This is a genomic window from Sphingobium sp. AP49, from assembly GCF_000281715.2.
In the GTDB taxonomy this organism is placed as follows: domain Bacteria; phylum Pseudomonadota; class Alphaproteobacteria; order Sphingomonadales; family Sphingomonadaceae; genus Sphingobium.
In genome coordinates, this window is sequence record NZ_CP124576.1 from 233,334 (window position 1) to 289,334 (window position 56,001).

Below are 56,001 nucleotides of genomic sequence, written 5' to 3' on the forward strand. Positions count from 1 at the left end.
CCAAGGGCCGCACCATCATCGCCGACAAGCCGCCCTTGCCGCCGGAAGAAAAACAGGCGCTCTACGACGCACTTCAGCCCGACGCGCAATTGCTGCCCGACCCGCCGCCGGCCTTCATCGTCTATGCCGGCAATGATCCGGTGGTGCCGGTTGAAAACGCCCATCGCCTTAATCGCGCCTGGCAGGATGCGGGCGGCCGCGCGGAACTGCATATCTTCGCTGACGCCCCCCATGGCTTCGCGCTCGACACGCCGGATCAGCCCGTCTCGCTCTGGCCGCGCCTGTGCGAAGCCTGGCTCAGACAGGTCGGCTTCCTGTAAGTTTCGCTGTCAGTTTTCGCGCTGTTCTAATGCCGCGCCGGCACCGCGTCGGACTGGCGCCGGATCAGCTGATAGTCCAGCTTCACCCGGCCCAGCGCTTCGCCGTCGGCGCCTTCGTCCTGGCTGCGGAAATGGGCGCCCAGCAGGCCGATCGCCTCGCGCGCCATGTCGCGGATCGGCTGGCGGATGGTGGTCAGCGCCGGCCAGATCGCGCTGGCCAGCGGCGTGTCGTCGAACCCGCACACCGTGACGTCGGCGGGCACGTTCAACTTGCGCTGATGCGCGACGGTGATGACGGCGGCGGCCATGTCGTCGTTGCAGGCGAAGATGGCGCTGGGCGGATTGTCGAGTTCGAACAAGCGTTCTGCGGCATCCAGGCCGGCGCGGAAGGAAAAGTCGCCCGGCACGATCCAGCGTTCGTCCAGCGCGATCTCGCGGTCGGCCAGGCAATCGCGAAAGCCCTGCAGCCGGCGGGCGCTGGCCCGGTGGCGGGGGTTGCCCTCGATGAAGCCGATCCGCTGATGGCCCAGGTCGACAAGGTGCCGGGTCAGGTCATAGGCCGCGTGCCGGTCGTCCGTCCCCACGGCCAGCATGCCGGGCACCTCGCCGTCGGGCGCGATGCCGACCACGGCGATGTCACGCGCCTGCAGCGCCTCGACCAGCTCGGCCCAGTCGCACAGCGGCGGCGGCAGGATGACGCCGGCGACATGCGCCTTCGACACCTGGTCGACGATTTCCTGGGCAAAGGCACCGGGCGCGCATTGCTCGACCACCAGATGCAGATGGCGCTGCGGCGCTTCGCCCAGCGCGCCGAGCAGCAGCTCGCCCAGATAGGCCGATGTCGTCGAATTGCTATGCAGCAATGCCACCCGCCGGTCGGCGCTGCCCACCAGCGCGCGGGCCGACGCATTGGGCACATAGCCCAGCTCCCTGACCGCCTGCTCGACCGCCTGTTGCGACTTGGCGCTGACCAGCGCCTTGCCGTTGATCGCGCGCGACGCGGTCATCATCGACACGCCGGCGCGGGCGGCGACCTCGCGGATGGTGGGCGGCTTCTTCTTCGCGTTCTTTTGCATCCCCCCGGTCCTAGCCGCTTTTCACGGCCAGGAAAATCGCGGCGATCAGGGCTTTAGTTGGACATGCGTGGGCGCATCCCGATCGACGCTGATAATGCCGTCCTTCTCGGTCAGTTCGGCGATCTGCAGCACCGACCGCCGCTTCCAGTCGGGATTGGCCTTGGCTTCCTCCTCGCCCTCCTGGTGGACGAAATAGAGAATATAGGCGTGCTCCCCCGACACGATGATGTCGGGATGCTGGCCCTTGGCCCGGTCGGTCGGCGCCTTGCCCGGCGTCGCGAGGATATAGTCCGGCTGGCGCGTCCAGTGCGTCCCGTCGTCGGACCGCATCACCAGCAGCCCCTTCCACGCGTCGGAGATCAGCCAGTATCGGCCTTTCCAGCGGAACGCCTTCGGCCCTTCGCCCGGCGTGTCGGTCAGCCGGTCCTTGACGCTCCAGTGAACCAGGTCGCTGCTGTCGGCGGTGCGGATCGCCTTGTTCATACGCTCGTCGTTGAAGAACAGCCGATAGCCCCCGCCCGGCAACGCCAGCACGCTGGCGTCGATCACCCGGTCGGAGCCGAGGTCGAGCCGCTCGCCACAGGTCCAGCTTTTCAAATCCGGGCTGGTCAGATGGACAATGAAGCGCGGCGCATTCCAGTCGCGATAGACGCCCGGCACCACCGTCAGCCACATATGCCACTGGCCTTCCAGCCACTGAACCTCGGGCGCCCACAGTGTCTCGCCGGTGCAACTGGTCGGGATCGTCGCGGTGCCGCTATAACGCCACTTCGCGCCATCCTTCGACCGCGCCGTGCCGATCGCCGTGCCATGGACCCAGCGGACATCCTTGGCGTCCTCTTGCCGCAGGTCGGCGCGGCGATTGGTGTAGAACATCACCCATTCGCCGCTCTTGCGGTCATAGACGGTCGATGCATCCGCCGCACCATCATGCACCGGATCACGCAACAGCGGCTTGGGCGCCACCGGCCCGCTCGCGGCGGCGGCCATCAACAGCAGCGACGCGATCATTTGAACAGCCTCAGGTCGAACGCATCGGCCATGACGCGGAAGCCTTCATCATTGGGGTGCAGCGCATCGCCGACATCATAGGGCTTGGCCATGCGCGACGGATCGGCCGGGTCGGCCACCGCCTTGGCCAGGTCGACGAAGCCGTCGGCCTCCTTGGTCGTGCGGATCCAGTCATTGACGGCGATCCGCACCGCATCGCCCTCCGCGCTCCAATAGCCCGCGCCCTTATAGGGCAGGATGGTCGCCAGAATGACCTTGATATTGCGGTCATGCGCCCGCGCGATCATCTGGCGATAGGCGCCGATGACGGTCTGTGGCGTCAGCATCGGGCGCTTGTCGCGCGCCGCCCCGCCCAGGTCATTCACCCCTTCCAGGATGACGACATGGGTGACGCCCGGCACCGCCAGCACGTCGCTGTCGAACCGCGCCAGCGCATTATAGCCATCCGCCTCGCTCAGCAGCCGGTTGGCGCTGATCCCGGCATTTGCAACGCCGACGCTCTTGCGGCCCGCCTTCTGCAGCCGCTCGGCCAGCAGATCGGGCCAGCGCCGATTGCTGTCTGGGGTGGCGCGCACGCCATCGGTGATGGAATCGCCCAGCGTCACGATCGCCGTGCCGCGCTTGGCATTGTCGACCTCGACCGCGGAAATCACCACGCGCGGCCCAATGACGGTCGGGCTGGTCAGCGTCTGCGCGCCGGTCTGGTCGCCCGGCGCGGTCCAGGTCGTCGCTGCCGAATAGCTGTGCACGGTCGCATCCGCCGCGCCCTGCGGCAAATGGATGGAAATGGTGATCCGGGTCAGCGGCTTCACCGTCAGGTCGATCGGATCGCTCAGCAGCGGTGCGCGTGCGGGAATGGTTGCGCCCTGCGCCTGGTTGAAGGTCACGACATGGTCGCTCCCCGGCACGATCGCGCCATTATCGCCGGCCAGCGCGACATGCACGCTGCCCACCAGCAGCGGATTGACCGACATCTCGTTCGACAGGCGGATGCGGATGCGCTGCCCGCCGCTCGACAGGCGCACGACCTGGCGGACGGTGCGGTCGTTGAGATCGGGATGCTTCTCGGGCGGGGCGCGGTTGACCAGCGGCGCCGCCATCCAGCTGCGCGACCAATATTGGGCCTGCGCCGGCGTCGCGGCAACCATCGCCAGCAGCGCCGCACCCAGCAACATCCTCTTCGCCATGCCCTCGCCCTTTCTTGTTGTGTCTCTTATTGCGCGACCGGGTTGCGGCCCCACAACTGGTCATAGCGCCAGCCCGACAGATCCTCGACCACTTCGGCCGCGACCGGCGACGTCGGCGTGCGCGCACCGCTGCGCAGATGCTCGATCTCGCGCATCAATATATCGTGCGTCGCCGGGCTCAGGCGGAATTTGGTCGAAACCCAGATGCCCAGCCCCAGACAGCCGACCGTGCCGACGCCCAGCAGCAGCGCCATGGTCAGGATCGCGCCATGGCTCTGTTCCGCCGCGCCCGACACGAAGCCGCCGGCCTGCATGATGAAGCCCACGCCCGCGACGGCGGCCGCCTGCGTCGCCTTGCGCACGAAGGTCATGACCCCGGCAAAGCTGCCCTCGCGGCGCTGGCCGGTCACGATCTCGTCGACATCGGCCATATAATTGTAGGTCGCCCAGGGAATATAGTTGAGCGCGCCGCGACCCAGGCCGCACAGGATGATCGGCAGCCAGATCCACGGGCTGGTCGCCGGCACGCCCGCAAACCACAGGCCGATCAGCGTCAGGCAGCCGACCGCGAAGTCGGCGGCGGCGACCTGATAGGCCTTGGCCGGCGACGCCCGCAGCGCCAGGTTGATGGCGATGATCACCGCCACGAACTGGACGATATACATGGTGCCCAGCAGGCCCGACGCGATCGCCGTCGATCCGGCCAGCGCGAAGATCACGAAGAAGGTGAAGGCCGCGTTGAAGATGTCCTGGCTGATATAGCCGCCCAGATACATGCCCAGGTGCAGGCGGAAGGCGCGGATGCGCATCGTGGAAAACAGGTTGCGGTAGAGCGCCTTCAAGGCCTGTCCCGGCCCGCCCGCGCCGACCGGATGCTGGCCGATCGCCTCGGCCGATCCGGGCAGATGCCGTTCCCAGCTGAACAGGTAGAGCAGCCCCGCCGTCAACATGAACAGGGCGGCAAAGATGATGCCCATGTAGAAGAAGGTGTCGGCGCTGTCGCGGCCCAGCGCGTTGATCAGCCACAGCGGCAGGAAGCCGGCCAGGATCGCCGATGCCTGACCGAACAGGATGCGCGACCCGGCGAACTTCGCCTTGGTGCGATAGTCGGTCGACATTTCTGCGGCCAGGGTCTCGAACGGAATGATCTCCATCGCATAGACCAACTCGAACAGCACATAGCTGACCAGATAATACCAGAAGCCCTGACCCGGCAGCCACATCAGCGCGAAGCTCGGCAGCAGCGGGATCGCTGCCAGGATGAAGAAGCGGCGGCGGCCGAACTTGCGGCCCAGCCAGGTGCCGCCGAAATGGTCGGAAATATAGCCGATCATGGGGGAGGCGAAGGCGTCCAGGATGCGCGCGACGGCAAAGATCGTCGCCGCCTGCCCGGCGCTGAGGCCACAGAATTGCGTGTAGAAGATCAGCACCCAGCCGGAAATGACCGCCATCGATCCCGCGCCCAGCACGTCGTTGGAGCCATAGGCGAGGTAATTTTGCAGGCGGACGGGACGCGCGGTGGATGGGGCAGTCTCGGGCAATTCAGGTCCTCCGCCTAGGGCAATGATCGGCGCTTGGGCTCTTGTTCTGACGCGCGCGGGCATACGGAAGGCATGCCACATAGTGAACGGCTATCACACGATATGAGACTAATGCAAGCTGCCATCGGCCTTTTCTGCGGTCGCTGGCACGAAGCGGACCGCCTCGATCAGCACCCCAGGATCGGCGCGCTCCAGCGTCACGACATGCCGCCCGCCGCTCAGTCGTTGCGTTAACGTCATGGTCGCCCGATTGTCCAGCACCCCCATCGCCCAGTCGCGACTGCCGGTCTCGCGCCGACTCTCCAGCGCCTGAGTCACGCCATCGATGCCGATGGTCAGGTGCAGCGCATCGCCATCCTGGTCGGCATAGGTCGGCAAGATATCCACAAGCACGGTCCATTCGCCCGGCGGCAGGTCGATCGTCGCGCGGCTGGCCCCGCTCTTCCCACTCGGCGCCAGCATCGCGCCATGGCGGCCCAGCCCCTCCACGCGCCTCCATCCGGCGAATCGGTCCGGCGTCAGCAGCGGCAGGGCAGGGGCGGCTGGCTGCGCCTTTGCCGGTCCGGCCGGCGGCGCCAGCGCATCGACCGGCGGCAGGATCACCGGCGTCTGGCGATAGCTGCGCCATTGCCCGTCCGCCGGCTCCACCGCCATGATTCCGCGCCATTTTCCGCTCGCCAGCGTGCGGTTATAATAGGCCGTCAGCCTGTCAATTTCGCTGTCCGCTTCATGCGCGATGATCCCGCGCCGCGTCGCCTCGGCCAGGTCGCTGTCGCGCAACCGGTCATGCGCCTCGGCTGCGAAGAAGCGCCGGTTGGCCGCCGCCGATGCCCGCACCGGATAGGCCAGCAATTCATAGAAAGCGTCGCGCCGCTCGGCCGGGATCGCCGGCTCGATTGTCGCCAGCGCCGTCTCCATCGCCGCGAACGCCGCCAGCCGTTCATCCGCCTCGCCGATCGTCAGCGGGCTTTGCCGATACTTATCCACAGGCAGATTCCACTGCAGATGCTCGGGCCGCCGGGCGAAATTCAGCCGGTGATAATCGCGCAATATCCCGGCAATGGCGGACGCCTGCGCACCGTCGACATTCTCCGCCGCCCAGTCTTCCACAAACTTATCCACAGGCTTTGCCCGCACTTTATCCACAGCCCAGGCGAGGCTCAGAAAATAGTCGATGGCCAGTTCCGCCGGCTTCAAGTCGCCGACATTGGCGACCCAGACCTGCCGCGCGCCGGCATCCCAGGCGCGCCCCATTTCCTCCCGGATCAGCGCCGGCGGGGTTGTGGATAACCATAGGTAGGATAGCGGCGCGCCCAGATAGGAGAGATGATAATAGACGCCCGACCCGCCCTTGCGCGCCCGCTCGGCGGCATCGGGGAAGTGGCGGATATAGCCGAAATTATCGTCCGGCCACATCAGCGTCACATCGTCGGGCACCTTGAGGCCCGCGCGATAGACGTCCAGCACTTCCTTGTAAGGCGTGAAGACCTGCGGCGCGTCGGCCGCACCGGCCCTGGCCAGCATCGCCCGCTGATCGGCAAAGATCCGCTCCAGCGTGGCGCGCCGCTCCTCGACCGTGTTCGGCCCGACCATGCCGCTGTCATGGATGCCGCGCATCCCCAGCGTCCAGATGCTCTCATAACGGGCATTGCTGCGCACCCGCTCGTCCCAGTAGCGCCGCACTCCGTCGGGGTTCTTGAGATAATCGAAATCCTCCGCTGGGGCCGTCCATTCGCCGACATTGTTGCGCAGCATCGGCTCGGCATGGCTCGACCCCATGATGATGGCGTAGCGACCGGCCAGCGCCGCATTGGCCGGGTCGGCATTGAAGGGCGTCGTCACCTTGTGCATCGCCGGCCACAGAAGATTGGCCTTCAGCCGCAGCAGCAGCTCGAAAACCTGTGCATAAGTTTTCGGCCCGAGGGGCTTCTCGTCCGGCGCATGGTTCCCCGCCGCCCAGGGCACCAGCCCCCAATCCTCGTCATTCAGGAAAATGCCGCGATATTTGACCGATGGCGGCCCGAACCGCCGGGCATCCTTCGCGACATAAAGCGCATCGCGATGCAGCGGCGTGACGTCCGCCCACCAGTGCCAGGGCGACACGCCGATCGCGCGCGACAGCTCATAGGCGCCATAGGCGGTGCCGCGCCGGTCGCTGCCGATGATCAGCAGTGCCCGCGCCACGCCGGGCGCCGGCCGCTCGACCGGCAGGATCAGGAAGCTCTCCCACGCGCCCTTCAGCTTCGCAACGTCGATCCGCTTGTCCGCCACCAGCCGGTCGATCGCTTCATTATGGCCCAGCGTGCCGATCCACACCTGCGCCGCGTCGCCCTCGGCCGCGCCGGTCACCCGGCCAATATCCTGTTTCAGATCCCCGGCGGCGATCCGCACCACGGTGTCGTCGGCCGGGTCGGTGACGATCCGCGCCGCCTGCCCCTGCGCCACCAGCGGAAAATCCCCCCGCTGCGCCACCGATCGCACCCAGTCCGCCGCTTGCGCCGGCGTCGCGCCGAGCAGCAGCAGCGCCAGCCACCAGCGCATCAGAAATGCACCATGTCGACCGTGTCGATCCGCCGGTCGGGCAGGTCGCGGATCGCGCTGCTGCGAAAGCCGGTCACATTCTCCAGCCGGAAGGCGCCCGCGCCGCCCGGCATCTTCAGATGGGACCCATCAAACCCCTCGACATGTTTCAGCCAGAAGGCGGGCCGGGCGTCCGCCGTCCGTGTCCGCACCTCGACATGGCTCAGGTCCACATTGCGCGCATGGCGAATGAAGAAGCCACTCGCCGGCAGAGGCCCGAACCGGTCGGGATCGGGATAATCCTCTTCCTTGGCCGGTGGATCGATCGCCGCCATCGCCGCGTCGCCGCCGCCCGGCTGGTCGATGAAGATATTGCTGATCTGGACATCCTCGATCCGATGGCCGGCCACGCCCGCGATGATCGATGGCAGCATCGCCCCGCTCTGGCAGGTGACATTGTCGATCAGCACGCGCCGCATCGATCCCACCGCCGCGCCGGCCGGCCCGCGCATCCGCCGGCCCAGCCGCAGGAACAGGGCCGGGCTGTGACAGCCGCGCATGGCGATGTTGCTGATCGTCACATCCTCCATCACCGCGCCGTCCACCGTCTCCAGCGCCAGCCCCCAGCATTGGTCGAACACGCAATTGCTGATCGCGATATTCTTGAACCCGCCATTGCTTTCGGTGCCGCACTTGATCCGTCCCAGCAGCCAGGTGTCGCGATTGCGCGCCAGCGGCCGGAACGTCCCGTCCAGCAGCGTGCCGACGACATAGGAGCCGCTGACATGGCAGTTGGTGATGGTCACATTCTCGGTCGCGCGCGGATAGCCCAGCGCATAGCTGGACTTGGGCACGATCGCGTCATCATAGGGGGTGTTGAGCGTGCAGTTGCTGACCCGCACATTGCGGCAGCAGTCGATGTCGAAGCCGTCGCGGTTGGTGTCGACGGTGAGGTTGTCGATCAGCAGATTGTCGACCCCGGTGGCCAGCAGCGCGAAATGCCCGCCCTCCAGGATCGAAAAGTCCCGCAGCGCGACATTGCGGCAATTCTTGAGCGCGATCGCCTTGTTGCCGACGCCGGGCAGTTCGGCGGCCGGCCGGTCCTTGTCGGGATGGCCCCGGCTCAGCCCCTTGCCCCAGATCAGCCCGTCGCCGCAGATCGCGATATCATGCAGCCCTTCGCCATGGATCAGGCTGTTGCGCCAGTGATTATGGCCATAATCCTGATAGGGCGCGATCGCCGGATCCTGCGGCTCGGCCGCGTCATAGCCTCCGTCGGCCAGGCCGGTCAGCGGCACCGATGCCGCCAGCAGGGTGGCGCCCCGGTCCAGCCACAGGGTGATGTTGCTCTTCAGGTGTATGGTATAGCTGGCATAGCTGCCGGGGGGCACATAGACGGTCCCGCCGCCGCGCTCCGCGGCATAGGCGATCGCCCGGTCGATCGCCGGGCTGTCGATATGGCTGCCATCGCCCTTCGCGCCGAAATCGCGGACATTCATTATGCCCTGGGGCAGGGCGCGGCCGAAGGCGGGTAGTGCCGCCAGCATGGATATGCCGGCGGCACCTTTCAGCAGGAAACGGCGATCGATCGGTCCTTCCATTTACCCCTCGATCCCCGTGTCCCGTGACTCAGATATAGGTGCGCAGGAACTCGCCGAGTGCGCACATGGCCAGGCTCTGGCCATAGGGCATGGAGGTAAGCGCGATGTCCTTGTAGAACTGCATCGTGTCGCCCATCGCCGTGCCGAAGCTCACCTGCTGCAGCTCGCCGGTCTCGTCGATATTGGCGAGCACGCCGCGCACGGCCTTGATGCCGACTTCTTCATAATGGCGCGGCAGATAGCCCTTTCGCACGGCCTTCAGGATGCCATAGGCAAAGCCGGCGGTGGCCGATGCTTCCAGATAGCTGGTCGGATCGACGATCAGCGTGTGCCACAGGCCGGTTTCGGCGTCCTGCGTCTCTGCCAGCGTCTTCACCTGGGCGGCCAGCGTGTCGATCAGGAAGGTGCGGAAGAAATCGCCTTCCTTCAGGTCCAGTATCTCGATGATCTCGGGGATGGCGATCGTCACCCAGCAATTGCCGCGCGCCCACAGCGCTTCGGCGAAATTGTGGCGACCGTTAAAGTCCCAGCCGTGGAACCACAGGCCGGTCTTCTTGTCGAACAGATATTTGATATGGACCAGGAACTGGCGCTTGGCTTCCTCGATATAGGCCGGGCGGTCCAGCAGCAGGCCGATCTTGGCCAGCGGCAGCACCGACATCATCAGCGTGTCGTCCCACATTTCGCCCGGATTTTCGTCATTATAGACGATGTGCTGGAACCCGCCTTCCTCGGTCTTGGGCAGGCCATCGGCCGCCATCAGCCATTCGGCCCAGACGTCCAGATAGGGGATGTAGCGCGGATCGGGCTCATATTCATACAGATAGGCCAGCGTGATGAACGGGGCCATCGTGTTGATATTCTTGGTCGGCGTGCCTTCGGCAAAGCGATCCTCGAACCACTGCTTGATGATGCCCAGCGCCTTCTGGTCGCCGGTCTGCTCGAAATAGCGCCACATGCCGAACAGGCCGACGCCATGGGTCCATTCCCATCCGGCCCAGCCCTTGGTGTCGATGATGCGGCCATCTTCCAGATGGAGCAGGAATTCGCCGGTCTCGTCCTTGATATTGACGAGATTGTCCATCAGCCGGTCGATGGATTCGACGACCTGCTGGCGCGGTACATCATGGGTGAGAGCGGCCACTTACTTGGTCTCCTTGAGGTCTGAAGGTGCGTTTGGCGCGGTCACCATCTGCACCGGCAGACCGCCTTTCACATTGCGTAGGGTGACGAGGCGCACGGTTTCGAGCGCATCGCCCGGCTGACCGTCGGACGTGACGGCCAGCGCGACATGGTTCTGGCCCCTGTGGTTCAGGATGCCTTCGGGGATGGGGAAGGTGCGTTGCGGCCCGACATGGGCGATGAATTGCCCCATGTTCCAGCCATTGATGAAGATCAGCACACGGTAACGGACCGGCGAACGCGGCTTGGTGGCGTCGCCGAAGCTCAGGCCAATGGTCGCGTCCTGCCCCTTGGGGACGGAGAGGGCAAAGCTGGTGCGATACCAGCTCGTCCCGGCCGCCGCCTGGGTCGCGGGCACGCTGGCCTTGGCCCAGCCGGCATCGTTGAAGCCGGGCAGGTGCCAGCCCATCCGCTCGCCATAGAGGCCGCCATTATTTGCCGGACCACGGGCGACATCGGGCAGATCCTCGCCGCCCTGCTTGCCCTGAATCTTCCAGCTGATCGGCACCGCGAAGCTGCGCCCGCTCGGACCGCCCTCCAGCGATGCGGAGATCAGACCGCGCGCTTCCTTGTGGAAATCGTCGCTGTCCAGATCCCAATTATGGCCATTGTTGCGGACCATGACGGAAAGGACATGCTCGCCCGCCGCCTGCGCGTCCGCCGGCAGGGCGAAGCGTGCCGTGCCGGTGGTGATCGGCCGGGGCAGGCCGCCGGGCGTCTCGCCTTCGCCCAGGAACTGGCCGTCGACCCAGGCCTGCACCAGTCCCGAACCGCCCGCGCCATAATAAAGCGACAGCGCCCTGGCATCGGGCGACCCGGTGAAACGGCCGCGATACCAGACATCGCCGTCATGGAAGCCATAGGCATCCATCAGCATATTGGGCTGGCCGTCGGGCTTGGCGGTGATGCTGGCATAGGACCGGTTGTCGATCGCCTGCCAGCCGCTGTCGTCGAAACCGGGCTGCGCCTCGGGCGACCCCTGCGCCATGCGCCAGTCGGTCAGCGCCGGCAGTATGACATCGGCCGGGCCGGCAAGCGGCTGGACGGCAGCGATGCTGCCGATGGCTGTCGCCTTCGTCGTCACCTTCGCGCCGTTCCAGCTGACCGAGCGGACCGCGTTTGGCGCCCAGATTTCGAGCGGGCTGGCCTCAGCCGTGTCGCCGGCCAGCACCAGCGAACCGCCCTTGGCGACACCACTGCGTACCAGCGCCGGCCCGCGCACCAGCAAGTCCTTCTCGCGCCAGTAGCGCGCGCCCTCGGCCTCATCGGCCAGGATCAGGGTCAGCGGCGGACGCCCGCCCCCCTCGATCCGCAGCACGGCGCGGCCCTGATGGCTGTAATCCAGCTTCAGGTCGCCCTTGGCCGCATCGAACGTGCTGCGCGCCTGTCCTTCCAGCACCGTCACCTTGGGTGCGGCTGCAAAGCGCAGCACCGTCTCGCCCGGCTCGCCGGCGCGGCCATAGAGCAGGATCAGGTCGTTGCCGTCGATCTGCTGCGCCGACTGGAGTTCGGAACTGGAATAGACCAGCCGTTGTCCGCCCAGCGTGACGCCGGCGACCAGCCATTTGGCGTCAAAGCCATTGAGCTGCATCGGCACGGTATAGCGGCCGTCGGGCAGATCGGCGGTGAAGCTGAAGCTGTCGCTGGTTTGCCCGTTGGACGGCTTGTGCGTCACCATCAGGAAGCGCGCATCCGTTTCCGGGCTCTTGTTGTGATAGACTTGGATATTGGGCGAGCTGATTTCCGGCGTACCGGCCGGGATCATGCCGGCCATGTCGGGGACGGAAGCGATCAGGCCGCCCAGCTGCTTCATCTCCAGCGCCTTCTCGCGAATTTCGCGCGGCTCGGAAATGGCGGAGCCATAATCATAGCTGCTGAACACCACCGGCGCGGGCAGCCAGCCCCAGCTCGTGCCGCCATAGCCCATGTAGAAGCTCTGGATGCCGATGCCATTGGCCAGGTTCGTGCCATAGAAGACCCGCTGGAACCGCTTGCCACGCTGGATCGCGTTGCACTCATAGCCGCCGTTCGAACCCCAATAGTCGAACCAGCCGCCGCCAAACTCGGCCAGGAAGCCGGGCGTATCGGGCGAGGCCGAAGCGCCGCCCTTGGCGCCGCCGGGACCATAATAGCCCCAGTCGGGCGCGGCCGATCCGCGCGTCGGCTTGCCGTCCACGGTGCAGGTGCCGCCGGGATAGCCATCGAACGCATACATGTCGTTGGGGCCATGGACGACCTTGTCCACCTTGCTGCTTTCCGGCGCCCAATAGCCGTTGCGGCCCTGGTCATTGTGGAACAGCGGCACGGTGATGCCGTCGGCTCGCGCCTTGGCATAGAGATGATCCATGTAGCGGCGCTGGGCGGGCGTGGTCATCGCCAGCTCATTTTCGATCTGGTGCAGGATCACGCCATATTTGCGGGCAGGATCATTGTTGATCTGGTGCTTGGCGATGATCGCGTTGACCTTCGTCAGCCATTCGTCGGCCGCCGCCATATAATCGGGATCGTCGGTGCGGGCACGGGCGCGCTGGTTGACCAGCCATCCGGGGAAACCGCCGCGCGACAGTTCCGCATTCACATAGGGGCCGGCGCGGGTGATGACGTAGAGGCCTTCCTCCTCCGCCATCGTCAGCAGCCGGTCGATGTCGCGGATGCCGCTGAAATCATACACGCCCTTTTTCGGGCTGTGGAATCCCCAGTCGAAATAGACGGCGACGCTGTTGAAGCCGCTCGCCTTCATCTTCTGCAGGATGTCGCGCCACAGATCGGGCGAGGGCAGGCGGAAATGGTGGAATTCCGACGACCAGATCACCATCCGCTTGCCGTCGATCATCAGCGATCGCGCATCGTAAGATACGCGGCCGAACGTCTTGACCGGCGCGGACAGGTTGGCGGTGGGCTTGGCCTGCTGCGCAAGCGCAGGCGTGGCCAGCATGGTGCCAAGGGCGAGGGCGGCGATAAAGCTACGCATGGATGTCAGCCTGTTCCTGCACTCAATCCATGTGGAACAGCAGCGGCAGCGGCCATTCCTTGGGCTGGTTGCTTGGCTGCACCTCCATCAGCGGCGCCATATAGTCCCACCAGCGCTTCATCACCGGATGGTCGGGCAGGCTATCGCGGCTGTTGTCCTCGCGCAGCTTCAGTACCGCGAACAGGCTCAGCGTCTCTTCGTCCAGGAAGATCGAATAGTCATGGATGCCCGATTCGGTCAGCAGCGCCGACAGCTCGGGCCAGATCTCGTCATGGCGCTTGCGATATTCCGCGACCACGCCGGGCTTGAGCTGCATCTTGAAGGCGTGGACGGACATCGGCTCTCCCCTGTGAACCATATTATGGAACTCGAAACCGATATTTGGGTAACATCGTCCCACATGTTCGTCAAATGCTAAGAATGGGTGGGACGATGCTGGTTCAGCGCGCCAGGATCGGACTGTTGCGGATCGTCAGGCCCGCCACATCGTCGAACAGGGCGGGCGGCCGCGCGTCGGGCGTCGCCGTCTCGGCGGAAAAGCGCTCGATCGTCAGCCGCTCGGCATGGCGCGCCCAGAGTGCCCAGCTGGGCAGCACACCGAACATGCTGGGTTCGGGATAGGCATCGGCCAGTTCGGCGGGCCTGCGCGCCGCATCCTGCGCCGTGCCGCCGCCCTGATAGGCCAGATGCACGTCGCGCAGCGTCACGTCGCGCACCGGATGGCCCGGCAGGCCGGCAATGCTTGCGGCAAATCTATGATCGATCCCGCGCGCATCGACCTCGCTGATCTCGACCCCGTTGATCGCGCCGATACCGGTGCCGTCCGGCCCGCGCCGCCGGTCGCCGATGCGCAGGAAGATCGGCGCCGTCGTCACCTCGCGCATCGTCAGCCGCCGCGCGACGATATGTTCCATTACCCCGCCGTCGACGGTTTCCAGCGCCAGCCCGCGACAGCGGGTGAAGCGGCAATCCTCGATCCGGATATTGCGATAGCCACCATTGCTTTCGGTGCCGAGCTTGATCCGGCCGGTGACCCGGTCCTGGTCGGGCGCGATCTGCTGCGTGGTGCGCTTCGTGCCATCCAGCATCGATCCCATGTCATAGCCGGAGACGTCGCAGTCGCGGATCAGGATATTCTCCGCCGCGATCGCGCGGCCCAGCGCATAGCTGCTCTTGACGACGATGCCGTCGTCATTGGGGGAATTGACCCGACAGCGTTCCACCACCACGTCGCGCACGCAGTCTAGGTCGATGCCGTCGCGCTCGGTATCGATTGCCAGATTGTCGATGCGCAATTGCTGCGTACCGGTCGCGATGATCGCGAAATGCCCGCCTTTCAGGATCGAAAAGCCGCTCAAATGAATGTTTCGGCCGTTTTTCAGCGCGATCGCCTTGTTGCCAAGGCCATTCATCTTCGCGGCATCGGGCTCCAGTTCGGCAATCTGCGCGTCGCTCATCCCGCGCATCGACAGCGGCCGTTCGCCCGCCTGCTTCTTCCAGCGCGCGCCCGGCCCGTCGCGGGTCAGGCCCAGGCCATGGATCATGCCGGGGCCAAGAATCGCGACCTCGACCAGATCCTCGCCCCAGATCAGGCTGTTATGCCAATGGCTATGGCCGAAATCCTGATAAAGCTGGTCGATCCCGTTCTCGGGCAGGTCATAGCGGCCGGCATGGCGCGCCGGATCGGCCGCCTCGATCACCGCGCCGTCGCCAATGACCAAAGTGACATGGCTCTTCAGCCGGATCGAGAAACTGAGATAGCGGCCGCGCGGCAGCAGCACCGTGCCGCCCCCTGCCTGCGACGCGGCCAGGATCGCCGCATTGATCGCATCGCTGTCGATCGCCATGCCGTCGCCGCGCGCGCCATGATCGCGCACGTCGAACCGCCGCGTCGCATGACCGGCAAAGGGGAAGGCAGTGCCGGGCGCCAGCAGCGCGCCGACGGCCAGGCCCAGGCTGATCTCGCGCCGGCTCATCTTCAGCATGGCTCAGTTGCCCGCCGGCCGCACATCGCTATGCGCCCGGCTTGGCACGATTGCCACCTGCGCGGCGCTCGGCGGCTGGGCGGGCACGAAGGGCGCGGCGACGATATGGGGCGCCAGTTCGGGGATCTGTGCCCTGATCCGTTCGGCCACCGCGCTCGCCAGCAGCCAGGCACCATAATTATTATGATGGGTCTTGTCCTTGCCGCCATCATTGAAGGCGGTCGGCGCGACCTGCGGTCCCAGCGCCTCATAAATGGCCCGGCTGTCGGCATTGAGGTCGATCAGCGGCACCCGTTCCTCGGCCGCCAGTTTGCGCACCGCATCGGCATAGCTGCCCAGCGTATCCTTGATGCGGCCGCTCTCGTCGAAATTGCGTCGCTCGGGTGACGTCACCAGCGCCGCATGGGCGCCGCGCCGCCGCGCCTCGGCGATGTAGGCCCGCAGATAGGCGGGGTAGGTGGTCGCCGCATCGGCATAGGTTTGCGGCCATTCCTGCTTCTGGTCATTATGGCCGAACTGGATGAACAGCCAGTCGCCCGGCTTCACCGCCGACAGCAGCTTGTCGAAGCGCAGGTCGGTCAGGAAGGATTTGAGCGTCGCGCCCGACTTGGCATGGTTGGCGACCGCAACCGTCCCGTCCAGCATCGCCGGCAGCATCTGGCCCCAGCTCGCCGCCGGTTCGGCCGCCTGGTCGGTCACGGTCGAATCGCCCGCCAGGAAAAGGGTCGGCGCGCTCACCGGCTCGATCGTCACCGACGCGACCTGCGGCTTGCCCAGAAATTCCAGCGTCAGCCGGTCGTCCCACGTATATTCGCGCGCATCTCCTGGTGTGATCCGCACCATTGTCCCGCCCGGCGCATTGGCGGGTGGTGGGGGCAAGGCAGGGCTGCGGACATTGACCAGGAACTGCCGCTCGACGAACTGCCCCTTCTTGGTCGCGACATTGCGCAGCATCAGCCGCCGTGCTTCGGCCTTCACCGTGGTTTCGCCGGCTGCCTTGCGGTCTCCCAGCTTCAGCGTCACTCGATAGGTGCCGTCGGGCACGGCCACCGAAAACAGGAAATCATCGTCCGTGCTGCCTGGCTCCACACCATGGCCACCGGTCTGATAGGGCGTCTGCCTGTCGGCGCTGCGCGATGACAGGTCGAAGGATTGCGGCGTGGCGATGGAGGATCCTGCCATCAGGATCAGGGCAAGGCTGGTGCTGAGCGGCATGACACAAACATCCTGAGCGGGACAAATAGGGGAGCGCGCCAAGACGCGCTCCCCCAAGAAAACCGCCCGTGCAGAGGCGGAAGTCGGAATCCGGTCGCGATCACGATGGGATCGGTCTCATAAATTGATAGCATGATCCATATATAGGGAAAAAATTTTGGTCAATCCCTCCCTGATGCCGGGCAATCAGCATGAATTACGCCCACATAGTGGTACTTGCGCTCATATTATGATTTTTGTGGAAATGAGGTGAAATATAATATAGTGTGACACAAAATTTCACATAGTGGGAATGCCGGCGAGGGTCGGAACATTGGGGAGGAAGTCATGATCGAGCATTACAGCCGTATTGCGTCCGCGCGCCGTTCGTCGGTGATCGCACTCGCCGTTGCCATGATGGCGGGCGCGCCGGCCTATGCGCAGGAACAGGCACCGCAGGCGCAGCCTGACCAGGAAACCGCCGATATCGTCGTCACCGGCTTCCGCGCCTCGCTCAACAACGCGCTCAGCATGAAGCGTAAGGAAGCTGCAGCCGTCGACTCGATCGTTGCCGAAGACATCGGCAAGTTCCCCGACTCCAACCTTGCCGAATCGATGCAGCGGGTGCCCGGCGTGGCGCTGGCGCGCGGCGATGGCGGCGAAGGCCGGAACATCTCCGTCCGTGGCCTTGGCGCGGCCTTCACTCGCGTCCGCATCAACGGCATGGAAGGTTCGGCCCAGACCGGCTCGTCCGACATCTATGGTGGCGGCAATAATGGCCGCAGCTTCGACTTCAACGTCTTCTCGACCGAAATCTTCTCCGCCCTGTCGGTCCGCAAGACGCCCTCGGCCGATGTCGAGGAAGGATCGCTTGGCGCCACGGTCGATCTGACCGCACCCAAGCCGCTCGACCAGAAGGAGGATTTCGTCCTCGCGGCGACCGCGCGCGGCGTCTATAATGAACTGTCGAAGAAGTTTGACCCGCGCGCCTCGCTGCTGGTCGGCAAGAAGTTCGACGATGGCCGCTTCGGCGTCCTCGCCTCGCTGGCCTATCAGAAGCGCAACATTCGCGAAGTGGGCTATTCGGCGGTCGACATCCTGTCGGCGAACACCAATGGTGGCTTCTGCTCGCCCCTGGGCTTCGCGCCGCAAAACCCGGCCAATAATGTGCTCAAGGGTACCGATGCGGCCAATTGCTCGACCGGCAATCCCCGCACGAGCAACGCTGACGCTTATCAGACCGTGTTCGACGCGCGCCGCGACGACATGCCCAATGCAGCGGGCAGCGGCGCTTTCTTCCCGCGCATTCCGCGCTATCTGAACTCGACCCAGAAGCAGGAACGCATCGGCGGCACGCTGTCGCTGCAGTTCCAGCCGGACGACGATACCGATATCTCGGTCGATACCCTCTACTCGCGGTTCCATGTCGTGCGGAACGACAATTATATTGAGGCGATCAGTTTCGGCCGTTCGGCCTCGAACAATGGCCAGCCGATGACCTCGATCAAGGATGTCGATCTGACGCCGGAAGGCGGCCTGGTCTATGGCTTGTTTGACGGCGTCGACGTCCGTTCGGAAGGGCTGCGTGACGATTTCGTCACCACTTTCAAGCAGGCCAACCTGAACTTCAAACACCGCTTCACCGACAATTTCGAGGTGACCGGTCTGTTCGGCATGAACGACTCGAAGTGGACGGAACGCCAGCGCCTGCAATATTTCATGGATGCGATCGATACCGACAATTTCTCGATCGACTATCGTGACGGCGGCTCGACCCCGCTGCTCGGCTTCGGTTTCGATGTGTCGGATCCGACCAACTTCAACTTCGCGCCGGGCCGCGCCGACGGCACCGTGCTGGGTGGCTTCAGCCTGCAGGGCAAGCCTTCGACCAACCGGACCAAGGGCACCACGGCAGAACTCAACTTCGCCTGGACCGTCTCGCCCGCGCTGACGCTGAAGGCCGGCGCCCAGTATCGCCAGAGCGACTTCACGCTCAAGACCACCAACTATTATACCGCCGATACCATCGTGAAGGGCCTGCCTGCCGGTACCTCGCTGGCCAGCCTGACGCGCCAGATCAGCGGCGTCGACAAGCTCTGGGGCCGCGGCGCGCCGGACAGCTGGGCCTCGATCGACCCGCAGAAGCTCTATGATGCGCTCGACCTGGATGCCAGCCGCCCCTGCTATGTCGAATGCGGTGCGGTCAGCAACCGCGTGCGCGAGGATGTGGTCAGCGCCTATGTCATGGGCAATTTCGACCTCAGCGATGCGGTCGGCTTCGGCCTGCGCGGCGATGCGGGCGTGCGCTATGTCAGCACCGACCAATTCTCCTCGGGCTATAATGCCATCCCGCTCGCCAGCTCGCCGACCGGCATCACCGGGGCCTTTCTGGGCGTGACCAACAAATATGAAGACTGGCTGCCCTCGGCGAACGTCGTGATCGAACCGATCGACAATCTGCTGTTCCGCTTCTCGGCGGCCAAGACCCTGGCCCGTGCAGAACTGGCCTCGCTGACCCCGACCCGCAGCGTCAATGCCACCACCCGCAACGGCAGCATCGGCAATGCCAATTTGTCGCCGATCCGGGCCAATACCTTCGACGCGGCGGTGGAATGGTATTTCCGCCCCGGCGCGCTGCTGTCGGCGGCCTTCTTCTACAAGGATATCAAATCCTATATCCAGAATGTGACGACGCTGATCCCGTTCAACCAGCTCGGCCTGCCCGACGCGCTGCTGATCGGCACCAATACCCAGCCCGACGAACTGTTCAGCGTTTCGCAGCCGACCAACACGCCGGGTGGCCCGCTCAAGGGCATTGAACTCAACGCCCAGATTCCCTTCGACTTCCTGGGCGGTGGCTTCATCAGCCATTTCGGCGCACTGGCCAACTACACCCATGTCACCTCGAAGATCGATTACTGCCTGACCAGTGCGGGTGGTGTCTGCACGACGACGACGACCAACGATCTCATTGGCCTGTCCAAGAATACGGCGTCGGGTACGCTTTATTATGAAGACAGCAAGTTCAGCATCCGCAGCACGGTCAACTGGCGCGACGGCTTCATTCGCGGCATCCCGGCCTCGCCGGGCAGCGACCTGCTGGGCAATGATCCGACCTTGTTCGTCGATGCTTCGGCTTCGTACAATATCAACGACCGGTTCAAGATCATCGTGGAGGCGACCAACCTCACCGACGAACAGAACCGCCTCTATGTCGACAGCGTCCGCAAGGACACGCTGTTCGAGACGCGCATCGGCCGGACCTTCACCGTGGGCGTCAACTACCGCATGTAATTTCCCGGTCCTCCCCAAACTTAAAGGGCGCGGTCACCATCGGTGATCGCGCCCATTTTCTTTATTGGGGTGAGCGGTCAGCGCTGGCCGCTAAAGCCCACGGCGGCGCTGATCTGCTCGGCCGACCGCATCACCTGCTCGGCCAGCGCCGGGCGGACGTCGTCGGTCAGATAATGGGCGGCGCTGGCGATCGAGATCGCGACGCAGATCTGGCCCTTGGCATCGCGCACCGGCACCGCGATCGACCGTACGCCATCGCCCAGTTCGCTGTCGTGCAGCACCTCGCCGCGCGTCTTGTGAATCCGCATCTCGGCAATATAGGCATCGATCTGCGCCCGGCTGACGTCGCCCCCCTTGGCCTCGACATAGAGGCGTTCCCAGCTTGCCTCATCCTCGTCCAGCAGCAGTGCCTTGCCTAGGCCCGTCTCGGCAATCGGCCGGCGGTCGCCCGGCGCGGTCGCGACGCGCAGCCGTTGAGAGCCGGTGGCCCGGTCCAGATGGCGCGACCAATCGCCTTCGCGTTTGCCCACGAACACACAGAATCCGGTCTTTTCCGACAGCAACTCCATGAACGGGCGGGCAACGCGGACATAGTCGATCTGTTCGGTCGCCAGCACGCCCAACTGCAACAGCTTGGGGCCGAGCGCGAAGCCATTGCGCGTCACCGCCAGATAGTCGCGCGATTTCAGCGCCTGGACCAGCCGGTGCGCGGTGGTCTTGCTCATGCCCAGCTTGCGGGCGAGGTCGGCGGCGCGGATCGGTCCATCGATCACCTCGTCCATGATGTCCAGCGCCCGCATCAGGGTCTGCGTGCCCTTGACGCCCTGTTCCTGCTTGTCTTCGTTATCCTGCATTTCTGGTCCCGCCATGATTTCCGTCCCATATATAGGGGCGTCCCACATATCGGAAACGATTTCCGCAACGTCGCCACATTGTCGAAAAAAAAGGCCCGCCGGTACCAAGACCGGCGAGCCCTTGAGCCGTCGTGCGACCCGACGGGATCAATATTGGACGGTGACCGTCACCGCGCGGCGGTTCTGCGCCCAGCTGGCCTCGTCCGAACCCAGGGCGGCGGGGCGTTCCTTGCCATAGCTGACGGTGTTGATGCGGCTGGGATCGATACCCAGCGACGCGAGATAATTTTTGGCGGCATTGGCGCGGCGGTCGCCCAGCGCGATATTATAGTCGCGCGTCCCGCGTTCGTCGGCATGGCCCTCGACGGTGACGCGCACGCTCGGATTCTGCTGCAGCCAGGCGGCCTGGCTCTGCAGCGTCGCCTGATCCTCGGCATCGACATCATATTGGTCGAGGCCAAAGAAGATGCGGTCGGACGAGACCGATGCGATGAAGTCGGCCTGGCTGCCCTTGGCCGGGCCGGCCGGACCGGTGGGGCCGCTCGGCTGGGTCGTGTCGCTGCCGCCCGGCGCCGGCGGCAAATCGGCCGGCGGCTTCTTGGAACAGGCGGCAAGGGCAAGAACGGCGGTTGCCATCAGCAGGGGCCGGGTCATCTTCATCGGGGTCTCCTAGATATCGCCATCGTGCCACCCGCTCGGGTGACATACATGGTTGGTAAAAGTCGTTACGCTGTCAAGACGATGGGGTTCCAAAATCCGCAAGATTCCTGTGGAAATCTCACGGCAGCAATGGACCCCAGGCCGGATCGGAACCACTCAGCGGGGTCGGGATGCGCCGTTCGTTCACGCCGGTCAGGTCGACCTGCCACACCTGGCTGCTGCCCTGTCGGCCCGGCGTGGTGCGGAAGAATTGCAGCACGCGGCCATTGGGCGACCAGGTCGGCTGCTCGTCCTGCCAGCCATTGGTCAGGATGCGCTCATTGTCGCCGCTCGGCGTCATCACCGCGATCTTGAAATCGCCCGACAGCTTGGTGAAGGCGATCAGGTCGCCGCGCGGGCTCCATTCGGGCGTCGCATAGCGGCCGCCGCCATGACTGATCCGCCGCTGGTTCGATCCGTCGGCGTTCATCACATAGATTTGCTGCCCGCCCGACCGGTCGCTCTCGAACACGATCTGGCGGCCATCGGGGGAATAGGAGCCGCCGACATCGATGCCCGGTGAAGTGGTGAGGCGCACCGGCGTGCCGCCCTGGGCCGATACACGGTAGATGTCGGTATTGCCCGACACGGCCATCGAAAAGAGGATGTTGCGGCCATCGGGCGACCAGCGCGGTGCGAAGGTCGCATTGTTGCTCTCGGTCACCAGCCGCTGCTTGCCGGTGCCGATGTCATAGACATAGATGCGCACCCGGCTGCCCAGATAGCTGACATAGACGATCGACTTGTAGTCGGGCGAGAAGCGCGGGGTCAGCGCGATCGACTGGCCATTGGTGATGAAGCGGTGGTTGGCGCCATCCGAATCCATGATGGCGAGGCGCTTGACGCGATTATCCTTGGGGCCGCTCTCGGCGATATAGGCGATGCGGCTGTCGAAGAAGGGGCTTTCGCCCGACAGCCGGGCATAGATGGCATCGGCGCATTTGTGCGCGGCGCGGCGCCAGTCGCGCGGGCTCACGACATAGCCCTGCCGCGTCAGTTCCTGCTTCAGCGCGACATCATAGAGATAGCAGCCCACGGTGATGTCGGCCTCGCCCCCGGTGGTCCGGACAAAGCCCTGTACCAGCGCCTGATAGGCACCCCATTTGTCATAGACGGGGTTGGTGACCTCCGGAAAGGCCAGGGCCGGCATACCGCCTGGGCCGGAAGGGTCGAACAGGCCAGACCCCTTGAGGTCGGACGCGATCACCTCGGCGATCTTGCGGCCCAGTTCGCTCGCCGTGCCGGCGGGAGTCGCCACATCCTGCTGCGCGGGTAGCGCCGGCACCGCGATCTTCAGGTTGCTGTCGATATCGCCGGTCACGTCGACCGACAGCTGTGCCAGCGCGGGCAGGGCCGTGAAGGCGAGCAGGGCGGCGGTCGCCGCAGCCAGGCGGCGGAGCAGGGTCGTCGTCATCGGGTCAGCCTCGCGTCAAAGCGGAGTGGCCGCAGCCATTTCCATTGTTCATAATATTCGGGCGGCAGATTGCGGAAAGGCGATGCCAGCTTCACCGCCTGGATCGCGCGCTCCGCATGCAGCTTCGCCTGCGGTCGGTTGCTGGCGGTGACGCCCAGCTGGTCGATCACTTCCGGCGTACCGATCACCGCGCCATTCTTGTCCAGCCTTACTTCCAGCAGGGTCACCAACTGGTCGGCGTCGGCACCTGACGGCGGGCGCCAGTTGGGCTTCAATTGCCGACGGATCTCGGCATCAAGCGCGGCCTTCTGCTGCGGCCCCATGGCGGCGGCCGGCGGGGCGGCGGCCGGCTTGCGCGGCGCATCGGCGCTGGTGTCGATGCCCTTGAGGAAATCATTGCCCAGCAGCGATCCCTTGGGCTTGGCCGCGGCCTTGCCCGATCCCGATGCAGCGGCCGGCTTGGCGGCCTTGGGTGCGGGCTTGGCGCTGGCCTTGGCCGGCGCCGCGGCTGCCGTCTTGGGCTTTTCCGGGGTCGGCTTGGCCTTGGGCCTGTCCGCCGGCTTTTCGGGCGCCGGCGTCGGCTTGGCCGCAACCTTGGGCGTTTCCTTCTTGGGCGGCGCCGGCTTGGGCTTTGGCGGCGTGGGTTTCGCGACCGGTTTGGGCGGGACGGGCTTGGGCGGCGCGGGGGTCGGTTCGGGCACCGGGGCCGGCTCGGGCTGGGCGGCGGGCGCGGCATCCTCGGTCGGGCCGCGTTCGGGCGCGACGCTGGGCGGCGGCGGTTCGCTCGAAATGCGCGGCGCCGTCGATTGCAGCGCGACCTCGTCGACCAGGCTGACGTCCATCGGCGGGCTGTTCAGCTTCAACGGGTTGGGCGTCGCCAGGAACCCGGCCGACAGCAGGCCGAACAGCAGGACATGTCCTGCCGTTGCAACGCCAAGGCCGATTTTTTCCGCGCGTTCCATGGGTTTGACCTATGGCCCCTATTCTGAACGTCCGCTGACATCGTCAGCGCCGTCCTGCCCACCGGTGCTGACCAGCGCGACCTTGTTGAGGCCGGCTCGGTTGAGCTCGCCCATCACCCGCATCACCCGGCCATAGTCGAGCGCGGTGTCTGCGCGCAGGAAGATCTGCGGTGCCTCGGGCTTGCCGGCATTGGCCGATACGATCTCCGCCAGCCGGTCGGGCAGGTCGGCGTCGCTGACGACATCCTCATCGATATAGATGGCGCCGTCGCGGTCGATCGACACCACGGTCGGCTTGGCGTCCTGGTCCAGCCCCTTGGCGCGCGTCTCGGGCAGGTTCACCGGTACGCCGGTCACCAGCAGCGGCGCGGTCACCATGAAGATGATCAGCAGCACGAGCATGACGTCGACCAGCGGCGTCACGTTGATGTCCGCCATCGGCGCGCGATTGCGCCCGCGCCGACCGGACGGGGGGCCAGACATCGCCATCAGCGCGCTCCCTTTTCTGCAGCGGTGCCCAAGGTCACCGCTGGGCCTCAAGTTCGCGGCTCAAGGTCGCGTAAAAGCCGTCGGCAAAGCGGTTGAGACGCGATTCCATCCGGTTGATGCCATGGCTGAAGCGGTTATAGGCGATCACCGCCGGAATGGCCGCGAACAGGCCGATCGCGGTCGCGAACAGGGCTTCGGCAATGCCCGGTGCGACGACGGCGAGCGAACTGTTCTGCGCGGCGGCGATCGAGGTGAAGGCGCGCATGATGCCCCACACGGTGCCGAACAGGCCGACGAAGGGGGCAACCGATCCGACCGTCGCCAGGATGTTCAGCCGGTCCGACAGCCGGTCTACTTCTGCTGCAATGGTGCTCGACATGCTGGTCGCCAGGCGGTCGCGGGTGCCGTCGCGGTCGATCACCTTTTGCGCGGTCGACCGGCGCCATTCGGTCACGCCGGCGGCCATCACCTTGGCGGCGGGGAATTCGGCCTTGCCGCGCGCTTCATAGAAGCGATCGATATCGTCCGCCTTCCAGAAATCCTCCTCGAACTTGCGGCTTTCCTTGCTGGCCTTGCGCAGGGTGAAGCTGAAGCCCAGGATGATCGCCCAGGTCCAGATGCTGGCCAGCAACAGGCCCAGCATCACCCCCTTCACGACGATGTCGGCCTGTAGGAACAGGGCGAGCGGCGAAATGGTGGCGGCGTCGGCTGCGGCACCCATAGCGGCACCGACGTCAGGCATGGACAGGTTCATGGGTGGATGTCTTCCCCTCGCATCAAACGGCTGAAAATCTCGATCCAGGGGCGCGGCTGGCGCTGCGGTCGTCCCTGGGGTGTCAGATAGGCGACGGTGATGACGCCGTCGGTCAATATGTCCTCGCCCCGCATGACTCTTTGCTGAATGGTGCAACTCGCGGCGCGCACCTCCATCACCTGGCTGACGACCATCAGGTCGTCGTCCAGCCGGGCCGGGCGGCGATAGGCCAGTTTCAGGTCGGTGACGGCATAGACGCCCTCGCCGCCTTCATGATTGGCGCGCTGGTCGATGCCGGCGATGCGCAGCATGTCGGAACGGGCGCGCTCCATATAGCGCAGATAATTGGCGTGATAGACCAGCCCCGACAGGTCCGTATCCTCGAAATAGATGCGCAGCGGGAAATGGTGCACGGCGGCGATGAACCGTCCGGACGCGGGCGCTGGCAGGGGATCGGCAAGGGGCATGGGCGGCTATTAAGCATGGCATGCGGTTCGCGCAAAGGCGGAAAATCGCACGGGCGAACCATCCGTCCCCTGCCATGGCCCGTTTGCCGCCGGCGAAGGGGCTTGGCGCTCGACCCTACTTGCCGGTAGGGGTAGGAGGAACGCGTATTTGTGAGGAGATTTGGATGACCGAGATAAAGACCGTGGGCGTGATCGGCGCTGGCCAGATGGGGGCGGGCATTGCCCAGGTCGCCGCCCAGGCCGGCTATGACGTCATCCTGTCCGACATCGACCTGCCCCGCGCGGAAAAGGGCAAGGCTGGCATCGCCAGGCTGCTTACCAAGGCGGTGGAAAAGGAAAAGATCAGCCAGGCCGACGCTGACGCCGCGCTGGCCCGCATCAACCCGGTTGGCGAGATTGCGCCGCTCGCTGGAGCGCAGTTGGTGATCGAGGCAGCGACCGAGCGCGAGGAGGTGAAGCGCGCCATCTTCGCCAATGTCGGCCAGATCCTGGCGCCGGGCGCCATCCTCGCCACCAACACCTCGTCCATCCCGATCACCCGCCTCGCCCAGGCGGCGCCCGATGCCGGCCGCTTCGTCGGCGTCCATTTCTTCAACCCCGTCCCGGTGATGGTGCTGGTGGAGGTCATTCGCGGCCTCGCCACCACGCCCGAAACGGTTGCCGCCGTGGAAGCGTTCGCCGCGAAGATCGGCAAGACCACGGTGCATGCCTTCGACGCGCCGGGCTTTGTTGTGAACCGCATCCTGCTGCCGATGCTGAACGAGGCGGTGTTCGTGTTGGGCGAGGGCGTGGGCAGCGTCACCGACATCGATCAGGGCTGCAAGCTTGGCCTCAACCATCCGATGGGGCCGCTGACCCTGCTCGATTTCGTCGGTCTCGACACCGCGCTCGAAATCCTCAACGTCTTCCTCAGCACCACCGGCGATCCCAAATATCGCCCGGCGCCGCTGCTGGTCAAATATGTCGAGGCCGGCTGGTATGGTCGCAAGACCGGCAAGGGTTTCTATGACTATTCGGGTCCGGAACCTGTCCCGACCCGCTGAACCTGTCAGGTAGGGCGGCCCCGTGCTGCCCTATCCCGCGCTCAGCCCATGTTTCTTCATGCAGTGGCGCAACTGGTCATAGGTCAGGCCCAGCCCCTTGGCGGTCGCGCGCTGATTATAGCGGAACCGTTCCAGCGCCGCCCGCACGATCGCCGCTTCATGCGCATCGACCGCCGATTTGAGATCGGTGACATCGCCATGGCCGTTCATCGCTGGCGCAGCGACAGGCGTGGCAGCGTCCGCTGACGGTCCGGTCGCGCTTGGCATCATCGGGCGCGGCTTCCAGGGCGAGGCAAAGGGATCGAACACGATCGCCGAGATTGGCCGCCCCGGCTCGGGCCAGCGATAGACCGCCCGTTCCACCACATTGCGCAACTCACGTACATTGCCCGGCCAGCCATGGCCCTCCAGTTCGGCCGCGCAGGCGGCGGAAAAGCCGGGCCATTGTGGCCAGTTGAGTTCCGCCGCCATGCGCCGGCCGAAATGATCCGCCAGCACGCCGATGTCGCCTTCCCGCGCGCGCAGCGGCGGCAGGGTGATGACCTCGAAGCTCAACCGATCGAGCAGATCGGGGCGGAAGCGCCCGGCGTCCGCCGCGGCAGGCAGATCCTCGTTGGTCGCGGCCACGATGCGCACGTCCACCCGGACCGGTTTCGACGCGCCGATCCGCGTGACCTCGCCATATTCGACAACCCGCAGCAGCCGTTCCTGCGCCGCCATCGACAATGTCCCCAGCTCGTCCAGGAACAATGTGCCGCCGTCCGCCTCCTCGAACCGGCCCGGCCGCGCCCTGGTCGCGCCGGTGAAGGCGCCCTGTTCATGGCCGAACAATTCGGCCTCGATCAGCGTCTCGGGCAGGGCGGCGCAGTTCATCACGATCAGCGGCTCGCCCCAGCGCGGCGACAGATGGTGCAGCCGCTCGGCGATCAGTTCCTTGCCGGTGCCGCGTTCGCCGATCACCAGCACCGGGCGATTGAGCTCGGCGGCCCGCCCGGCCAGTTCGACGGCGTCGAGAAAGGCCAGTGACTGGCCGACAAACTGGGTATTTTTCTCCATGCGCCAAAATATGGCGAAATTTCCCAACTTTCAGCAAGCGAAATTTTTGCCTGGCCATGCCAAATCCGAAAAAAATGGCGGTTTTCCGTGCTTTTCAAAAATTGGCACGGCCTCTGCAATGTTGGGAACGAAGCCGCTGCACAGACAGGCGGCACCTTTAGAAGGCCAGGTTCAAGGAGTGTTGAAGATGGAAAAGAACAGCAACAGCGTTCGCGAAATCGGTCAGCTGATGTCGGTCGCCATTGCCGCCGTCCTGTTCGGATCGACCATGATCCTTTCGGCGGTCGGCCCGGCCCGCGCCAGCGAAGCCCCGGTTCTCGCGACCCAGGATACCCCCGCGACCCTGCGCTATCTGGCGTAAGGCCGCACGACCCAGGCCGGGGCGGAAATGCCCCCTCTCGTCCGCCCCGGCCCCCTTGAATGAGAAGACCAGGAGCACCGTTAAAATGGGTATTTTCTCCCGCACCCGCGACATCATTGCCGCCAATGTCACCGACTTGCTCGACAAGGCGGAAGATCCCGCGAAGATGATCCGCATGATCATCCTCGAAATGGAGGAGACGCTGGTCGAGGTGCGCGCGTCCGCTGCCCGCACGATCGCCGACCAGAAGGAAATGCGCCGCCACATCGCCAAGCTGGGCGCGCTGCAGGACAGCTGGACCGAAAAGGCGCAGCTCGCCCTCAGCAAGGACCGCGAGGATCTGGCCAAGGCCGCTCTGGTCGAACGCCAGAAGGCGACCGACATGGCGGAGCATCTGTCCCACGAGATCGAGACTCTCGATGATGCGCTGAAGGCCGCCGAGGAGGATATCGCCAAGCTGCAGGCCAAGCTGCGCGAAGCCCGCGCCCGCCAGAACAGCCTGGTGACCCGGATGCAGAGCGCCGAAAACCGCCTGCGCGTCCGCGAAGCCTATGCCGGCGAGAAGGTCAATGACGCCTTTGCCCGCTTCGACATGCTCGAACGCCGCGTCGACATGGCTGAAGGCCGCGCCGATGCCATGGGCCTGGGCCAGCAGCCCAAGACGCTGGAAGAAGAGATTGCGGAATTGAAGTCGGCCGACAAGGTCGATGCCGATCTCGCCGCACTCAAGGCCAGCATGAACAAGGGAGCCTGATCCGATGGAAGACGTACTGGTCCCCATCGCGGTGGTCGGCATGTTGTTCATCGGCATGCCCTGGCTGATCTTCCACTATGTCACCAAGTGGAAGCAGGCCCCCAAGATCACCGACGAGGACGAGCGGCTGCTGGATGAACTCCACCTGCTCGCCCGCCGTCTCGAAGACAGGCTGCAGACGGTCGAACGGATCGTCGCCGCCGACAACCCCGACTTCCGCCCGCAACGCCCGGTACAGGGCGACGACGATTACAGCTTCGACCGGAGGAACTGACATGAGCGCCCGCCGCACCAAATTCTATCTCGACAAACAGAATGGCAAGTGGATGGGCGTGTGCTCCGGCATCGCCGACTATACCGGGATCGATGTGGTCTGGGTTCGGGTCGGCGCGGTGCTGGTGACCCTGATGGGCGCTTTTCCCTGGTCGCTGATCGCCTATTTCGCCGCTGCCTATTTCGCCGAGAAGAAGCCGGTTGGCCTCTATGCCGACCGCGACGACGAGAAATTCTGGCAGGGCGTGCGCACCAACCCGGCGCGCTCCACCCGCGACGTCCGCTCCAAGTTCCGCGACATCGACCGCCGCCTCGCCGACATCGAGGTCTATTATACCAGCCGCAACACGCGCTTGGCCGACGAGATCGACAGCCTGCGCTGACAAGAGGCGGGAATCCGGGGGAAGAGAAGATGGATCCGACACCATATTTCATCATGGGCGCGTTGAGCGGGATCACCGCGACGCTCCTGATCCAGGCTTATGCCCGGCGCAAGGTTGCCAAGGCGACGGCCCAGCTGACGGCCAATGTCGTCGACCAGGACCAGCAGATCGTCACCCATGAACTGCGCGAACGGATCAAGGTGCTGGAACAGATCGTCACCGATCGGCCGGTCCGCCTGGCGGATCAGATCGAACGGCTCCGCTGAACCCGGCCCGGCCGAAGACAATAGGGAGTTCAAGGCCATGAATTTCGCAGGACCGACCTTCGTTCTGGCCATCATCGCGATGTCGACGTTGGGCTGGATGTTCACCACCTGGGTCCGTGCCCGCCACGGCTATCCGGTTGAAAATGAATGGACGGGTACCGTTCATCGAACAGATCCCGACGCCGGTCGAAAAATCGACCTTCTTTCAAGTGAAAACGAAAAGCTCACTGGCCGCATCAGCCGCCTCGAAGAACGCATCGCAGTCCTCGAACGGATCGCCACCGATCCCGCCGCCCGGACCGCGCGCGACATCGATGCGCTGCGCTGACTCTGACCGGGCAAGGGGAGTATAGGACATGAACAAGACCGACATGGTAGATGCCTTCGTCATGCCCAACCTGCCGTGGATCATCGGCGGCGGGCTTCTGATCGGGGCGATGGCGATCGGCGGGTGGATCTTCACCACCTGGCTCCGCGTCCGCAACGGCTACCCGCTGGAAAATAGCTGGGGCAAGGCGGTATATCCGCAGAAGAATGAGGAACTGGTCGAGCGCATCAAGCTGATCAGCCAGGAAAATGCCCAGTTGCGTGCGGAAATCGGCTCGATGAAGGACCGGCTTGCCGTGGTCGAGCGGATCGTCACCGACGAAAGCCATCAGCTCAATCGCGAAATCGAGCGGCTGCGCGGCCCGGCGAACTGATCGCCCCGCGCGCCCAAGGGAGGACAGACATGAATCCGTTTGAAATGGTCGTCGCCATCGTCGCGATCACCGCCATCGCCAGCGTCGTCCGCGCCAAATATGGCGTCGTGCGCCGCCACAAGGGTGAGGATTTCATCCAGCGCGGCCCCGATCCAGAGGCCGAACGCCTCCGCGCCGAAGTGAAGGCGCTCAAGGACCGGGTCGCCGTGCTGGAACGGCTCGCCACCGACAGTTCGACCGCGCTGGAGCGCGAATTCGAGAAGCTCAAGGACCGCGACTGATCGCGGCAAAGGACACAGGGAGGACATCATGCAGGATCCCCTCTTCTATCTGACCATGGCCACCGCCGGCCTCGCCGGTCTCACCATCGTCGCCTTCGCGTCGCTGCGCGGCTGGAATGGCTGGCTCGACCTCAAACGTGCCGAACTGGGGCGCCGGGTCGAGGAAGCCGCACCGCCCTCGGCCGCCGCCCGGATCGAGGTTGCCGACCTCAAGGAACGCATCCGCAAGCTCGAAGCCATCGCCGCCGGCGTCGATCTGTAACGGCCCTTCTCCGTTCGCCCTGAGCGAAGGGCCAGGCTGAGCCAAAGGCGAAGCCGCTTCCCTCCGCTTGGGGGCCGGTTTCGGGCTTTCCCGCCCCGCTTTTCCTCTTATATGGGCGGCATGACCGATCAGCCCGCCCCGATGCCCGTTCTGGCCGACCTCCAGGAAGAATATGAATTTCTCGACGCCGATGATCGCTATCGCCTGTTGATCGACCTCGGCCGGGGGCTGGAGGATATGCCCGACGCGCTCAAGACCGATGCGACGCTGGTGCGGGGCTGTTCGGCGGCGGTCTGGGTCTATCCGACGGTGCTCGCCGATGGCCGGCTCCATTTCCTTGCAGACAGCAATGCCGCCATCACCAAGGGGATCATCGCGCTGGTGCTGCTCACCGTGCAGGACTGCGCGCCCGCAGAGATCGGCGCGACCGATATCGAGGGCGCCCTCGCGCCCTTCGACCTCAAGAACCAGCTCAGTTCCAACCGCACCCAGGGCATTCCCAACATGATCGCCCTGATCCGCGAGACCGCTACGCGCTACGCCTGACGGAAACCCCGGCGCATCCCCTGCGTTCTCCCTTCGACAAGGAGAATGCGACAATGCGCCATATCATGCCCCTCGCCATGCTCGGCCTGCTGGCCGCCTGTTCGGGTGGGGACAGGAAGGAACCGACCCAGCGCGAGCAGATCGGCCAGGTCTGGAAATATGAAACCGCCGGCGCCAGCCAGAAGGTCGCCTATATCGGCAGCGCCAACAGCGTGCAGACGATGACCGCCGCCGACACCTTCTCGGTGCTGATGGTCCAGCCCATGTCCAATGGCGAAAAGACGGTGACGGTGAAGCTGGTCGGCGCGCCCTTCCAGTGCGACCTCTCCGACTGCGCGGTCGATGCGACCACCGACGATGGCAAGGCCCATCGCTGGAAGGGCCGCATGACCGAAGCGAAGGACGGGATCGAGATCATGCCCTCGCAAAATGCCTATGAGGCGATCGCCAAGGCGAAGAGCGTGAAGGTAAACCTCGCCGTCGGCCCGAAGGATCAGCGCTTCCCGTTCGAATTCAACGTCGCCGGGCTCGACCTCAAAAAGGGCGCCTGACGCGCGACTGGCGAGCGCAGCAATGCGCTCGCCATGATCGCCTGCCTTATTCCTGCAGCGACACGCCGGGACTGCGCGGGTCGGCCGCGCCGATCCAGTGGCCGTCAGCGGTCCGCTCGGCGGCATTGGCCTTGAGGCCCAGGCGCGAAATGCTGACGCGGTGGCCCAGTCTCTCCAGTGGTGCCTTCATCGCCTCCAGCGACGTGCCCTGTTCCAGCACCAGCCCGTCGCCATTGAAGAATTCCAGCCCCAGCGCGATCGAATCCTGCGCCGACAGGCCCCAGTCGAAATGGGCGATCAGCGCCTTGGCGACCTGCATGATGATGGTCTTGCCGCCGGCCGCGCCGACGGTGAAGATCGGCGTGCCCTTATCGTCATAGACGATGGTCGGCGACATGGACGACAGCGGCCGCTTGCCCGGTTCCACCCGGTTGGCGACCGGCGCGCCATTTTTCTCGGGCGTGAAGCTGAAATCGGTGAGCTCATTGTTCAGGATCACGCCATTGGCGACCAGCTGGCTGCCGAAGAAGCTCTCGATCGTCGATGTCCAGGCGGCGATGTCGCCATTGCGGTCCACCGCGACGAAATGGCTGGTGCCGCTTTCCGGCTGGGGCAGGGCGCTGGTGCGCGGCTGCGCCCCGGCGGGCAGGCCCGGCTTATAGGCATTGAGCGCCTTGTTCAGCCGGATCTCGCCCGACCGCTGCTTCAAATAAGCGGGATCGATCAGCCCGGCGATCGGCACATGCACGAAATCGGGGTCGCCCAGCCAGGTATCGCGGTCGGCATAGGCCAGCTGCATCGCTTCGCCGATCACATGCCAGGACCGCGCATCATCCTTGCCCCATTGGGTCAGCGGGAAACGCTCGACCATGCCCAATATCTGCAGCACCGTGACGCCGCCGGCCGATGCCGGCCCCATGCCGCACACCGTGTAGACGCGATAATGGCCGCACACCGGCTTGCGGTCCTTGACCTGATAATTGGCCAGGTCCTGCGTCGTCATCGGCACGGGATTTTTCGGCGCTTCGGTCACCGCCTTGGCGATCGCCTGCGCATTCTCGCCCAGATAGAAGGCGTCCGGCCCTTCCGCCGCGATCCGTTTGAACAGGGCGGCCAGTGGCGGGTTCTTCAGCGTGGTGCCGACCGCCGGCAATTGTCCGTCGATCCAGTAATAGCTGCGGATTTCGGGGAAATCGGCCCAGATATTCTGCAACGCCTTCAGTGCCGTCGCGGTGCGCTCGCCCAGCTGGAACCCATCGTCGGCCAGCCGGATGGCCGGCTGGAACAGGTCGGCCCAGGGCAGCTTGCCCCATTTCTTGTGCGCTTCCCACGCCATGCGCAAATTGCCCGGCACGCCGACCGAATAACCGCCCGGCCAGGCCTCGACAAAAGGCAGGGGCTTGCCGTCGGCGCCCATGAAGCGGTCGGGCCGGGCGGCGGCCGGGGCGGTCTCGCGCCCGTCGATCGATTCCAGCACGCCGCTCGCGCCGTCATGGTGCATCAGGAAACCGCCGCCGCCGATGCCGCTATTATGCGGCTCGACCACGTTCAGCGCCAGCATCATCGCGATTGCCGCGTCGGTGGCGCTGCCACCCTTGCGCAATATCTCCTGGCCTGCCGCCGCCGCACGCGGATCGGCGGCGGACACGGTGGCATTCAAGGCCACCGGATCGCGCGCCAGCGCGGTCGCGGGCGCCAGGGCCATCGGAGCGATCAGGGCGAAGGGGGCCAGCAGGCCGGTCAGGCGGGACGTCATGGCCGGCACCCTAAAGCTCGCATTTCGTTTCGCAACCCGTCTTGTCTCGATCATGCCCGGGAAGGACGGATCAGGCGTCGATTCCCACCACTTCGCCGATATGCCGCACGCCGTCGCGCGCCATCAGCCCCTTGAGGCCCGCGTTGATCCGCCTGGCGAGATAGGGGCCTTCATAGACCAGCGCGCTATAGACCTGCACCAGCGAGGCGCCGGCGCGGATCCGGGCATAGGCCTGCTGCGCATTGGCGATGCCGCCCACGCCGATCAGCGGCAGTCGGTCGCCCAGCAGGCGCCGGAAATCGCGGATCTTGCCCAGTGACAGGTCGGTCAGCGGCGCGCCCGACAGACCGCCGGTCTCGCCGGCATGCGGGGATTGCAGGGCAGGCCGCGTGATCGTGGTGTTGGACACGATCAGCGCGTCGATCCTGTGGTCGATGCAGGCGGCGGCGATATCCTCGATATCCGCCGGTTCCAGGTCGGGCGCGACCTTCAGGAAGATCGGCGGCCCGCCGGCCGGTCGTGCTGCCATCACCGCGCTCAGCAGATCGTCCAGCGCCGCCCGGCCCTGCAGCGCGCGCAGGCCCGGCGTGTTGGGGGAGGAGATGTTGACAGTCAGATAATCGGCCAGCGGCGCCATGCAGGTGACGCCGGTGGCATAATCGGCATTGGCGCGCCCGGCCGCCGTCGCGTCCTTGTTGGCGCCGATATTGATGCCGATCACCGGACCCTCACCCACCGGCCGGCGATAGCGGGCGATGCGGTCGGCAGCGGCGCCCTGGCCACCATTGTTGAAGCCGAAGCGATTGATCACCGCCTTGTCCTCGACCAGGCGGAACAGGCGCGGCTGGGGATTGCCCGGCTGCGCCAGCGGGGTCAGCGTGCCCAGTTCGGCAAAGCCGAAGCCCAGCCCATGCATCTTGTGCGCGACCCGGCCATCCTTGTCATAGCCCGCCGCCAGGCCGACCGGATTGGGAAAGGTGATGCCCGCCACCCTCTGTGCCAGCATCGGGTCGACTTTCAGCGGTGCCGGGGTCGGCATCATCCGCAGCAGGGCGATCGACAGATTATGGGCGCGCTCGGCATCGAGGGCGAAGAAGAGCGGGCGGATCAGGCGATAGGACATGGCTGTGCTATGCCAGCGGCTCCGGGCGGCGTCGAGTCGTGTTGCGTTAGGGCAACAATCATTCCCCAACGTCATTTCATGACAGAAATCGTCATGAATCGGCACGTTTTGGTCAGTCTGATGTCCGATCTGTCCAATAAACTTGCACCGATTCGGGCGTAAAGCCCTTCCTGCGACCCGAAGGCTCTAGGCCATTTTGGCTGATGAGACCTTTTCCTGACCCGGCAGTGCAAGCTGCCGGGTCATTTTTTATCGCCGCTCCGGCGTTAAAGCCCGCTTTTGGCGTCATGGCCCTTGCGCCGCCATGCGGGGCGCGCATAGTGCGTCAATTGGGGTAGAAACATGGGGTCGCATCAATTCGAGATGCCGCTGACGGCGGCGCGAGGCGTCACGCCGGACAAGCGCGGTCCCCTGTCCTATTCGGTCGATGCCGAACAGGGGCCGGTTCGTCTTCGCTATTTCACGCCGCCTGACCGGGTGGCGCGCTATTTTGGTTCGCTCTACATCTTCTCGGTCACGGCGGATCGCTACGCGGATGTCACACGCGCCGACGTACCGCAACTGCGCTTCCTGCTGAAGGGGGGTGGGCAGTATCATTTCCAGGATGGAACGGCGCATCCGCAACCGCCCGTTGGCCTGCTCGGGCCGACCCTGGGGGCGACACGCTTTGCGCTGGACGGTCCTACCCGGATATTGGGGGTCTCGTTGCTGCCGGCGGGGTGGCATGCGCTGCATGGTGGTGAAGCGCATCTGATGGCGGACCGGATCTGCGATCTCGCGCTGGATCGCGACCCGGCCTATCTCGATCTCCACGCCCAGTTGCAACAGATGGACGATGGCGATGCGATGGCGGCGCTCTGCTGGTCCTATCTCGCAGATCGGATCAAGCCGCTGCCGGATGCGACCTGGGCCTTGCTGCAGGCGGTCGATAGCTGGCTGATCGGGGAAGGCTCGCCCCGGATCGAGGTGTTGAGCGAAATGACGGATTTGTCGCCACGCCAGTTGGCCCGGCTCACCAACCGTTATTATGGTGCCCCGCCCAAGCTGCTCGCCCGCAAATATCGCGCCCTGCGTTGCAGCGCGCGGATCGCGCTCGACCATGAAAGCTGGCAGGCGCTGTGCGACGATGGCAGCTTCTACGACCAGTCGCATTTCATCCGCGAGATCAAGCATTTCATCGGCATGACCCCGCATCAGCTCCAGACCGAGCCGACCGCCGTGGTCCAGCTCACCCTGCTCCGCCGCACGCTGGGCGGCGATGTCGCGGTGCTCAACCGCCTCAGCTGATCGCCCCTTCGATCCAATCAAAAATGCCTTGATTCCGGGGGCGAGTGGGACCACATGCCCAATCGGATTGATTCGATCCGATTTGAGAATGGTTCGCAACACGCATGAAATTATCGAGCTTTGCCGATTATGCCGTCGTGCTGATGTCTGCCGCCGCCCGCCACTGCGGTGCGGGAGCGGGGCTTGACCCTGTGACCAACAGGCATCTCAAGATGAACGCGACCACGCTCAGCGCCGAAACCGGCATCCCGTTGCCCACCGCGCAGAAGCTGGTGAGCCGGCTGTCGGCGGCGGGTCTGCTCGAATCGAGCCGGGGCACCGGCGGCGGCGTGCGCCTGTCGCGCCCGCCCGCGACGATCACCCTGGCGGACGTGGTGGAGGCGGTCGAAGGCCCCATCGCCATGACCGCATGCAGCGAACAGGGGGCGCATGACTGCAATCTGGAACAGGATTGCCGCATCCGCCCGCACATGAATCTGGCGAACAACGCGATCCGCGAAGCGCTCGCGAACGTGACCATCGCCAGCCTGACACGAGAAATGGCATGACCGAAGAAGTGAGCACCGTCCGTAATCAGGAAGCGCTGGAGGCCGCCGAGCGCGCCTCCACCTATGAACATGGCTGGTCGTCGGCCATCGAGCAGGATTTCGCGCCCAAGGGCCTGAACGAGGATACGGTCCGCTTCATCTCGGCCAAGAAGAACGAGCCGCAATGGCTGCTCGACTGGCGCCTGAAGGCCTTCGCCATGTGGCAGAAGATGGAAGCGCCAGACTGGGCCAAGCTCAACGTCCCGCCGATCGATTACCAGGACGCCTATTATTACGCCGAGCCCAAGAAGAAGGTGGAGCTGGATTCGCTGGATCAGGTCGATCCCGAGATTCTCGCCACCTATCAGAAGCTGGGCATCCCCATCGCCGAGCAGGAAATGCTCGCCGGCGTGAAGGGCAGCCGCAAGATCGCGGTCGATGCCGTGTTCGATTCGGTTTCGGTCGCCACCACCTTCCGCAAGGAGCTGGAGGAAGCGGGCGTCATCTTCCGTTCGATCAGCGAAGCGGTGCGCGAATTTCCCGACCTCGTAAAGAAGTGGCTGGGCAAGGTCGTGCCGATGCACGACAATTATTTCGCGACCTTGAACTGCGCGGTCTTTTCCGACGGCACCTTCGTCTACATTCCCAAGGGCGTCCGCTGCCCGATGGAGCTGTCGACCTATTTCCGCATCAATGCGGAAAATACGGGGCAGTTCGAGCGCACGCTGATCGTCGCCGACGAGGGCAGCTATGTCTCCTATCTCGAAGGCTGCACCGCGCCGATGCGCGATGAAAATCAGCTCCACGCCGCCGTGGTGGAACTGGTCGCGCTCGACGATGCGGAGATCAAGTATAGCACCGTCCAGAACTGGTATCCCGGTGACGAGAATGGCAAGGGCGGCATCTATAATTTCGTGACCAAGCGCGCGCTCTGCCAGGGCCGCAACTCCAAGGTCAGCTGGACCCAGGTCGAAACCGGATCGGCCATCACCTGGAAATATCCGTCCTGCGTGCTGAATGGCGAAAATAGCGTCGGCGAATTCTACTCGGTCGCGCTCACCAACAATCTGCAGCAGGCCGATACCGGCACCAAGATGATCCACAATGGCAAGGGCAGTCGCTCGACCATCGTGTCGAAGGGCATCTCGGCCGGGCGCAGCAACAACACCTATCGCGGCCTCGTCCGCGTCGCGCCGGGCGCGGAAGGCGTGCGCAACTTCACCCAGTGCGACAGCCTGCTGCTGGGCGACCAGTGTGGCGCCCACACCGTGCCCTATATCGAGGTGCGCAATCCCTCGGCCCAGATCGAGCATGAGGCGACCACCAGCAAGATCAGCGACGATCAGCTTTTTTACGCGATGCAGCGCGGCCTGGACCAGGAAAGCGCGGTCAGCCTGATCGTCAACGGCTTCGCCAAGGAAGTGCTGCAGCAACTGCCGATGGAGTTCGCGGTGGAAGCGCAGAAGCTGCTCGGCATTTCGCTGGAGGGTTCGGTCGGTTGATCGATCAGACACCTCTGGATCAGGCACACCGCCTAAACTCCCCTCCCCTTCAGGGGAGGGGCCGGGGGTGGGGGCTCTCGGCTGGTCGTCTCGACCAGTTGAAGGGCTTCGCGCGCGAAATGCGTCATGAGCCGACCGAGCCGGAAAAGCGCCTATGGGCGAGATTGTCCCGCTCCCAGATCGGTGGCCATAAATTCCGCCGCCAATCCGTGATCGGCCCTTTCATCGTCGACTTCCTCTGCCCGCAAAGGGCGCTGATCGTGGAAGTCGATGGAGACACCCATGTTGCGGGTTCCGATGTGGCGCGCGATCAGGCGCTGCAACAACAAGGTTATCAGGTCATTCGCATCGCCAACCAGGACGTGATGCGGAATATCGAAGGGGTTTGTGCCGCGATCCTCGGCGCGCTGGATCAGGCGCCGGATCGTTGGGCTAGCCCCCACCCCAACCCCTCCCCTGAAGGGGAGGGGCTTTTTCAGATCAACGAAAAGACGAGCGATCAATGAGCGACGAAGACGATATCCAGGATGCCCTCGCCGATTTCGCGGAGGATGTCGGCAATGGCCAGGCGTGGACCGCTGCGATCCGCATTCTGACCGAAGATTATGAGCTGGAAGAGGGCGAGCTTCAGACGCGCGCCGCCAAGGATTTCGGCGATCTTGATGCCTATCAGGCCGAATGCCGCGATGCGCTGGAAAAGGGCGACGTCGCGATGACCGAGAAGCTGCGGAGCGACAAGGCCTTCCACAAGGCGAAGGCGCCCAACCTCGCCCGCATGGGCCCGGTCAGCGAATTCGTCGTCGCGCTGCTGGAAAAGGGCGCGCCCGAACCGGACGCCGACTGGTGGCCCTATATGCCGATCAAGCGCCATATCGACACGCTGTTCCCCGCGCCCGGCGACGTGCGCGACATGGCCTTCTGGACCGCGCGGACGCTCCAGCGCGCGCACAAGGACTAAAGACACATGCTGACGATCGATAACCTCACCAACGAAATCGACGGCAAGGCGATCCTCAAGGGCCTGTCGCTCCAGATCAACGCGGGCGAAATCCATGCGATCATGGGTCCGAACGGCGCCGGCAAGTCGACGCTCGCCTACACGCTGGGCGGCCGCCCCAACTATGACGTGACCGGCGGCACCGCGACCTTCGAGGGCGCCGACCTGTTCGACATGGACCCGCATGAGCGCGCCGCTGCCGGGCTCTTTTTGGGCTTCCAATATCCGGTCGAGATTCCCGGCGTGTCCAACCTGCAATTCCTGCGCGAAAGCCTCAATTCGCAGCGCCGCGCGCGCGGTGAGAAGGAACTGAACGGCGGCGAGTTCATCAAGCTGGCCAAGGAAAAGGCCGGCCTGCTCGGCCTCGACATGGAGATGCTCAAGCGTCCGGTGAATGTCGGCTTTTCCGGCGGCGAGAAGAAGCGCGCCGAAATGGTGCAGATGGGCATCCTCGATCCCAAGTTCGCCATCCTCGACGAGACCGATTCCGGCCTCGACATCGACGCGCTCAAGACCGTCGGCGCGGGCATCAACGCGATCATGCGCAAGCCTGACAAGGCGGTGCTGCTGATCACCCATTATCAGCGCCTGCTCGACTATGTGAAGCCGGACTTCGTCCACGTCCTGGCCGCCGGCCGGATCGTCAAGTCGGGCGGCCCCGAACTGGCGCTGCAACTGGAAAGCGAAGGCTATTCAGAGGTAATCGCGGCGTGACCCTCCTCGCTCTCCCCACGCGCAAGGATGAAGCCTGGCGTTACAGCGATCTTGACGCACTCGCCGCTGCCTGGCCGGTGCCGGCCGCGACCCGGATCACGGTGGCAGAGGGCGAAAGCGCGCATGATCATCTGCTGCAGGACGCGGCCGATGGCACGACCGCTGTGCATGACTATGTCATTGATATCGCGGACGGCGCCCGGTTCGATTTCCATCTGCTCAACATCGGCGGCAAGCTTGGACGTGTCACCTTCGCTGTCACGCTCGGCAAGGGCAGTCATTTCGAGCTGAACGGCGCGATCATCGGCGGTGGCGAGCAGACGCTGGAGATCATCACCAGCGTCACCCATGCCCAGCCCGACGCGACCAGCGGCCAGACCGTCCGTTCGATCCTGGGCAGCCACGCCACCGGCAATTATCTGGGCAGCATCAATGTCGCCCGCGATGCCCAGCGCACCGATGCCTTCCAGTCGATCAAGGCGATGCTGCTCGACCGCACCGCCACAGCCAATGCCAAGCCGGAACTGGAAATCTACGCCGACGACGTGAAATGCGCTCATGGCGCGACCGTCGGCGAGCTGGACCGCCAAGCGCTCTTCTACATGGCGTCGCGCGGCATGGACCCGGCCACCGCCAAGACATTGCTGCTGAAAGCCTTCGTCGCCGGCGTGTTCGACGATGTCGCGCAGGACGATCTGCGCGAACGGTTCGAGGCGGCCGCGCTCGCCAAGCTGGGGACGCTGGTATGACCGATCTCGCCCAAGGCCTGCGCCTGCGGGACGATTTCCCCGGTGTCGGCAACTGGCATTATCTCGACAGCGCCGCCACCGCGCAGAAGCCGACCGCGGTGATCGACGCGATCGCCCGTGCCTATGGCCCGGACTATGCCACCGTGCATCGCGGCGTCTATGAACGCTCGGCCAATATGACGCTCGCCTATGAAGCCGCCCGGCGCAAGGTCGCCGGCTTCATCGGCGCCGCGTCGGACAGCGAGATCGTCTATGTCCGCGGCGCGACCGAGGGCATCAATCTGGTCGCGCAGTGCTGGGCCGGCACGCAGCTCAAGGCGGGCGACCGCATCCTGCTGTCGACCCTCGAACATCACAGCAATATCGTCCCCTGGCAGATCGTCGCCGAAAAGGTCGGCGCCCATATCGATGTGGTGCCGCTGACGGAAGACGGCCGGATCGATCTTGACGCGATGCGCGCGATGATCACGCCGCAGCACCGCATGGTTGCGCTTGCCCATGTGTCGAACGTGCTCGGCAGCGTGCTCGATTGCCGCCGCGCCGCCGACATCGCCCATATGGTCGGCGCCAAGATCCTGATCGACGGTTGCCAGGCGGTCCCCCGCCTCGCCGTCGACGTGGCTGCGCTCGACTGCGACTTTTACGTCTTCTCCGCGCACAAGCTTTACGGCCCGACCGGCATCGGTGTGCTGTGGGGCCGCAAGAAATTGCTCGACATTATGCCCCCCTATCAGGGTGGCGGATCGATGATCGACAAGGTGACGTTCGAAAAGACGACCTATGCCCCCGCGCCGACCCGGTTCGAGGCGGGGACGCCGCATATCGTCGGCGTCGTCGGCCTGTCGGCGGCGATCGACTATGTCCAGGGCATCGGCCTCGACGCGATCCACGCCCATGAATGCGCGATGGTGGCCAAGGCCCGCACCGCGATCAGCCAGATCAACAGCGTGCGCGTCTTTGGTCCGGAAGATTCGGCCGGAATCCTCTCTTTCGAGGTGGAGGGGGTGCATCCGCACGATGTCGGCACCATATTGGACGAAACGGGTGTCGCGATCCGCGCCGGCCATCATTGCGCCCAGCCGCTGATGCGGCATCTGGGCGTAGAGGCGACCGCACGGGCCAGTTTCGGCATCTATAGCGACGACAGCGACGTGGATGCGCTGGTCAAGGGCATCGAACGAGTAAGGAAGATCTTCGGATGACCGAGGAACGCAAGATCATGGTGGAAGAAGTGGACGCGGTGGAAACCCCGCCCAAGGCGCGCGTGGAAGAGGCAGAGGCTGCTCCGCGCCAGCGCGACTATCTCGACGGTTTCCTGGCGCAAAAGCCCAGCGAGGTCGCGGTAGGCGAGCCGGGCGGCGATCTCTATGACGGCATCATCGATGCGTTGAAGGAAATCTTCGACCCGGAAATCCCGGTCAATATCTATGACCTGGGCCTCATCTACGGCGTCGACGTCACCAGCGACGGCCATGCCGTCGTCACCATGACGCTGACCACGCCGCACTGCCCGGTCGCCGAATCCATGCCTGGCGAAGTCGAACTGCGCGTCGGCGCGGTGCCCGGCGTCGGCGATGTCGAGGTGAACCTGGTCTGGGACCCGCCATGGGACCCGGGCAAGATGTCGGACGAAGCCAAGCTCGAACTGGGAATGCTCTGATGACCGTTGAGACCAAGACCCGCGCCCGCCCCGCCGCCGTCATCCTGACGCCCAGCGCGCAAGGCCGCATCGCGGAGCTGATGGCGCAGGCACCCGAAGGCGCGATCGGGGTCAAGCTCTCGACCCCCAAGCGCGGCTGCTCGGGCCTCGCTTACTCGGTCGACTATGTCACCGAGGAAGCCAAGTTCGACGAGAAGATCGAAACCCCCGGCGGCGTCCTCTATATCGACGGCGCCTCGGTCCTCTATCTCATCGGTTCGACCATGAACTGGGTCGAGGATGATTTCACCGCCGGCTTCGTCTTCGCCAATCCCAATGCCAAGGGCAGCTGCGGCTGCGGCGAGAGCTTCACGGTCTGATGCCGGTTTAGGGGAGGGCGCTGATGTTGCACATGCTGATCCTCGGCATGGGCTATAGCGCCTCCCGCCTTGCCGCCCGGCTGCGGGCCGAGGGCTGGCAGGTCACCGGCGTCCGCCGCAGCGCCGATGCGGACAATATCGCCTTCGACGACGAGGTCGCCGTCCGCGCTGCCATCGCCGGCGCCACCCATATCCTCTCCTCCGTCCCGCCCGAGGGCGAGGATGACCCCGTCCTCACCCGCTATGGCGCCGCCATCGCCGCCGCGCCGGCGCTGTGGGTCGGCTATCTCTCCTCGACCGGCGTCTATGGCGATGCCGCCGGCGCCTGGGTCGATGAGGCCAGCCCCGTGGGGCAGGGGCGCCGCACTGCCCGCGCCCATGCCGATCTCGCATGGGGCGCCTTGCGGCCCGATGTCCGTCGCTTCCGCCTCCCCGGCATCTATGGTCCCGGTCGCTCCGCGCTTGATCGCGTCCGGGCCGGCAAGGCGCATCGCGTCGCCCTGCCCGGACAAGTGTTCAGCCGGGTCCATGTCGATGATATCGTCGGCGGCATCGTCGCGTCTTTCGATGGCCCGCCTGGCACCTATAATCTCGCCGACGACCGGCCCTGTGCCCAGAATGACGTGATCGCCACGGCCTGCGATCTGCTTGGTCACCCGCTGCCGCCGATGCTGTCGCTGGAACAGGCGGATATTTCGCCCCAGGCGCTGGCTTTCTATGCCGAAAATCGCCGCGTCGCCAATGGCCGGGCGCGCCGATTGCTGGATTGGAAACCCCTTTACCCGACCCATGTCGAAGGGCTAAGGGCCTGTCTTGTGGAAGAAAATCAGCCTTGCTGATCGGTTCGTCGCATGGTTTACGCCCTGTTAACCAGCGCGCCCCGAAAGCGGGATTACCGCATCAACAGGGGTTTGCCATGACCAGCATCGAAAGCATCGACAGGGCCGTTTCCACGCTTGGCGATCGGATAAATGCGCTCGCGATACCGGATCGCGCAACCACGGTGCATGAACCGCTCAGCAGCCTGATCGCCCGCCTCAACATGGCCAAGCTGCGCTACCAGCCCGGCGGCGTCAGGTTCTGACAGTCGACTTGGCGCGCAGCGCGATCACCATCCCGGCGATCGCCAGCAGCGCGCCCGGCACCGCCACTCCGCTCCAGCGATAGCCTTCGGCCAGCGTCGAAATCAGCATCGCGATCACTGGGATCAGCACGCTGGTATAGGCGGCCCGACCCGCGCCCATGCGCTGGATCAGCCCGAAATAGAGCGGGAAGGTCACGACCGACCCCGCCAGCCCCAGCCAGCCTATCCCCAGCAGATAGCCGATCCGCGGCTCGATCACCGGCGGCCCGGTGGTGATCCAGGCAAAGGCGGCGTCGACCCCCGCGCCGATCAGCATCGCCCAGGCCAGCACGGCAATCATCGGCAGCCGCCGGGCGATCTCCATCCCCTGCATCACATTGGCGGTCGATGCGCTCATAAGGCCGGCACAGGCAAAGGCTGCGCCCAACACCACCTTGTCCGGGTCGATCCCGGCAAAGCGATATTCATGCACCAGCATCATGGCGATGCCCGCCGTCGCGATCACCGACCCGCCGATGAAGGCCCGGCTCACCGGCTGGCGATGGAAGATCCAGGCCAGGATGCTGTTGGGGATCAGCAGCATCGCATAGACCACCGCCACCACGCCCGACGTCAGATAGACTTCGGCCCGATAGACGAAATTGAAATTCAGCACGAACTGCGCCGTGCCGAGCAGCGCGGCAAAGACCAGGCCGCTCCGCCCGATATTGAGCGACACGCCGCGCATCCGGGCGAACGCCGCCATCGCCACCCCCGCCAGCAGGAAGCGATAGCAGACCGACCAGCTCGCCGGTACGCTGCCCAACTGGTCGCGGATCACGATCCAGGTCGAACTCCAGATCAGCGTGACGAGGATGAAGGGCAGGGCGATGCCGCCCCGCTCCATCCCGCGCTGCGCGCTGTCGTCAGGCGTCATGATGCCCCAATGCCCGGATCGCGGCGGCCAGTGGGGCAACGCTCTGTGCATCCTGCGACCAATTGGTCACCAGCCGCGCCGCACCCTCGCCCCAGTCATAGAAATCGAAGCCCTGCGCGCGCAGCGTCGCCGCTTCGGCCGGGGTCAGCCAGACGAACAGCTCATTGGCCTCCACCGGGTGCATCAGCCGCCCGGTCGCCGCATCGGCCAGCGCCTGCGCCGCGCCATTGGCGGCGCGGGCATTGTCCAGCCACAGCCCATCCTCGATCATCGCCAATATCTGCGCGGCGAGATAGCGGCCCTTGGAAAACAGGTGCCCCGCCCGCTTGCGCCAGCGCGCCGCTTCCGCCGCGCGCGCATCGGCCTGCGGCCCGAAGAACAGCAGCGCCTCTCCCACCATGCCACCATTCTTGACGCAGCCGAAGGACAGGATGTCGATCCCCGCGCGCCAGGTGACGTCGGCGGGCGCGCAGCCCAGATGCGCCACCGCATTGGCAAAGCGCGCGCCGTCCATGTGGAAGCCCAGGCCATGGGCGCGTGCGATCTCACCCAGCGCCGCGACTTCGTCCGGCGTATAGACCATGCCATATTCGGTCGCATTGGTGATGCTGATCGCCCGCGCCGGCACCTGATGCACATCGGGGCGGATCGCCTTCAGCCGTGCCTCGACCATATCGGGCAACAGCTTGGCGCCGACGCCGGGCAACGCTATCAGGCTGGCGCCATGGGTGTAGAAGCCCGGCGCGCCGCATTCGTCGGCGACGATATGCGCTTCCTCATGGCAGATCACCCCGCCATAGGGCGGGCACAGGCAGGCGAGCGCGATGCTGTTCGCCGCCGTGCCGGTGGCGATCCATTGCGCCTTCACTGGCGTCTCGAACAGATTGGAAAAGGCGCCGTCCAGCCGCGCGCTCCAGGCGTCGCCGTCATAGCCATGGTCGGCATGGTCTGCGGCGGCGATGGCGGCCATCACCTGCGGGCAGATCGGGGTGGCATTGTCCGAAAAGAAGTGCATGGCGCATGCGATACAGGGCGCGCGCTGGGACGGGAAGGGGCCAGCGATCGCATGCTGGCTCTTTATGTTTAAAATGGGTCAGTATATATGACCAATTGTTTCGCAGGGCGGGATGTGACATAGGCGCCCCCGTCCAACCCAAAGGAGACTCATCATGGACGTCGAACAGAAGTCGCGCTTTACCGTCACCCCCAGCAGCAAGGCTGTGGCGGCAGACGCGCGCGCGGTACTTCTGGAGGATCCGGGCTTCGGCCGGCTCTTCACCGACCATATGGTCACCATCCGCTATACCGAGGGGCAGGGCTGGCACAGCCACAGCGTCGGTCCGCGCGAGCCGTTCCAGCTCGATCCGGCCTGCGCCGTGCTCCATTATGCCCAGGAAATCTTCGAAGGCATGAAGGCCTATCGCCTGGCCGACGGCAGCGTCGCCATGTTCCGGCCGGAGGAAAATGCCCGTCGCTTCGCCGAGTCCGCCGAACGCATGGCGATGCCGGCGATCCCGGAAGACCTGTTCCTGGAAGCGGTCGAGCAGTTGGTGAAGATCGACGCGGGCTGGATCCCGTCTGGTGAGGGTAGCCTCTATCTGCGCCCCTTCCTGTTCGCCAGTGAAGCGTTCCTGGGCGTCCGTCCGTCGAACGAGTATATTTTCTGCGTCATCGCCTCGCCCGCCGGCGCCTATTTCAAGGGCGGCAAGAAGGCCGTGACCCTGTGGGTGTCGGAACATTATACTCGCGCCGCCCGCGGCGGCACGGGCGCGGCCAAGTGCGGCGGCAATTATGCCGCGTCGCTGGTCGCGCAGAAGGAAGCGATCAAGCATGGTTGCGACCAGGTCGTCTTCCTCGACGCTGCCGAGAACAAGTGGGTCGAGGAACTGGGCGGCATGAACGTCTTCTTCGTGATGGATGACGGCTCGATCGTCACGCCGCCGCTGACCGGCACCATCCTGCCCGGCATCACCCGCAACTCGATCATCAGCCTCGCCCGCGCCAAGGGGCATGAAGTACGCGAGGAGCCCTACAGCTTCGCCCAGTGGCGCGCCGACGCCGCCAGCGGCAAGCTGCGCGAGGCGTTTGCCTGCGGCACCGCCGCGGTCGTGACGGCGATCGGCACGGTCAAGAGCACCGACGGCGATTTCACCGTCGGCAATGGCGATGGCGGCCTGGTCACCGAAAGCCTGCGCGCCGAACTGACCGGCATCCAGCGCGGCAGCGTGGCCGATCCGGCCGGCTGGGTGCGCACGCTCTGATCTAGATCCGCATTTCCAAAAAGACTCTGAGACAATTTGTCGCCCCCGCTTTCACCCCGAAAGCGGGGGCGATGCTTTTCAAAGCGCGCTCAAGCGCCTAGACAGTCTCCATGCAACGCTTCGACGTCGTCATTCTTGGCGGGGGCCTGGTTGGCCTCACCCTGGGCATCGCTCTTTCGCGCCATGGCGTGCAATGCGCCGTGATCGATCCGGCCGACCCCGTGCAGGCCACGGCCGCCGGTTTCGACGGCCGTGTCTCGGCGATCAGCTCGACCAGCCATGCCATGCTCCAGGCGATCGGCGTCGGCAGGCATCTGGAGGGCAAGGGCTGCCCGATCGACCGCATCTGGGTCAGCGACGGGCTGGAGCCGGGCGCGCTCGATTTCGTGCCGGACGCGGATGACGGCGTGATGGGGACGATGTTCCCCAATCGCGACCTGCGCGTCGCGCTGGCACAGACCGCCGCCGAGGCTGAAAACCTTACCCTCTTCCAGCCCGACCGCGCCGTCCATGTCGATCGCAACGCTGATGGCGTCACCCTGACGCTGCAGAACGGCGCGACGATCCACGGCGCACTGCTGGTCGCGGCGGAGGGGCGCAACAGCCCCACGCGCGAGGCCGCGGGCATCAACACCACCCGCTGGCACTATAAGCACACCGCTATGGTCACCGCGATCGACCATGAGGTGCCGCACGCCAACACCGCCTATGAAATCTTCTATGTCGGCGGCCCGCTCGCGCTGTTGCCGATGCTGCCGGGCACCCGATCCGCCGTGGTCTGGACCGTGCCCACCGATCAGGCGCCGGCGATGCTCAAGCTGTCGGAACGGGCATGGCTCGCCGAAATGCAGAAGCGCATCGGCGGCTTCCTGGGCGAAATCAGCCTGGCCGGCCCGCGTTCCTCCTATCCGCTCGGCTTCCATCATGCCGCGCGCATCACCGACACCCGCCTCGCGCTGGTCGGCGACAGCGCCCATGCCATCCACCCGATCGCCGGACAGGGCCTCAATCTCGGCTTCCGCGACGTGGCGGCACTGGTCGAGGTCTTGGTGGAAGGCATGCGCCTCGGCCTCGATCCGGGCGATGCGCAGTTGCTCGCACGCTACCAGCGCTGGCGCGGCCTCGACACGATGATGACCAGCGTCGCGATGGATGGCCTGGTTCGTCTGTTCGACATTCCCGGCAAGCTGCCCTCGCTCGTCCGCCGCGCCGGCCTTGCCGCCGTGCAGCGCACCAGCCTGCTCAAGAACCGCTTCATGGCCGAAGCCCGCGGCCAGTCCGGCGCCCTCCCGCGCCTGCTCGCCGGCGAGATGGTCTAGCGGCAGGCGGTCACAGCATCCGTCGCAATACCCCGTCCTTCAGCATGAAATGATGGCGCAGCGCCGCCAGGATGTGGACGATGATGAGCGCGCTCCACAGCCAGGGGATCAGTTCATGCGCCTCATGCGATAGGCCGACGATCGCATCGCCCTTGGCCACGCCGAATTTCGGCACGTCGAACAGGAAGAACCAGTTCAAGGGCCGCTCGCCCGCCGACGACATGATCCAGCCGGACAGCGGCACGATCAGCATGAAGGCGTAGAAGGCGAAATGGGTGAGGTTGGCGGCCAGCTTCTCCCAGCCCGGCATCGCGACCGGCAGCGCCGGCGGCTTGTGGGCCAGTCGCCAGCCAATCCGGACCAGCGTCAGCGCCAGCACGGTCAGGCCGATCGACTTGTGGACCGGCATCACCTTCCAGTCCTTGGGCAGGCTGTCATGGGCAAAGCCCAGCCACAGATTGACCAGGATCAGGATCGCGATGATCCAGTGCAACAGGCGGGCGACGGACGTGTAACGGGCCATGGGCTGCTCCTTGTACGGAAGTCTCGCCTGTTCGGTGCGCGCACTACCCCGCCCGCACCGAACAGCTATGTCGAAAGGATACGCACGGGCGCGATAAGTTCCTTATCCGGCGTGCCTTTTCCTATCCCTGACGATTGGCGACCAGATTATCCACCACGGCCGGGTCGGCCAATGTACTAACGTCCCCCAGCGCCTGCGCGGACACTTCGCCCTCGGCGATCTTGCGCAATATGCGGCGCATGATCTTGCCCGACCGGGTCTTGGGCAGGCCGGGCGCGAACTGGATCGCGTCGGGCGTGGCGATCGGGCCGATCTCGGTCCGCACCCATTTCACCAGATCCTTGCGCAAATCGTCGCTCGGTTCCTCGTTCGCGTTCAGCGTGACATAGGCATAGATGCCCTGCCCCTTGATGTCGTGCGGGAAGCCGACCACCGCCGCCTCGGCGACGCTTTCATGCAGCACCAGCGCGCTCTCGACCTCGGCCGTGCCCATGCGGTGGCCCGACACGTTGATGACATCGTCGACCCGGCCGGTGATCCAGTAATAGCCGTCGGCGTCGCGCCGCGCTCCGTCGCCGGTCGTATATTTGCCGGGGAAGGTGGTGAAATAGGTCTGGAAAAAGCGCTCATGGTCGCCCCACACCGTGCGCATCTGGCCAGGCCAGCTACCCGCGATTACCAGATTGCCTTCGGTAGCCCCCTCCTGCACCGCGCCTTCGCCATCGACGATCTGCGGGATGACGCCCGGCATGGGCAGGGTGGCGCTGCCCGGCTTCAGGTCGGTGGCGCCGGGCATCGGCGCGATCATCGCGCCACCGGTCTCGGTCTGCCACCAAGTGTCGATGATCGGGCAGCGGCCTTCGCCGATGACATTGTGATACCAGCGCCAGGCTTCCGGATTGATCGGCTCGCCCACCGTGCCCAGCACGCGCAGCGAGGCGCGGCTGGTCGAATGGACATGGTCGTCGCCCTCCTTCATCAGCGCGCGCAGCGCCGTGGGGGCGGTGAAGATGGTGTGGACCTGATGCTTGTCGACCACTTCCCAGATCCGCGCCGGCGTCGGCCAGTTGGGCACGCCTTCATACATCAGCGTCGTCGCGCCGTTCGCCAGCGGGCCATAGACGATATAGCTGTGACCCGTGACCCAGCCGATGTCGGCCGCGCACCACCAGATGTCGCCGGGCCGATAGTCGAAGCACAGCTCATGCGTCAGGCTCGCCCACAACAGATAGCCGCCGCTGGTATGCAGCACGCCCTTGGGCTTGCCGGTGGAGCCGGAGGTATAGAGGATGAACAGCGGGTCTTCGGCATTCATCGACTCGGGCGGGCAGTCGGGCGACACCCGCGCCGCCGCCTCGTGCAGCCAGATGTCGCGGCCATCCTTCATCCGGATGTCGCCACCGGTCGCCCGCACCACGACTACCTTGCGAACACAGGGCGCCTCGGCCAGCGCCGCGTCGACATTGGCCTTCAACGGCACGGTCTTGCCCGCGCGGCGGCCTTCGTCGGCGGTGATGACGATGGTCGAATCGCAGTCGACCAGGCGGCCGGCCAGCGCCTCGGGCGAAAAGCCACCGAACACGACGCTGTGGATCGCGCCGATCCGCGCACAGGCCAGCAAGGCAAAGGCCGCCTCGGGGATCATCGGCATGTAGATGGTGATCCGGTCGCCCTTCCGCGCGCCGGCGTCCTTCAGCACATTGGCGAGGCGGCAGACTTCCTCATGCACCTGCTTGTAGGTGTAGCGGCGCACCTGCGCATCGGGGCTGTCCGGTTCCCAGATGATCGCGACCTGGTCGCCGCGTGTCGCCAGATGGCGGTCGATGCAGTTGGCGCTGACGTTCAGTTCGCCGTCGGCAAACCATGTGACGCCGAAATCCGCCTCGTTGAAGCTGCTTTCATCGGCCTTGGTCGGCGGCGTGATCCAGTCGAGCCGCCGCGCCCGTTCCAGCCAATAGGCATCGGCATCCTCGATCGAGCGTGCATAGTCGGCGGCGCGGCCTTCCCGGTCGAGCAGGGCGTTGGCGGCCCATTCAGAGGGAACCGGGAAGAAATCGTCAGACATCCAGCTATCCTTTCCTGTGCGCTAAATTCCATGCGCTTGCAGCAGGTTGTAGGGGCCACGCGCCGCCACTTAAAGGGGCGATCCGCGATTATGCGCGTTTCTGTGTTTTTGCGCCTTTCCCGGCGCGCGGCCCGGGCCTAACAGAAGATCATATGTGGCAACTTTTCCAATTTCCGCTCTGTCCCTTCTCCCGCAAGGTCCGTTTGCTGCTCGGCGAAAAGGGCATTGGCTATGATCTGGTGCGCGAATCCCCCTGGGAGATGCGCGACGAGTTCCTGGATCTCAATCCGGCCGGGACGACCCCGGTGGTCGTCGACCAGGAAAAGGGTATCACCCTGATCGACAGCCAGGCGATCTGTGAATATTTCGAGGAAACGGTCGAGAAATTCCCGCTGATCTCCGGCACGGCGGCGGGCCGGGCCGAGGTGCGCCGGCTGACCGCCTTCTTCGACCAGAATTTCTATGGCGATGTCGTGGGACCGCTGCTGCACGAGCGGATGAAGAAACGGCTGGTGGAACGCGCTGCGCCCGATGCCCGGGTCCTGCGCGAAGCGATGCGCCGGGCCAATGTCCATATGGACTATATGGACTATCTGCTCGACCATCGCAGCTGGATGGCCGGCGGGACGCTCAGCCTCGCCGACATCGCGGCGGCGGCGCATCTGTCGGTGGCGGATTATCTGGGCGGTATCGACTGGGCCGGGCATGAACCGGTCAAGCGCTGGTATGCCGGCTTCAAGTCGCGCCCCTCCTTCCGTCCGCTATTGTCGGAACGGATGGAAGTCATCACCCCGCCGGCCCATTATGAGAAGCCGGATTTTTGAAGATGGGTGAGGCGGACTAGTCCGCCTCGGCCGCCAGATAGACGCGGTTGCGGCCATGTTCCTTGGCCAGGTACAGCGCGCGGTCGGCTGCCTTGAGCGCTGCGCGCGGATCGTCATAGGCAAGGACGTTGGCGACGCCTGCGGAGAAGCTGACCCGTTCCATCCGCTCGCCATTGGTGCGGTTGACCAGGCTGCGGGTTGCCAGGTCCTCGCGCACCGCATCGACCGCTTCGCAGGTTTCGGCCGCCGTCTTGCCGCGGAACAGCATGACGAATTCCTCGCCGCCATGGCGGGCGACATGGCATCGGTCGTCGGAAATCTTGGAGAGCAGGCCGGCGACGAACTTGAGCACCCGGTCGCCCGTGTCATGGCCGTGGGTGTCGTTGACCAGCTTGAAATGGTCGATGTCGCAAAAGGCGACGGACAATTGCTCGCCGCGTTCGCGCGCCAGCTGCAGTTCCTCGCGCAGGACAGCTTCAAAGGCGCGGCGGTTGGGCAGGCCGGTCAGATGATCATGCTCGGCGGCGCGGCGGGCGCTCTCCAGGCTGGATTTGAGCGTCTGGGTCTGTTTCTGGCTTTCGCGCAGCTGGTTTTCCACCTGGCGGGTCTTTTCCACCATCGACCGGGTCAGGCCGACCAGTCTGGACAGGATCGGCTCATTGTCGCCACCAGCCTCCAGGCCCTTGGCCTGTTCCTGCAGCGCGGCGCCATAATCCTTGGCGGAATTGCGCGATTCGGTCATCAGGCCGGTAAATTGGGACAGATTCTCCTCGACCTTGTCGAGCATCGAGGCCAGGGCGTCGGGCGTGATCTCATCGGCGCGCTGACTGGCGACTACGGTCTCCATCCACCCGTTGGTGATCTTGCCGCGTTCCATCAGAACGGCCCGCACCGCCTTCTCGACCGTGATGTTCGCACCGGTCAGATAGTCGAGCGCCACGCCGAAATTGAGTGGCGTCAGATCCAGGTCATGCGCAAAGAGGAACTCGCCGATCTCGTCATACAGGCGGCGACGGCGATTGATCTCGCGATTGGCGGCACCGCCGACGCGCGCACGCTGCTCTTCGGTCGTTTCGGAATCTTCCGGTTTGCCTGACAGGCCTCTGGCCCAGCGCGAAAGACGATCGGTCAGCCCGTGATGCGGGCTAGCGGAAGATGATGATGCCCCAGTCATGTCTCCTATAACGGAGAGTCCCGAACAAGGTTAAGGACGGCTTGGAGAAAAGAAGCAGTGGATTGAATCCAATAGCTTTTTTGTCTCCATCCTAGATATTCGCGGCGACCAGCCAGTCCCGGAAGATGCGCACGGCCCGCGTTTGCAGGGCACGCGGGCGGCAGACGAAGAAATAGCGATATGGGCTATCGACCGGAATCGACGGGAACAGGCGCATCAGCCGAGGATCGCCCGATTGTTCGTAATGGCTCGCATGCATCACCGCCACGCCCAGTCCCTGGGCGGCGGCCTCCAGCATCAGCTGGCCCGAATCATAATTGTCGATCGCCAGCGGTTGCAGGTCGGGCAGGCCGGCGGCATCCTTCCAGGCATCGAAGGACAGCGCCATGTCCCGGTGGAGCAGGATCGTCTGTTGGGCCAGCTCTTCGGGTGAATGCAGCGGGTGAGGGCCTTCCGCCAGTTCGCGCCGGCCGATCAGGTAGATTTTCTCATGATCCAGCTCATAGGCGTAGAGCGCCGGATCGATATCCTTGCTGGCCAGCACGATCGCCGCATCCAGCCCCTCGCCCAGGCGGGCGACCGCATGGGGCGTGGTTTCGATGTCGATGTGCAGCTGGGGGTGTTGCTGGCGCAACTTGCCAAGATGGGGAAATAGTCGCTGCGTGGCGAAGAGCGGCATCACGGCCAGACGCAGGCGCAACTGGTTGCCGCCACTCTGGATATTCTCCAGCGCCTGGCTGAGGGAGTCGAGCGCGGGGGCAATGTCGTCCAGCAGCCTCTGCCCTTCGGCATTGATCTCCAGGGCCTGATGCTTGCGGTCGAACAAGGGGCGGCCGATGAAGCGCTCCAGCGCCTGGACGCGCCGGCTCAGCGCCGGAGTCGACAGGGCGAGCTCCTCGGCAGCCGCCTTGACCGAGCCGAGGCGGGCAACCTGAACAAAGGCCTCCAGGGCCGTAAGAGGCGGCAGTCTACGCATAAATGGTCAAAATCTATTAGCCGGTCCGCTGCGTCGCATCATATCCTATTGTCGTGCGGCGCACATTCCGGGTTCAAGCATCCTCTCTGCAATGAGCAGGAAAATGCGACAAATGGCAAGATGCAAAAAATGCAACTCCCCAATTCTTTTCGCACTTGCAATAATACCTCCCGCACTGCACATAGGAAAGGCCTTTCAGGCATCCTCTCCTAAAACTTTCGGGCTGGCCTTCGGGTCGGCCCTTTTTTTGTTTCCGGTCAAACGAACGGCGCCCCCTTTCCCTCCTCCCCGGCGTTACCTATCTTCGTTTCGCAACCACAAGGACGGGGATGGCCATGGCCGATCAGGAGAGCAGCGGACGCAGGATACAGGTGGCCAATGCCCGGCCGGAGGATGCCGGGCGCGGTTTGGCGCGGTTGCCGCTTACCGTCATGACCGAACTGCAACTGGCCGAAGGCGACATGATCGAGATCGTCGGCAAGCGGTCGACGCCGGCGCGGGTCGTGCGACCCTATAAGGAGGATGAGGGACTCGACGTGCTTCGCCTCGACGGGCTTCAGCGTGCCAATGCGGGCGTCGGCTCCGGCGATTTCGTCCAGGTCCGCAAGGTCGACCCGCGCCCGGCCCAGCGCGTTGTGTTCGCACCTGCACAAAATAACCTGCGTCTTCAGGGTAATCCCGATGCGCTCAAGCGGGTTTTCTTCCAGCGGCCTTTGACGGCAGGCGATGTCGTGGCGACGGCCGGCCAGCAACAGGTGCCGCCGGGCGACATGCCGCCCCAACTGCGACAGATGCTGGCGGCGCCCGCCTATGCGCTGCAGGAAATCCGCCTGATCGTGGTGTCGACCGTGCCCAAGGGCATCGTCCATATCGACGCGGATACGGAGGTCGAGCTGCGCGCGGAATATGAGGAACCACGCGAATCCCGCCGCGCCGATGTGACCTATGACGATGTCGGCGGCATGGCGGACACGATCGACCAGCTGCGCGAGATGGTGGAACTGCCGCTGCGCTATCCCGAATTGTTCGAGCGGCTGGGCGTCGATCCGCCCAAGGGGGTGATGCTCCATGGTCCGCCGGGCACCGGCAAGACTCGCCTTGCCCGCGCCGTCGCCAATGAATCGGAGGCCGAATTCTTCCTCATCAACGGGCCGGAGATCATGGGATCGGCCTATGGCGAGTCCGAAAAGAAGCTGCGCGAGATATTCGAGGAAGCGGCCAAGGCCGCGCCTTCGATCCTGTTCATCGACGAGATCGATTCGATCGCGCCCAAGCGTGGCCAGGTCACCGGGGAAACCGAAAAGCGACTGGTAGCGCAGCTGTTGACGCTGATGGATGGGCTTGAACCGCGTACCAATCTGGTCGTCATCGCCGCCACCAACCGGCCCGAGGCGATTGACGAGGCGCTCCGCCGGCCCGGCCGCTTCGACCGCGAGATCGTGGTCGGCGTGCCCGACGAACGCGGCCGGCGCGAGATATTGGGCATCCATACCCGTGGCATGCCGCTCGGCGACCGGGTCGACCTCGCCGAACTGGCACGCATGACCTATGGCTTTGTCGGTGCCGATCTTGCCGCGCTCACCCGCGAGGCCGCGATCGAGACGGTGCGTCGCTTCATGCCCCGCCTCAATCTGGAGGATGGCACTATCCCGCCCGATGTGCTGGAGGAACTGAGCGTCACGCGCGAGGATTTCCTGTCGGCGATCAAGCGGGTCCAGCCTTCCGCCATGCGCGAGGTGATGGTGCAGGCGCCCAATATCGGCTGGTCTGACATTGGCGGGCTGGGCGATGCGCAGATGCGCCTCAAGGAAGGGGTGGAGCTGCCGCTCAAGGATCCCGATGCCTTCCGCCGTATCGGCATTCGGCCGGCCAAGGGCTTCCTGCTCTATGGCCCGCCCGGTACGGGCAAGACCTTGCTGGCCAAGGCGGTCGCGCGCGAGGCGCAGGCGAACTTCATCGCCACCAAGTCGAGCGACCTCCTCTCCAAATGGTATGGCGAAAGCGAACAGCAGATTGCCCGCCTGTTCGCCCGCGCGCGCCAGGTGGCGCCGACGGTCATCTTCATCGACGAACTGGACAGCTTGGTCCCCGCCCGGGGCGGTGGCCTGGGCGAACCGGCGGTGACCGAACGGGTGGTCAACACCATCCTGGCCGAGATGGACGGGCTGGAGGAACTGCAGTCGGTGG

The 56,001-nt window shown here is 65.0% G+C and carries 57 protein-coding genes (2 of these 57 running past the window's edge); 30 read left to right on the forward strand and 27 right to left on the reverse strand.

The genetic code is table 11. From position 1 onward, the window contains the following. Positions 1-320, forward strand: the final stretch of a protein-coding gene (locus tag PMI04_RS01100) for an alpha/beta hydrolase (protein ID WP_007708745.1). It extends 499 nt beyond the left edge of the window; the window shows 320 of its 819 coding nt (coding positions 500-819); its start codon lies beyond the left edge, outside the window; it ends in the stop codon at positions 318-320. A gap of 26 nt (positions 321-346) precedes the next feature. On the opposite strand, the gene PMI04_RS01105 is transcribed toward PMI04_RS01100, so the two are convergent. The 11 genes from PMI04_RS01105 to PMI04_RS01155 form a co-directional block, all read right to left on the reverse strand. Beyond that, entirely contained in the window at positions 347-1,396 is a 1,050-nt protein-coding gene (locus tag PMI04_RS01105) for a LacI family DNA-binding transcriptional regulator (RefSeq protein ID WP_007708743.1), read from the reverse strand. Positions 1,397-1,441: 45 nt separating this feature from the next. Beyond that, complete coding sequence (locus tag PMI04_RS01110) at positions 1,442-2,407, reverse strand: hypothetical protein (RefSeq protein ID WP_007708741.1); 966 nt, start codon at positions 2,405-2,407, stop codon at positions 1,442-1,444. Continuing rightward, on the reverse strand, positions 2,404-3,594 hold the full coding sequence (locus PMI04_RS01115; RefSeq protein WP_007708739.1) for an SGNH/GDSL hydrolase family protein: 1,191 nt from the start codon (positions 3,592-3,594) through the stop codon (positions 2,404-2,406). The genes PMI04_RS01110 and PMI04_RS01115 overlap by 4 nt, the downstream gene beginning before the upstream one ends. 26 nt (positions 3,595-3,620) lie before the next feature. Next, positions 3,621-5,135, reverse strand: coding sequence for an MFS transporter (locus PMI04_RS01120; protein ID WP_007708737.1), 1,515 nt, complete (start codon positions 5,133-5,135; stop codon positions 3,621-3,623). Positions 5,136-5,243: 108 nt separating this feature from the next. Next, positions 5,244-7,676 (reverse strand): glycosyl hydrolase 115 family protein, encoded by a 2,433-nt coding sequence (locus PMI04_RS01125; protein ID WP_007708735.1) that lies wholly within the window; start codon positions 7,674-7,676, stop codon positions 5,244-5,246. Next, the gene (locus PMI04_RS01130; RefSeq protein WP_007708733.1) at positions 7,676-9,256 is read right to left on the reverse strand and encodes a glycoside hydrolase family 28 protein; all 1,581 of its coding nucleotides are present in this window, start codon (positions 9,254-9,256) and stop codon (positions 7,676-7,678) included. The genes PMI04_RS01125 and PMI04_RS01130 overlap by 1 nt, the downstream gene beginning before the upstream one ends. Positions 9,257-9,284: 28 nt before the next feature. Next, positions 9,285-10,400 (reverse strand): glycoside hydrolase family 88 protein, encoded by a 1,116-nt coding sequence (locus tag PMI04_RS01135; RefSeq protein ID WP_007708732.1) that lies wholly within the window; start codon positions 10,398-10,400, stop codon positions 9,285-9,287. Continuing rightward, positions 10,401-13,409: a beta-galactosidase gene (locus PMI04_RS01140; protein ID WP_007708730.1), complete on the reverse strand. Its 3,009-nt coding sequence runs from the start codon at positions 13,407-13,409 to the stop codon at positions 10,401-10,403. A gap of 22 nt (positions 13,410-13,431) precedes the next feature. Continuing rightward, on the reverse strand, positions 13,432-13,746 hold the full coding sequence (locus tag PMI04_RS01145; RefSeq protein WP_007708728.1) for an L-rhamnose mutarotase: 315 nt from the start codon (positions 13,744-13,746) through the stop codon (positions 13,432-13,434). Positions 13,747-13,849: 103 nt separating this feature from the next. After that, complete coding sequence (locus PMI04_RS01150; RefSeq protein WP_238535901.1) at positions 13,850-15,394, reverse strand: glycosyl hydrolase family 28-related protein; 1,545 nt, start codon at positions 15,392-15,394, stop codon at positions 13,850-13,852. A gap of 3 nt (positions 15,395-15,397) precedes the next feature. Then, positions 15,398-16,609 (reverse strand): rhamnogalacturonan acetylesterase, encoded by a 1,212-nt coding sequence (locus PMI04_RS01155; RefSeq protein ID WP_007708717.1) that lies wholly within the window; start codon positions 16,607-16,609, stop codon positions 15,398-15,400. Positions 16,610-16,936: 327 nt separating this feature from the next. On the opposite strand from PMI04_RS01155, the gene PMI04_RS01160 reads away from it, so the two are divergent. Then, positions 16,937-19,882 carry a TonB-dependent receptor gene (locus tag PMI04_RS01160; RefSeq protein WP_007708714.1) on the forward strand — a complete coding sequence of 982 codons (2,946 nt, stop codon included), beginning with the start codon at positions 16,937-16,939 and terminating at the stop codon, positions 19,880-19,882. A 77-nt stretch (positions 19,883-19,959) separates the two neighbouring features. Here PMI04_RS01160 and PMI04_RS01165 read toward each other — a convergent pair whose 3' ends face one another. From PMI04_RS01165 to PMI04_RS01195, 7 genes are all read right to left on the reverse strand, one after another. Beyond that, positions 19,960-20,751: an IclR family transcriptional regulator gene (locus tag PMI04_RS01165; protein ID WP_238535900.1), complete on the reverse strand. Its 792-nt coding sequence runs from the start codon at positions 20,749-20,751 to the stop codon at positions 19,960-19,962. Positions 20,752-20,883: 132 nt separating this feature from the next. Then, complete coding sequence (gene pal, locus PMI04_RS01170) at positions 20,884-21,396, reverse strand: peptidoglycan-associated lipoprotein Pal (RefSeq protein WP_007708709.1); 513 nt, start codon at positions 21,394-21,396, stop codon at positions 20,884-20,886. A gap of 118 nt (positions 21,397-21,514) precedes the next feature. Beyond that, entirely contained in the window at positions 21,515-22,849 is a 1,335-nt protein-coding gene (tolB, locus tag PMI04_RS01175) for a Tol-Pal system beta propeller repeat protein TolB (RefSeq protein ID WP_007708708.1), read from the reverse strand. Further along, positions 22,846-23,811, reverse strand: a complete 966-nt coding sequence (locus PMI04_RS01180; protein ID WP_007708707.1) for a hypothetical protein — start codon at positions 23,809-23,811, stop codon at positions 22,846-22,848. The genes tolB and PMI04_RS01180 overlap by 4 nt, the downstream gene beginning before the upstream one ends. A gap of 18 nt (positions 23,812-23,829) precedes the next feature. Further along, entirely contained in the window at positions 23,830-24,300 is a 471-nt protein-coding gene (tolR, locus tag PMI04_RS01185; protein WP_007708706.1) for a protein TolR, read from the reverse strand. Positions 24,301-24,334: 34 nt separating this feature from the next. Continuing rightward, positions 24,335-25,054 (reverse strand): protein TolQ, encoded by a 720-nt coding sequence (tolQ, locus tag PMI04_RS01190; RefSeq protein WP_007708705.1) that lies wholly within the window; start codon positions 25,052-25,054, stop codon positions 24,335-24,337. Further along, complete coding sequence (locus tag PMI04_RS01195) at positions 25,051-25,521, reverse strand: YbgC/FadM family acyl-CoA thioesterase (protein WP_007708704.1); 471 nt, start codon at positions 25,519-25,521, stop codon at positions 25,051-25,053. The genes tolQ and PMI04_RS01195 overlap by 4 nt, the downstream gene beginning before the upstream one ends. A 164-nt stretch (positions 25,522-25,685) precedes the next feature. Between PMI04_RS01195 and PMI04_RS01200 the strand changes: the two genes are divergently transcribed. After that, complete coding sequence (locus tag PMI04_RS01200) at positions 25,686-26,564, forward strand: 3-hydroxyacyl-CoA dehydrogenase NAD-binding domain-containing protein (RefSeq protein WP_007708703.1); 879 nt, start codon at positions 25,686-25,688, stop codon at positions 26,562-26,564. 30 nt (positions 26,565-26,594) lie between these two features. Here PMI04_RS01200 and pspF read toward each other — a convergent pair whose 3' ends face one another. Beyond that, on the reverse strand, positions 26,595-27,620 hold the full coding sequence (pspF, locus tag PMI04_RS01205) for a phage shock protein operon transcriptional activator (RefSeq protein ID WP_007708702.1): 1,026 nt from the start codon (positions 27,618-27,620) through the stop codon (positions 26,595-26,597). Between the two features lie 10 nt (positions 27,621-27,630). Here pspF and PMI04_RS01210 point away from each other — a divergent pair, with 10 nt between their 5' ends. The 11 genes from PMI04_RS01210 to PMI04_RS01260 all read left to right on the forward strand — a co-directional run bounded on the left by PMI04_RS01210 (position 27,631) and on the right by PMI04_RS01260 (position 31,998). Continuing rightward, positions 27,631-27,981, forward strand: a complete 351-nt coding sequence (locus PMI04_RS01210) for a hypothetical protein (protein WP_157178104.1) — start codon at positions 27,631-27,633, stop codon at positions 27,979-27,981. 85 nt (positions 27,982-28,066) lie between these two features. Beyond that, positions 28,067-28,735, forward strand: a complete 669-nt coding sequence (gene pspA / locus PMI04_RS01215; RefSeq protein ID WP_007708700.1) for a phage shock protein PspA — start codon at positions 28,067-28,069, stop codon at positions 28,733-28,735. 4 nt (positions 28,736-28,739) lie between these two features. Beyond that, on the forward strand, positions 28,740-29,009 hold the full coding sequence (gene pspB / locus PMI04_RS01220; RefSeq protein ID WP_007708699.1) for an envelope stress response membrane protein PspB: 270 nt from the start codon (positions 28,740-28,742) through the stop codon (positions 29,007-29,009). Between the two features lies 1 nt (position 29,010). Next, positions 29,011-29,391 (forward strand): envelope stress response membrane protein PspC, encoded by a 381-nt coding sequence (pspC, locus tag PMI04_RS01225; RefSeq protein ID WP_007708698.1) that lies wholly within the window; start codon positions 29,011-29,013, stop codon positions 29,389-29,391. Positions 29,392-29,420: 29 nt separating this feature from the next. After that, positions 29,421-29,657 carry a hypothetical protein gene (locus tag PMI04_RS01230; protein ID WP_007708697.1) on the forward strand — a complete coding sequence of 79 codons (237 nt, stop codon included), beginning with the start codon at positions 29,421-29,423 and terminating at the stop codon, positions 29,655-29,657. Positions 29,658-29,694: 37 nt separating this feature from the next. Next, entirely contained in the window at positions 29,695-29,985 is a 291-nt protein-coding gene (locus PMI04_RS01235; protein WP_004209379.1) for a hypothetical protein, read from the forward strand. Positions 29,986-30,013: 28 nt separating this feature from the next. After that, complete coding sequence (locus tag PMI04_RS01240) at positions 30,014-30,358, forward strand: hypothetical protein (RefSeq protein ID WP_004209381.1); 345 nt, start codon at positions 30,014-30,016, stop codon at positions 30,356-30,358. Between the two features lie 29 nt (positions 30,359-30,387). Then, entirely contained in the window at positions 30,388-30,639 is a 252-nt protein-coding gene (locus tag PMI04_RS01245) for a hypothetical protein (RefSeq protein ID WP_007708693.1), read from the forward strand. A gap of 28 nt (positions 30,640-30,667) precedes the next feature. Continuing rightward, positions 30,668-30,901: a hypothetical protein gene (locus PMI04_RS01250; RefSeq protein WP_007708691.1), complete on the forward strand. Its 234-nt coding sequence runs from the start codon at positions 30,668-30,670 to the stop codon at positions 30,899-30,901. 111 nt (positions 30,902-31,012) lie between these two features. Beyond that, positions 31,013-31,447, forward strand: a complete 435-nt coding sequence (locus tag PMI04_RS01255; protein ID WP_007708689.1) for a SufE family protein — start codon at positions 31,013-31,015, stop codon at positions 31,445-31,447. Positions 31,448-31,500: 53 nt separating this feature from the next. Beyond that, on the forward strand, positions 31,501-31,998 hold the full coding sequence (locus PMI04_RS01260) for a hypothetical protein (RefSeq protein ID WP_007708687.1): 498 nt from the start codon (positions 31,501-31,503) through the stop codon (positions 31,996-31,998). A gap of 46 nt (positions 31,999-32,044) precedes the next feature. On the opposite strand, the gene ggt is transcribed toward PMI04_RS01260, so the two are convergent. Continuing rightward, positions 32,045-33,754: a gamma-glutamyltransferase gene (gene ggt, locus PMI04_RS01265; protein WP_007708685.1), complete on the reverse strand. Its 1,710-nt coding sequence runs from the start codon at positions 33,752-33,754 to the stop codon at positions 32,045-32,047. 70 nt (positions 33,755-33,824) lie between these two features. Then, positions 33,825-34,877: a quinone-dependent dihydroorotate dehydrogenase gene (locus PMI04_RS01270; protein WP_007708683.1), complete on the reverse strand. Its 1,053-nt coding sequence runs from the start codon at positions 34,875-34,877 to the stop codon at positions 33,825-33,827. Positions 34,878-35,219: 342 nt separating this feature from the next. On the opposite strand from PMI04_RS01270, the gene PMI04_RS01275 reads away from it, so the two are divergent. The 12 genes from PMI04_RS01275 (at position 35,220) to PMI04_RS01330 (ending at position 43,756) form a co-directional block, all read left to right on the forward strand. Beyond that, positions 35,220-36,164, forward strand: coding sequence for a helix-turn-helix domain-containing protein (locus PMI04_RS01275; protein WP_007708681.1), 945 nt, complete (start codon positions 35,220-35,222; stop codon positions 36,162-36,164). Positions 36,165-36,268: 104 nt separating this feature from the next. Beyond that, entirely contained in the window at positions 36,269-36,712 is a 444-nt protein-coding gene (locus PMI04_RS01280) for an Rrf2 family transcriptional regulator (protein ID WP_007708679.1), read from the forward strand. After that, a complete protein-coding gene (gene sufB / locus PMI04_RS01285) occupies positions 36,709-38,193 on the forward strand; it encodes a Fe-S cluster assembly protein SufB (RefSeq protein WP_007708677.1) in 1,485 nt (494 codons plus the stop codon). The genes PMI04_RS01280 and sufB overlap by 4 nt, the downstream gene beginning before the upstream one ends. A gap of 98 nt (positions 38,194-38,291) precedes the next feature. Beyond that, on the forward strand, positions 38,292-38,699 hold the full coding sequence (locus tag PMI04_RS01290; protein WP_283184836.1) for an endonuclease domain-containing protein: 408 nt from the start codon (positions 38,292-38,294) through the stop codon (positions 38,697-38,699). Next, on the forward strand, positions 38,696-39,151 hold the full coding sequence (locus PMI04_RS01295) for a hypothetical protein (protein ID WP_007706730.1): 456 nt from the start codon (positions 38,696-38,698) through the stop codon (positions 39,149-39,151). The genes PMI04_RS01290 and PMI04_RS01295 overlap by 4 nt, the downstream gene beginning before the upstream one ends. A 6-nt stretch (positions 39,152-39,157) precedes the next feature. Then, entirely contained in the window at positions 39,158-39,904 is a 747-nt protein-coding gene (gene sufC / locus PMI04_RS01300; RefSeq protein ID WP_007706731.1) for a Fe-S cluster assembly ATPase SufC, read from the forward strand. Further along, positions 39,901-40,653 (forward strand): SufD family Fe-S cluster assembly protein, encoded by a 753-nt coding sequence (locus tag PMI04_RS01305; protein ID WP_007706734.1) that lies wholly within the window; start codon positions 39,901-39,903, stop codon positions 40,651-40,653. The genes sufC and PMI04_RS01305 overlap by 4 nt, the downstream gene beginning before the upstream one ends. Further along, complete coding sequence (locus PMI04_RS01310) at positions 40,650-41,855, forward strand: cysteine desulfurase (protein ID WP_007706736.1); 1,206 nt, start codon at positions 40,650-40,652, stop codon at positions 41,853-41,855. Before PMI04_RS01305 ends, PMI04_RS01310 begins: the two co-directional genes overlap by 4 nt. After that, complete coding sequence (locus tag PMI04_RS01315; RefSeq protein ID WP_007706738.1) at positions 41,852-42,313, forward strand: SUF system Fe-S cluster assembly protein; 462 nt, start codon at positions 41,852-41,854, stop codon at positions 42,311-42,313. The genes PMI04_RS01310 and PMI04_RS01315 overlap by 4 nt, the downstream gene beginning before the upstream one ends. Beyond that, positions 42,313-42,672, forward strand: a complete 360-nt coding sequence (locus PMI04_RS01320; protein ID WP_007706741.1) for an iron-sulfur cluster assembly accessory protein — start codon at positions 42,313-42,315, stop codon at positions 42,670-42,672. The genes PMI04_RS01315 and PMI04_RS01320 overlap by 1 nt, the downstream gene beginning before the upstream one ends. Before the next feature lie 23 nt (positions 42,673-42,695). Further along, a complete protein-coding gene (locus tag PMI04_RS01325) occupies positions 42,696-43,511 on the forward strand; it encodes a hypothetical protein (protein ID WP_007706743.1) in 816 nt (271 codons plus the stop codon). A gap of 77 nt (positions 43,512-43,588) precedes the next feature. After that, on the forward strand, positions 43,589-43,756 hold the full coding sequence (locus PMI04_RS01330; protein ID WP_007706745.1) for a hypothetical protein: 168 nt from the start codon (positions 43,589-43,591) through the stop codon (positions 43,754-43,756). Here the strand turns inward: PMI04_RS01330 and PMI04_RS01335 are convergent. Both PMI04_RS01335 and PMI04_RS01340 read right to left on the reverse strand, forming a co-directional pair. After that, positions 43,746-44,672 (reverse strand): EamA family transporter, encoded by a 927-nt coding sequence (locus tag PMI04_RS01335; protein ID WP_007706746.1) that lies wholly within the window; start codon positions 44,670-44,672, stop codon positions 43,746-43,748. The two genes, PMI04_RS01330 and PMI04_RS01335, sit on opposite strands and share 11 nt — an antisense overlap. Next, the gene (locus PMI04_RS01340; RefSeq protein ID WP_007706750.1) at positions 44,662-45,687 is read right to left on the reverse strand and encodes a beta-eliminating lyase-related protein; all 1,026 of its coding nucleotides are present in this window, start codon (positions 45,685-45,687) and stop codon (positions 44,662-44,664) included. Before PMI04_RS01340 ends, PMI04_RS01335 begins: the two co-directional genes overlap by 11 nt. A 154-nt stretch (positions 45,688-45,841) precedes the next feature. Between PMI04_RS01340 and PMI04_RS01345 the strand changes: the two genes are divergently transcribed. Both PMI04_RS01345 and PMI04_RS01350 read left to right on the forward strand, forming a co-directional pair. Continuing rightward, positions 45,842-46,933, forward strand: coding sequence for a branched-chain amino acid aminotransferase (locus tag PMI04_RS01345; protein WP_007706753.1), 1,092 nt, complete (start codon positions 45,842-45,844; stop codon positions 46,931-46,933). A 110-nt stretch (positions 46,934-47,043) separates the two neighbouring features. Next, complete coding sequence (locus PMI04_RS01350) at positions 47,044-48,252, forward strand: FAD-dependent monooxygenase (RefSeq protein WP_007706756.1); 1,209 nt, start codon at positions 47,044-47,046, stop codon at positions 48,250-48,252. A gap of 10 nt (positions 48,253-48,262) precedes the next feature. Here the strand turns inward: PMI04_RS01350 and PMI04_RS01355 are convergent, their stop codons facing one another. Together PMI04_RS01355 and acs are read right to left on the reverse strand one after the other, a co-directional pair. Further along, entirely contained in the window at positions 48,263-48,775 is a 513-nt protein-coding gene (locus PMI04_RS01355) for a cytochrome b (RefSeq protein ID WP_007706759.1), read from the reverse strand. A 121-nt stretch (positions 48,776-48,896) separates the two neighbouring features. Continuing rightward, entirely contained in the window at positions 48,897-50,840 is a 1,944-nt protein-coding gene (acs, locus tag PMI04_RS01360; protein WP_007706760.1) for an acetate--CoA ligase, read from the reverse strand. 152 nt (positions 50,841-50,992) lie between these two features. On the opposite strand from acs, the gene PMI04_RS01365 reads away from it, so the two are divergent. Continuing rightward, positions 50,993-51,664: a glutathione S-transferase family protein gene (locus PMI04_RS01365; protein WP_007706764.1), complete on the forward strand. Its 672-nt coding sequence runs from the start codon at positions 50,993-50,995 to the stop codon at positions 51,662-51,664. A gap of 16 nt (positions 51,665-51,680) precedes the next feature. On the opposite strand, the gene PMI04_RS01370 is transcribed toward PMI04_RS01365, so the two are convergent. Further along, positions 51,681-52,838 (reverse strand): GGDEF domain-containing protein, encoded by a 1,158-nt coding sequence (locus tag PMI04_RS01370; RefSeq protein ID WP_007706766.1) that lies wholly within the window; start codon positions 52,836-52,838, stop codon positions 51,681-51,683. Positions 52,839-52,929: 91 nt separating this feature from the next. Beyond that, positions 52,930-53,814: a LysR substrate-binding domain-containing protein gene (locus PMI04_RS01375; RefSeq protein WP_007706770.1), complete on the reverse strand. Its 885-nt coding sequence runs from the start codon at positions 53,812-53,814 to the stop codon at positions 52,930-52,932. A gap of 335 nt (positions 53,815-54,149) precedes the next feature. Between PMI04_RS01375 and PMI04_RS01380 the strand changes: the two genes are divergently transcribed. Further along, positions 54,150-56,001 carry the 5' portion of a CDC48 family AAA ATPase gene (locus PMI04_RS01380; protein ID WP_193378287.1) on the forward strand. It continues 437 nt past the right edge of the window, so only the first 1,852 of its 2,289 coding nucleotides appear in the window; its start codon is at positions 54,150-54,152; its stop codon lies beyond the right edge, outside the window.

Coding starts and splice junctions, on each gene's coding strand:
- PMI04_RS01105 (WP_007708743.1), bottom strand. CDS start 1,396: ATGCAAAAGAACGCGAAGAAGAAGCCGCCCACCATCCGCGAGGTCGCC.
- PMI04_RS01110 (WP_007708741.1), bottom strand. CDS start 2,407: ATGATCGCGTCGCTGCTGTTGATGGCCGCCGCCGCGAGCGGGCCGGTG.
- PMI04_RS01115 (WP_007708739.1), bottom strand. CDS start 3,594: ATGGCGAAGAGGATGTTGCTGGGTGCGGCGCTGCTGGCGATGGTTGCC.
- PMI04_RS01125 (WP_007708735.1), bottom strand. CDS start 7,676: ATGCGCTGGTGGCTGGCGCTGCTGCTGCTCGGCGCGACGCCGGCGCAA.
- PMI04_RS01130 (WP_007708733.1), bottom strand. CDS start 9,256: ATGGAAGGACCGATCGATCGCCGTTTCCTGCTGAAAGGTGCCGCCGGC.
- PMI04_RS01140 (WP_007708730.1), bottom strand. CDS start 13,409: ATGCGTAGCTTTATCGCCGCCCTCGCCCTTGGCACCATGCTGGCCACG.
- PMI04_RS01145 (WP_007708728.1), bottom strand. CDS start 13,746: ATGTCCGTCCACGCCTTCAAGATGCAGCTCAAGCCCGGCGTGGTCGCG.
- PMI04_RS01150 (WP_238535901.1), bottom strand. CDS start 15,394: ATGCTGAAGATGAGCCGGCGCGAGATCAGCCTGGGCCTGGCCGTCGGC.
- PMI04_RS01155 (WP_007708717.1), bottom strand. CDS start 16,609: ATGCCGCTCAGCACCAGCCTTGCCCTGATCCTGATGGCAGGATCCTCC.
- PMI04_RS01160 (WP_007708714.1), top strand. CDS start 16,937: ATGATCGAGCATTACAGCCGTATTGCGTCCGCGCGCCGTTCGTCGGTG.
- PMI04_RS01165 (WP_238535900.1), bottom strand. CDS start 20,751: ATGGCGGGACCAGAAATGCAGGATAACGAAGACAAGCAGGAACAGGGC.
- pal (WP_007708709.1), bottom strand. CDS start 21,396: ATGAAGATGACCCGGCCCCTGCTGATGGCAACCGCCGTTCTTGCCCTT.
- tolB (WP_007708708.1), bottom strand. CDS start 22,849: ATGACGACGACCCTGCTCCGCCGCCTGGCTGCGGCGACCGCCGCCCTG.
- PMI04_RS01180 (WP_007708707.1), bottom strand. CDS start 23,811: ATGGAACGCGCGGAAAAAATCGGCCTTGGCGTTGCAACGGCAGGACAT.
- tolR (WP_007708706.1), bottom strand. CDS start 24,300: ATGGCGATGTCTGGCCCCCCGTCCGGTCGGCGCGGGCGCAATCGCGCG.
- tolQ (WP_007708705.1), bottom strand. CDS start 25,054: ATGAACCTGTCCATGCCTGACGTCGGTGCCGCTATGGGTGCCGCAGCC.
- PMI04_RS01195 (WP_007708704.1), bottom strand. CDS start 25,521: ATGCCCCTTGCCGATCCCCTGCCAGCGCCCGCGTCCGGACGGTTCATC.
- PMI04_RS01200 (WP_007708703.1), top strand. CDS start 25,686: ATGACCGAGATAAAGACCGTGGGCGTGATCGGCGCTGGCCAGATGGGG.
- pspF (WP_007708702.1), bottom strand. CDS start 27,620: ATGGAGAAAAATACCCAGTTTGTCGGCCAGTCACTGGCCTTTCTCGAC.
- PMI04_RS01210 (WP_157178104.1), top strand. CDS start 27,631: ATGGCGAAATTTCCCAACTTTCAGCAAGCGAAATTTTTGCCTGGCCAT.
- pspA (WP_007708700.1), top strand. CDS start 28,067: ATGGGTATTTTCTCCCGCACCCGCGACATCATTGCCGCCAATGTCACC.
- pspB (WP_007708699.1), top strand. CDS start 28,740: ATGGAAGACGTACTGGTCCCCATCGCGGTGGTCGGCATGTTGTTCATC.
- pspC (WP_007708698.1), top strand. CDS start 29,011: ATGAGCGCCCGCCGCACCAAATTCTATCTCGACAAACAGAATGGCAAG.
- PMI04_RS01230 (WP_007708697.1), top strand. CDS start 29,421: ATGGATCCGACACCATATTTCATCATGGGCGCGTTGAGCGGGATCACC.
- PMI04_RS01235 (WP_004209379.1), top strand. CDS start 29,695: ATGAATTTCGCAGGACCGACCTTCGTTCTGGCCATCATCGCGATGTCG.
- PMI04_RS01240 (WP_004209381.1), top strand. CDS start 30,014: ATGAACAAGACCGACATGGTAGATGCCTTCGTCATGCCCAACCTGCCG.
- PMI04_RS01245 (WP_007708693.1), top strand. CDS start 30,388: ATGAATCCGTTTGAAATGGTCGTCGCCATCGTCGCGATCACCGCCATC.
- PMI04_RS01250 (WP_007708691.1), top strand. CDS start 30,668: ATGCAGGATCCCCTCTTCTATCTGACCATGGCCACCGCCGGCCTCGCC.
- PMI04_RS01255 (WP_007708689.1), top strand. CDS start 31,013: ATGGGCGGCATGACCGATCAGCCCGCCCCGATGCCCGTTCTGGCCGAC.
- PMI04_RS01260 (WP_007708687.1), top strand. CDS start 31,501: ATGCGCCATATCATGCCCCTCGCCATGCTCGGCCTGCTGGCCGCCTGT.
- ggt (WP_007708685.1), bottom strand. CDS start 33,754: ATGACGTCCCGCCTGACCGGCCTGCTGGCCCCCTTCGCCCTGATCGCT.
- PMI04_RS01270 (WP_007708683.1), bottom strand. CDS start 34,877: ATGTCCTATCGCCTGATCCGCCCGCTCTTCTTCGCCCTCGATGCCGAG.
- PMI04_RS01275 (WP_007708681.1), top strand. CDS start 35,220: ATGGGGTCGCATCAATTCGAGATGCCGCTGACGGCGGCGCGAGGCGTC.
- PMI04_RS01280 (WP_007708679.1), top strand. CDS start 36,269: ATGAAATTATCGAGCTTTGCCGATTATGCCGTCGTGCTGATGTCTGCC.
- sufB (WP_007708677.1), top strand. CDS start 36,709: ATGACCGAAGAAGTGAGCACCGTCCGTAATCAGGAAGCGCTGGAGGCC.
- PMI04_RS01295 (WP_007706730.1), top strand. CDS start 38,696: ATGAGCGACGAAGACGATATCCAGGATGCCCTCGCCGATTTCGCGGAG.
- sufC (WP_007706731.1), top strand. CDS start 39,158: ATGCTGACGATCGATAACCTCACCAACGAAATCGACGGCAAGGCGATC.
- PMI04_RS01310 (WP_007706736.1), top strand. CDS start 40,650: ATGACCGATCTCGCCCAAGGCCTGCGCCTGCGGGACGATTTCCCCGGT.
- PMI04_RS01315 (WP_007706738.1), top strand. CDS start 41,852: ATGACCGAGGAACGCAAGATCATGGTGGAAGAAGTGGACGCGGTGGAA.
- PMI04_RS01320 (WP_007706741.1), top strand. CDS start 42,313: ATGACCGTTGAGACCAAGACCCGCGCCCGCCCCGCCGCCGTCATCCTG.
- PMI04_RS01325 (WP_007706743.1), top strand. CDS start 42,696: ATGTTGCACATGCTGATCCTCGGCATGGGCTATAGCGCCTCCCGCCTT.
- PMI04_RS01330 (WP_007706745.1), top strand. CDS start 43,589: ATGACCAGCATCGAAAGCATCGACAGGGCCGTTTCCACGCTTGGCGAT.
- PMI04_RS01335 (WP_007706746.1), bottom strand. CDS start 44,672: ATGACGCCTGACGACAGCGCGCAGCGCGGGATGGAGCGGGGCGGCATC.
- PMI04_RS01340 (WP_007706750.1), bottom strand. CDS start 45,687: ATGCACTTCTTTTCGGACAATGCCACCCCGATCTGCCCGCAGGTGATG.
- PMI04_RS01345 (WP_007706753.1), top strand. CDS start 45,842: ATGGACGTCGAACAGAAGTCGCGCTTTACCGTCACCCCCAGCAGCAAG.
- PMI04_RS01350 (WP_007706756.1), top strand. CDS start 47,044: ATGCAACGCTTCGACGTCGTCATTCTTGGCGGGGGCCTGGTTGGCCTC.
- PMI04_RS01355 (WP_007706759.1), bottom strand. CDS start 48,775: ATGGCCCGTTACACGTCCGTCGCCCGCCTGTTGCACTGGATCATCGCG.
- acs (WP_007706760.1), bottom strand. CDS start 50,840: ATGTCTGACGATTTCTTCCCGGTTCCCTCTGAATGGGCCGCCAACGCC.
- PMI04_RS01365 (WP_007706764.1), top strand. CDS start 50,993: ATGTGGCAACTTTTCCAATTTCCGCTCTGTCCCTTCTCCCGCAAGGTC.
- PMI04_RS01370 (WP_007706766.1), bottom strand. CDS start 52,838: ATGACTGGGGCATCATCATCTTCCGCTAGCCCGCATCACGGGCTGACC.
- PMI04_RS01375 (WP_007706770.1), bottom strand. CDS start 53,814: ATGCGTAGACTGCCGCCTCTTACGGCCCTGGAGGCCTTTGTTCAGGTT.